The sequence below is a fragment of the Kocuria oceani genome (assembly GCF_029524215.1).
In the GTDB taxonomy this organism is placed as follows: Bacteria; Actinomycetota; Actinomycetes; order Actinomycetales; family Micrococcaceae; genus Kocuria; species Kocuria oceani.
Map to the genome: position 1 here is coordinate 57096 of NZ_JARAMH010000009.1, position 56666 is coordinate 113761.

Below are 56666 nucleotides of genomic sequence, written 5' to 3' on the forward strand. Positions count from 1 at the left end.
CTGCTGCTCGAGCGCACCAACGTGCTGCCCGAGCCGGAGGGACGCTCCTGCCTGGCCACCGGCCGGCACCGGATCGTGCTGCCCGCCATGGAGCCGAAGGCGAAGGCGCCCTGGATCTTCGGGGAGTGCGCCCAGTGCGGGCTGCAGAAGCGCTACCCCGGGCGGCTCACGAAGCCGTCGGCGATCACCTCCACCGGGTCCGTGGACGCGCTGCGCTTCATCGGCCCCGACGAGGGGGAGTACCCCACGTCCTGGGCGCCGTTCCGCGACGCCCTCACCTTCCTGGGCGGGGGCAAGCGATCCAGCCTGTCGATCCTCGCCCGGCAGCTGGAGGACTCGGAACGGTTCGAGGAGTGGTTCGTGGGCCACCTGCAGGCCCTGGGCTTCCTCGAGGTGGTCCGCGACGAGCACTGGACCGTGCGCCGCTGGCAGGTCTGCGGCCCGACCCTGACCCAGCTCGTGGACGGCTCCGTGCTGCTCACCGGCGGGTGGACGCCGGAGAAGGAGGCCGTGGTGGCCGAGGCGGCCGCCGCGCAGGACGCCTCCGTGGTGGTGCTCTCCCCGGAGGACCACGGCACGACCCTGCTGCAGGACGTGGACCTCGAGAAGCTGCAGGCGGCCCTGCCCGCGGGTCTCTGCGACGTGGTGCTCGACGCCGGTCCTGCGATGCTGGAGACCCTGCCGCCGCTGTCGGAGGTCGAGGAGCACCTGCGCCGCGCGGAGATGCAGTACAACGGGGTCGCCGAGCGGTTCGTGCCCGAGGACGCCACCTGGGAGCCCACCGAGGACCGGGACCGGCCCGGGCTGTACCGGATCAACCACCACCACCGGACGCGCTACGCCTTCCGCACCCCGGCCGACGTCGAGTCCGGCCACGCACGGTTCGTGGCCTCGGGCATCGGCAAGCACTTCGCGGCCCGGCAGGCCGGGGTGCCGATCGTCTCCTACGACCCGGAGCTGGAGCTGCTGTCCGTGCCCATCGGGGCGGAGCTGGCCGGGCTCTACGCCCGCGCCGCGGTGCTGTGCTCGGGCCTGCTCCCGGCGAAGGTGGACGAGGACTTCTCGCTCAACTACGGGGACGTCTCGCCGGAGTTCGCCCAGGCGCTGGTCGACAAGCTGATGAGCTGAGCGGCTGCCGGCCGGCGACGTGGACGGGCCCCGGGTCGGACGACCCGGGGCCCGTCCACGTCCGCGCCCGGGGCGCGGTCCGGTCCGCGGCTACACGGTCGGGTCGGCCGCCCGGTCGCCGGCGTCCGCGGCGATCAGCTCGGTGTCCGCGGCGATCAGCTCGGCGGCCCGCTCACCGATCATGTAGACGGTGATGTTGGGGTTGACGGTGGTCAGCTCCGGCATCACCGAGGCGTCGGCCACCCGCAGCCCGCGCACGCCCTTGACCCGCAGCTGCGGGTCGAGCGGGGACATCGCGTCCTCCACCGGGCCCATCCGGCAGGAGCCGGCCGGGTGGTAGACGGTGTTGTGGGTCCGGCGGACGTAGTCGGCGATCTGCTCGTCCGTCTGCACGTCCTCGCCGGGGAACAGCTCCCGCCCGGCCCACTCGGCCAGCGGGGACTGCGCCACGATCTCGCGGGCCTTGCGGATCCCGGCTGTCATGATCCGCATGTCGTAGCCCTCGGGGTCGGTGAAGTAGCGGGGGTCGACCCGGGGCTTGTCGCGGAAGTCCCGCGAGCGCAGCCGCACCGTGCCGCGGGAGCGGGCGTGGGTGACGTTGGGGGTGAGGCAGAAGACGTTGTCCGCGGTCGGGTAGCCCTGCCGGTAGGTGTGCATGTCGAAGTTGACGGAGCCGTAGTGCATCATCAGGTCCGGCCGGTCGCCGTCGGGGTCGACCCGGGTGAAGATCCCCGCCTCCCACCACTGGGTGGACTCGGTGACCATCGGCTTCCGCGCCTCCCACTGGATCACGCCCTCGGGGTGGTCCTGCAGGTGGGAGCCCACACCGGGGGAGTCCACGAGCACGTCCACGCCGACCTCCCGCAGGTGCTCGGCCGGACCGATCCCGGAGAGCATCAGCAGCTTGGGGGTGTCGATCGCCCCGGCGGAGACGACCACCTCGCGGCGGGCGCGCACGGTGCGCGCGGTGCCGAAGGCGTTGCCGACGACCTCCACGCCCACGGCCCGGCCGTCCTCCACGACCACGCGCCTGGCCTGGGTGGAGTTTAGGACCGTGAGGTTCCCCCGGTCCGCGACGGGGTGCAGGTAGGACACGGAGGCCGAGGCGCGGGTGCCGTCGGGCCGGCGGTTGATCTGGAAGAAGTTCGCGCCCTCGACCACGGTCTTGCCGGTGTTGAACGGCGTGCGCGGGATGCCGGCCTGCTCGCAGGCCTCCAGCAGCGCGACGCCACAGGGGTCGCCGTCGGGGATCTGCATGAGGTGCACGGGGCCGTCGTGGCCGTGGTGGGCGCCCTCGTCGTCGTTGGTCTCGAGCTTCCGGTAGAGCCGGAAGGCGGTCTCGGCGTTCCAGCCCTCGGCGCCGTGGACCTCCTCCCACTCGTCGATGTCCTCGGCCGGGGCCCAGAACGCGATGCACGAGTTGTGGGAGGAGCAGCCGCCGAGCACCTTGGCCCGGGCCATGCGCATGAAGGAGTTGCCGTTCTCCTGCTCCTCGAGCGGGTAGTCCCAGTCGTAGCCGGACTCCAGCAGCTCCATCCAGCGGCTGAGGGTGAGCACCTCGTCGAGGTGCTGGTCGTGCGGGCCGGCCTCGATGAGCCCGACCGTCACGGCCGGGTCCTCGGACAGCCGTGCGGCGACGACGGCTCCGGCGGAGCCGCCGCCGACCACCAGGTAGTCGAACTCCTGCGGGGCCTCGGGGGCGGGGGTGGGGCTGGGCGTGCTCATGTCTCTCCTCGACGTCTCGGGATCTCGGGGTCTCAGGGGTCTCGGGCGGGGTCCGGGGCCGATCCCGGGGCGCGGTCGCCGCGGCGCCGTCGTCCCCGGGGGCGACGACGGCGCCGCGGCGGGCGCCGGTCATCGGGCGGCGAACCAGCCGGTCACGGCGGGGGCGGTGTTCTGGTAGACGTGCTTGAGCTCCTGGTACTCGCCCAGGCCGGTGGGGCCGAGCTCGCGGCCGATGCCGGACTGCTTCATCCCGCCCCACTCGGCCTGCGGCAGGTAGGGGTGGAAGTCGTTGATCCAGATCGTGCCGTGGCGCAGGCGGGCGGCCACCCGCTGGGCGCGCCCGGCGTCGGAGGTCCACACCGCCCCGGCGAGGCCGTAGATGGTGTCGTTGCCGATCTCCACCGCCTCGTCCTCGGTCGTGAACGTCTCGACCGTGACGGTGGGGCCGAAGGCCTCGTCGTGCACGCAGTCCATCTCGCGGGTGCAGCGGTCGATCACCGTGGGCCGGTAGAAGAAGCCGCGCTCGAGGTTCAGCGAGCCGTCGGCGGAGGCGCCGGTGGCGAACCCGCCGCCGGTGCGGATCCGGGCGCCCTGCTCGCGGGCGCGCTCGACGTAGGCGTGCACCTTCTCCCGCTGCGCGGCCGAGATCAGCGCGCCGGTCTCGGCCTGCTCGTCGAAGGGCCCGCCGAGGCGGATGCCCTCGGCGCGGCGGACGAGCTCGTCGACGAAGCGCTCGGCGATCGACTCCTCGACCACCAGCCGCGCCCCGGCGGAGCAGACCTGGCCGGAGTGCACGAACGCGCCGTTGAGGGCGTTGTCCACGGCGGCGTCGAAGTCGGCGTCGGCGAAGACCACGTTGGGGTTCTTCCCGCCCAGCTCCAGGGCGATCTTCTTCACGGTGGGCGCGGCCGCGGCGGCGATCGTCCGGCCGGTCAGCACCCCGCCGGTGAAGGAGACCAGGTCCACGTCCGGGTGGTCGGCCAGCGGCGCGCCGGCCTCGGCGCCGGCGCCGAGCACGAGATTGGCCACGCCGTCGGGCAGGCCGGCCTCCTGGAGGACCTGCATCATCAGGACCGCCGTGTGCGGGGTGAGCTCGGCGGGCTTGAGCACGAAGGTGCACCCCGCGGCCAGCGCCGGGGCGATCTTCCAGGCGGCCTGCAGCAGCGGGTAGTTCCAGGGCGTGATCATCCCGCACACGCCCACAGGCTCGGTGACGACCTTGGACACCACGGCCGGGTTCCCGGCGTCGACGACGCGGCCGGCCTGCTCGGCGGCGTTCTTGCCGAACCAGGTGAAGCACGCGGCGATGTCGTCCATGTCGATCCCGGACTCCACCAGGCGCTTGCCGGTGTCCAGGGACTCGGCGCGGGCGAACTCGTCCCGGCGCTCGCGCAGGCGGTCGGCGACCCGCAGCAGCAGGTCCCCGCGCTGCGGGCCGGGCACCGAGGACCAGCGGCCGTCGTCGAAGGCCCGGCGGGCCGCGGCGATGGCGCGCTCGGTGTCCTCGGCCGTGGCCTCGGCCACGACGCCGACCTCGGTGCCGTCGGCGGGGCAGACGATGGTGCGGGTGTCGCCGGCGGCGGCGGTCTGCCAGCGTCCGTCGATGAACAGGGTCGCGGTCACGGGTGTGCCTCCTTCGTCACCGCGGGGGTCTGCCCCGTCGGCACGTCGTGGATGTCGGTGGACCAGTCGGGGTGGCCCTCGGCGCCGGCCTGGATCTTGGACGGGCCGGTGTGGATGCTGAGGAAGGCCAGGTGGGCCTCCCAGTTGTCGAGGACGTCGTTGATGAGCTGCTCGCGGTTCCAGTCCATGACGTCGGTGCCCTGCGAGCCGGTCTCGTTGAAGACCTCGAGGCGGTAGTAGAGGTCCGAGTCGGGGTTGGTGCGGAACCCGCCGAAGGCCGGGACCGGGGTGGCCACGGGGTAGATCTGGTAGCAGAAGTCCCGGTCGTCGCCCATCGGCACGGTCAACGTGTACTCGGAGAGCTCCTGGTAGCCGACCTCCGAGCTGGACAGCTCGGCGGCGTGGCCCTGGGCGCAGAACTCCTCGACGACCTCCGCCAGGGCGGGGGCCAGCACCTGCTCCTCGTAGCGGCGCACCGCCCGCGGGCCCGGGAAGGAGCCGATGCGGGTGAGCCGGCGCCGCCACTGGCTGTCGGGTCCCGGGGTGCGGGAGGCCGTCACGGAGCGACGGGTCGCGGAGCGGCCCTCGCGCTGGGAGCGTTCGGCGCGCAGGGCCTTCCAGAACCCGATCATCACGAGGTACATCACGATCGAGAAGGGCAGGCCGATGATCAGGGTGGCTGCCTGCAGGGTCGGCACCCCGCCGACGAGCAGCATCGCCAGGGTCAGCAGGCCGGTGGCCGCGGCCCAGAACACGCGCAGCCACTTGGGCCCGTCCTGGGTGGGGTCCTGGATGGTCGAGGTGAACGTGGACATCACGAGTGCCCCGGAGTCGGCGCTGGTGACGTAGAACAGCAGCCCGGACAGGGTCGCCAGCGCGATGAGCAGCGGCGCGCCGGGGTACTGCTCGAGCAGGGAGTAGAAGGCCCGCTCGGGGGTGTTCATGGCGGCCTGTCCGAACGCGTCGTCGCCGCCGGTGACGATCTCCAGGGCGCTGTTGCCGAAGACCGAGACCAGGATGAGGATGAACACGAACGGCACGGTCAGGGTCGCGACCACGAACTCGCGCAGCGTGCGGCCACGGGAGATCCGGGCCAGGAACAGCCCCACGAACGGCGCCCAGGCGATCCACCAGGCCCAGAAGAACAGGGTCCAGCCGGCCATCCACTCGGCCGCCCCGGTGTAGGCGAAGGTGTCGAGCGCCATGGAGGGCAGCTCGGCCACGTAGTCGCCGAGGTTCTTCACGGTGGCGTCGAGCAGGAAGGACGTGCGCCCGGCGAGCAGCACCCAGGCCACGAGGGCCACGGCCATCAGGACGTTGAGCTCGGAGAGGCGGCGGATGCCCTTGTCCACGCCGGAGACGCAGGAGGCGGTGGCCATGACCACGGCCACGACGATCAGGGCGGTCTGCGCGGCGACGCCCTCCTCGATCCCGAACAGCAGGTACAGGCCGTAGTTGAGCTGGACGACGCCGATGCCCAGGGAGGTCGCCACGCCGAAGATCGTGCCCAGCAGCGCGGCGATGTCGACCGCGTCCCCGGCTCTGCCGTGCACCCGCCTGCCGATCAGCGGGTAGAGGGCCGAGCGGATGCTCAGCGGCATGTTCCACCGGTAGGCGAAGTAGCCGAAGGCCATGCCCATCAGGGCGTACATGGCCCAGCCGATCACGCCGTAGTGGAACAGCGTCCACACCACGGCCATGCGGGTCGCCTCCATGGTCCCGCCCTCGCCGGCCGGGGGACCGTAGTACTGGGTGACCGGCTCGGCCACCGAGAAGAACAGCAGGTCGATCCCGATCCCGGCCGCGAAGAGCATCGCGGTCCAGGTGAACAGGTTGTACTGCGGCCTCGAGTGGTCCGGGCCCATCTTGATGGTGCCCTCGCGCGAGACCGCGACGACCACCACGAAGGCCGTCACCACGGCGGCGGTGAGCACGTAGAACCAGCCCATGTTGGTCGCGATCCAGCCGACCACGGCGCCGATCACCGTGGAGGCCTGCGCGGGGGCCAGGATCGCCCAGAGGGAGAACAGGACGATGCTCACGCCGGAGCCGGCGAAGACGGCGCGGTTGACCTTGGGGTGGGTCCGCGCACCCGGCGGACCCTCGCTCTCGGGGGCGGATGTGGACGGGGCAGCGGTCATGTCGGGTCCTCCTGAGAAGGGTGGTCCGGATCTCGTGGGGTCGCCCGCACACCGGTCCGGGCGGACCGGGCGGGAGCGGGACGTCGTCGTCCCCGCGACGGCCGCTGTTCCGCCTGGACGGGACAGCGGCCTGCGTCACATAGTGTCACCAACCTTCCGGTTGGTAAAGTGGGGTGCATGAACTCCTCCAGCCGCGACCGCATCCTGAGCGGCGCCCTCGAACTCGTGCGCAGCGGCGGCACGGTGTCCCTGGAGTCGACCGCCCGCAGGGTGGGGCTGAGCAAGCCGGGGGTGATGTACCACTTCCGGACCAAGGAGGCGCTCATGTTCGCCCTGGTGGACCGGGTGCTGGACGGCTGGGACGCGGAGATGGCCCGGCGCCTGTCCGCCCCGCCGGAGCAGGTGCCCGCAGAGGAGCGCGTGCGCGCCTACCTGGACTGGTGCCTGTCCGGGGAGGTGGACGAGACCGACCTCGTGATGCTCACCGACCAGCGGCTGCGGGCCAAGCTGAAGAAGCACTGGGTGGAGCGGATCGCCCCCTGGGTGGACCTCCCCGACGACCTGCCCGTCGAGCAGCGCACCCGTCTGCTGGCCGTGCGTCTGCTGGCCGACGGCGTGTGGTTCGCCGACGCCGCCGACGTCTTCCCCCCGGACCCGCAGGAGCGGGCGCGGGTGCGCGCGATCGCCGACGAGCTGCTCGCGGGCTGAGCGGCACGCCGCCGGCCGGAGCCGGCGGCCGCGTCCGGCGCCCCGCACCGGGGTGGCGGGGCGCCGGAACTCGTGTACAGTGGAGCGAAGTTGTTGAGGTTGTCGTTTTTGTATTTCAAGCAGTTCGGCCCATCCGGGTGCAGCAGTTTTTCTGAGAAGACGTTTTCCACGCATCACAACTCTTGTGTTTCTCGAACGTCGGGAAACGTTCATCTCACGAAAGATCAGGTCTCACCATGACTACCGGTATCGTCAAGTGGTTCAACGCTGACAAGGGCTTCGGCTTCATCACCCCCGAGGACGGCTCCAAGGACGTCTTCGCCCACTTCTCCGCGATCAACTCGGGCGGCTTCCGCTCCCTGAACGAGAACGACCGCGTCGAGTTCGAGACCCAGGACGGCCCCAAGGGCCCCCAGGCCGCGAACATCACCGTCATCTCCTGACGTTCTCCTCGAAGGGCTCACGGGCCCGTTGATCGTCCAGAACCGCCGCCGGGCCTGCGCCCGGCGGCGGTTCTGTCGTTCCGCCGGCAACAGCCTGCGGACTCTCGCACGCGGCGCCGGTGGGTGCCGCGCCGCCGGATGTCGTGCCGTCGGATCTCGTGCCGTCGCCGACCGGGAGGAGCTCGCATGACCGGACCCGTCCCGTCCCGTCCGCCGGACGAGGAGGACCCCTTCGTGGTGAACCGCGTCTCCGACGCCGAGCTCGACGTCTTCGTGCCCTTCGAGCTCGAGGTCTGCGAGTGGGAGCTGGACGGCTCCGCCGACGAGGCGGGGGAGGGCTGGGGCTCGGCCGGGGACTACGGCCTGGAGTGAGCCGCCGCGCCGCGGGAGCCGCTCCGCCGAGGGCCACGGCGCCGCACGCGCGACGGCGGCTCCCGGACGTCCGGCGCCGTGGCGCCGACCGCACGACGAAGGCCGCAGCCCATCGGGCTGCGGCCTTCGTCGTGTCCGGCCCGCCGGCTACGCCGACAGCGGGAGGGACGCGGGGTGGAGCTTGAAGAACGGGTGCCGCCCGGTCGCGGCCAGGGCGCCGGGGACGAGGAGCTGGCGGTACTTGGCGCACCATTGCGCGGTGCCCGCCGTGTGCTCGGCCGCGGCGGCGAGGTCGTCGGCCTCCGCGCTGAGGTACTCCTGCACGTCGCCGTCCGTCGAGGTGATCCGGACGAGGTGCAGATCGGGGAGGGCGGTGACGGTGACGTCGACCCATTCCTCCCGCTGATCGGTGGTGGAAGTGATTCTTTCTTCGGACATGGTCATGTTTTCTCCTGACGTTCTTGCGGGCATCCGATGCCGTTGCCCGCCGCTTCGTCATCCGATCCACCCGGGAACATCGGGTTGGCGCACAGCGGGTCGGAGCCCCTCCGCGGTCCCTCCGGAAGGCGGTGCGCCCTCCGTCGAGCACGCGGATGCCGCATCTCGAGAAGCAGATCCAGGCTACCCCGCGCCTCCGACAGACCGGCAAGACGGCCATGACTTGTGTGACCGAACCGTGATGTCGGCCGCAATGTCGGGGGCCGCCCGGGTGCTCGAAGCCCATTCCAGCGCAACGATGTGTCGGCGAGGTGTCGCCGCGGTGACGGGACGGGGAAGGTCGGCTCACACGCCCGGCCACACCGGCCGGGCGGGACCCGGCGGGGAGGATGTGGTTGAATGGGGGCAGCTTCAAGAGATCCGGTCGCCAAGCTCCGACTAGACCGGGCACCAACCCCATGTTCACGGGTGGTTCGGATGACGAAGCGGCTCGCATCGCCGCCGTGGCGGCACCCGCTGCGAGCAAGAGCGCCCGAAGGATCCTGGTCATGTCAGACGCCCTTCCCACCGTCGTCGCCGCCCGCCCGGGTGGGCCCGCCCCCGTTCCCGAGGCTCCGGCCGTGCTCGGCTGCGCGGCGATGAGCATCGACGACTACGCCCGGGTGGTTCAGGCGCGCACGGAGTTCGTGGACTTCCTGCTGGCGCCCGTCCGCGGCCGCCTCGCCGCCGCGGCCTGAGGACCGGCGGAGGATCCACGCCATGGACCTGCTCCTGGACCGCTCCGTGCTGCTCGGGGTGCGCACCCCGGAGCGCGCGCCCGAGCTGACCGCCGCCCTGCGCCGGCACGGCCACCGGCGGCTGTTCCTGTCCGCCCTGGTGCTGGGGGAGCTGCTGTCGGACCGGCCCGACGAGACGCCGTGGACCGAGCAGCTGGAAGCGCGCTTCCCGGACCGTGTGCTCCCCGTGGACGCCGCGGTGAGCCGGGCGTGGGGCGCTCTCGGCGCCGCGGGGACGGCCGACCCGGTGGCCGGTCTGACCGCTGCCACCGCCCTGGTGCACGGGCTGACGGTGCTCAGCGCCGAGCCCGGACGGTACGCCGGCACGGGCGTGCCCGTGCTGGACGCGGTCCCCGCCCGGGGATAGGCCTCAGACGGTCCGGCGGTGGCGCGGGCCGCGGGCGCCCAGGGCCACGGCCCGGTCGTAGTGCTCCAGCAGCTGCCCGACCAGCACGTCCCAGGTCCGGCCCTGCACGGCGGCGTGCGCGGCGGCCCCGAAGGCGGCCCGCTTGGCCTCGTCGCCGAGCAGGTCGGCCACGTGCCCGCGCAGCGCCGCGAGGTCCCCCGGCGGGTAGAGCCAGCCGGTGCGGGAGGAGTCGACGAGGTCCACCGGACCACCCCGGCCCGTGGCCACCACCGGCACCCCCGAGGCCATGGCCTCCTGCACGGTCTGGCAGAAGGTCTCGAACTCGCCCGGGTGCACGAACACGTCGAGGGAGGCCATGATGCGGGCGAGCTCGGCCCCGGAGCGGCGACCCGTGAAGTGCGCGTCCGGCAGGCGGCGCCGCAGCGCCTCCTCCTCCGGCCCGGACCCCACCACGACGAGGCGGGTGCCGGGCAGGTCCGCGACCGCGGCGAGGTCCTCGACCTGCTTCTCCGGGGCGATCCGGCCCACGTAGCCCACGATCCGGCGGCCGCCCGCGACCTCCGCCCGCCACCGCTCGTCGCGGTGCCGCGGGCAGAAGCGGGCGGTGTCCACACCGCGCCGCCACAGGTGCACGTCGCGCACCCCGTGCACGGTGAGCTGCGCCACCGCCGAGGAGGAGGGGGCGAGGGTCAGGGCCGCGGCGTTGTGCATGCTCCGCACGTGCCCCCACAGGAGCTGCTCGAGGAAGGGCGCTCCGTACTTCGCCGCGTAGCCGGGCACGTCCGTCTGGTACACGGCCACGGCCGGCACGCCGAGCTGCTGGGCCGCGAGGATTGCCCGCCGGCCGAGGACGAACGGGGAGGCGACGTGGACGACGTCGGGGCCGAACCGCTCCAGGTGCCGGCGCACCCGGGCCACGGTGCCGCCGGCCACGCGCACGTCGGGATAGCCGGTGAGCGGCAGGGCCGGCAGCCGGTGCACCGGCACGCCGTCGAGGCCCTCGACGACGTCCTCGGCGAGGCGCCCGAGCGGCGCGGGGTCGTAGGAGGGCGCCAGGACCACGACGTCGTGCCCGCGGGCGCTCAGCTGCTCGACCACCCGCAGGACCGAGTGGGTGACACCGTTGAGGTGGGGGAGGAACTGTTCGGCGACCACGGCGACTCTCATGGCGCCGAGCCTTCCCGGCACGGGCGTCCGCCGGGGGAGCGGCACGTGGCCCGCCGGTGAAGGCCCCGTGAAGCCTCGGCCCGGGCCCCGGAGGCGTGGGAAGATGGGCGGTGATGAACTCCCTAGGCTCTTCCTCCCCCGCCCCGTCCGCCGACCGCCGCGGCGTGCCCATGCCGCTGTGGCTGCAGGGCGTGGTGGAGCTCGGCTCCGTGGCCGTGGTCTCCTACCTGCTGATCCTGCTGACCGTTCTCATGGTGTGGCTCGCCGACGGCTTCGACTCGCTCGGGCTGACCGGCAGCTTCGTGCTCTCCGGCCAGGTGTGGCTGCTGGCCCACCTCACCCCGCTGCAGGTCGCCCTGGACCCCGGGGCCGGACTGCCCGCGACCACCGGGACCGTCAACCTCGTCCCGCTGGGCCTGACGCTCGTGCCCTTCGTGCTGGCCTGGCACGCCGGCCGGCGGCTGGCACGGGCCTGCTGGGAGGGCCAGTTCTGGCAGCCGTACCTGAGCGGGCTCGCGGTGTACTCCGCCGCGGGGGCCGTGGCCGCGCTGCTCTTCGGGACCGGCGAGATCGCGGCGGGACCGGCCGCCGCCGCGGTGTTCCCCCTCGTGCCGGTGGCCCTGGGCGCGTTCGTCGGGGCGTACCGGGCCTCCCGCTCCCTGCCCGGGCTGATCGGCGTCAACGCCGCCGCGTGGGTCGAGCGCACGAGCCAGTACTCGCGGTGGGCCGGTTCCTACGTGTGGGCGGTGCTGCGGGCGGGCTTCGTCGCGGCCGTCGCCGGGGTCGGTGCCGGGGCGGCGCTGCTGGCCGCCGCGCTGCTGTGGAACTGGAACGACGTGGTGAACGTCTACCAGCGGCTGGGCACCGGGGTCCCGGGGGACACCGCCCTGACGGGCCTGCAGCTGGGCTACCTGCCGAACCTCGCGGTCTACGCCCTCGCGTGGGCCACCGGCGCGGGCTTCGAGGTGGGGGACGGCACGCACACGTCACCGCTGGGCACGCAGACCGGGCCGGTCCCGCTGCTCCCGGCCCTGGCCGCGCTGCCCCCCGGCGAGCTGCCGTCCTGGTCGGCGGTCGTGGTCGTGCTGCCGGTGCTGGCCGGGGTGCTCGCCGGCTGGTGGTTCCTGCGGGAGGGCGAGAACCACCTCGACGACTGGATGGCCATCCGGCTGCCCGCCCGCTGGATCACCTTCCCGCTCTCCACGCTGCTGACCGCGCTGTTCATCGGCGCGGTCGCGGGCGTGCTGGCGATGCTGCTGAGCTGGCTGGCGCAGGGCTCGCTCGGGCTGGGCCGGCTCACGGTGATCGGCCCGCACGGTCCGGACGTGCTGCTGTGGTTCGGGGCGGAGGTGGCCGTGGGGGCGGTCGTGGGCTACGTGGTGGGCCCGTGGCTGGAGCGGGAGCCGCCGTTCGCGCCGCTGCGCGGCGGCGCCGCCGGGGCGGACCCCGAGGAGGATCCCGGGGACGGGACCGGGGAGGACCTCGGGCGGGCGGGCCGGCGGGAGGCCCGCCGGCGCCGCCGGGCCGAGGCCGCGGCGCGGCGGGCCATGCGCTCGGCCGGTCCGGCGGGGGGAGCGGGCAGCAGCGCGGTCCCGCGCCCGGCTCAGGGGCGCGGGGTGGCCGCCGGGGACGCCGCGGGGTCGGCCGAGGCGTTCGACGTGGACGCGCCCGCGGCGCCCTCCGAGGTCCCGGGGTCCCCGGAGAGGTAGCTCCAGATCCCGTCCTCGAGCTGCTGCTGGCACTGCGCGGTCCCGGAGAGGGTCAGGGTGCTGGACACGCACTGCTGATAGGCCTCGGCCACCGGCCACAGCAGCAGCCGCGCTCCGCCGGTGGCCAGGCTCAGGGCGCCCAGCACGATCGCGGCGACCGCGCTCACGACCAGCAGCGCGCGCCGGCCGGACCCGCGCGAGCGCACGAGCGCCGCGATGCCCAGACCGAGGCCCGCCGCCGCGGCGACGAGCCCGGCCACCGTCGGCCACAGCCCGGAGCCGACGAGCACGAGGGCCACCGCCGCGCACACCAGCGCGGCTCCCGCCGTGCGCGTCGTGGCGGCACGCCGGGCGTCCGCGGGGGTCGGCTCGGGATGCGGGCGGGGAGGGGTCATGCTCCTCACTCTAGGGCACCGCGCGGACCGGCCCGCGCCGCCCGACTAGACTCGGCCGCATGCGCATCGTGGTCATGGTCTCCGGGTCCGGCACCAATCTGCAGGCGGTCCTCGACGCCGTGGGCGCGGGCCGGATCGAAGTCGAGGTCGCCGCCGTGGGGGCGGACAAGCCCTGCCTCGGGCTCGAGCGCGCGGAGGCGGCTGGGATCACCACCTTCCTCGTCCGGCCCGCGGACCACCCGGACCGGACGCGGTGGAACCGGGCCCTGCAGGAGGCGGTCGCCGCCCACGCCCCCGACCGGGTGCTCTTCGCCGGGTTCATGCGGATCGTGGACGCCGAGTTCGTGGAGGCGTTCCGCGGACGGATCGTCAACACCCACCCGTCCCTGCTGCCCTCCTTCCCCGGCGCGCACGCGGTCCGGGACGCCCTCGCCCACGGGGTCAAGGTCACCGGGGTCACCGTCCACGAGGTCGTGGCCGACGTCGACGCCGGCCCGATCCTCGCCCAGGCGGCGGTGCCGGTGCGGGAGGAGGACACCGAGGCGCAGCTGCACGAGCGGATCAAGGCCGCCGAACGGGAGCTGCTCGTGGACGCCCTCGGCCTGCTCGCCCGTTCCGTCCCGGCCCGCTGAGCCCGCCGGGGTCCCGCGGACGGGGTGGGGGCCCTCCCCCCGGCCCCGGTCCGGACGCCCGCCCGCCCGGTGGTCCGGGCGCACGCAGGGGCGTGGCGGCGCGGGTCCGTAAAATGGTCTCCGGCGGTTTCCGCCGGCAGCCCCGACCCCGACGCTTGGAGAACCTGTGAGCCCCATCCGACTTGACCGCGTGCCCATCCGACGGGCGCTGCTGTCCGTCTACGACAAGACCGGGCTGGACGACCTGGCCCGCGGTCTGCACGAGGCCGGGGTGGCCATCGTCTCCACCGGCTCCACCGCGCGGCGGATCGCGGAGGCGGGGGTCCCGGTGACCGAGGTCTCCGAGATCACCGGCTTCCAGGAGTGCCTGGACGGGCGGGTGAAGACCCTGCACCCGCGCGTGCACGCCGGGATCCTCGCGGACCGCCGCAAGCAGGAGCACGTGGACCAGCTCGCGGAGCTGGAGATCGAGCCGTTCGACCTCGTGGTCGTGAACCTCTATCCGTTCGTGGACACCGTGCGCTCCGGCGCCGGCCAGGACGAGGTGGTCGAGCAGATCGACATCGGGGGCCCCTCCATGGTGCGCGCGGCCGCGAAGAACCACGCGGCCGTGTCCGTGGTGGTGGACCCCGCCTCCTACGGCGCGGTGGTCGAGGCCGCCGGCGCCGGAGGCTTCGACCTCGCGGCCCGGCGCCGGCTGGCCGCCGCGGCCTTCGCCCACACCGCGGCCTACGACACGGCCGTGGCCACGTGGACGGCCCAGCAGTTCGAGCAGGACGAGGACGCCAACTTCTGGCCGCCCTACGCGGGGCTGGCCTTCCAGCGCTCCGCCTCCCTGCGCTACGGCGAGAACCCGCACCAGAAGGGCGCCCTGTACGTCGACGAGGCGGCCGCCCCCGGCATCGCCCAGGCGGACCAGCTGCACGGCAAGGAGATGTCCTACAACAACTACGTGGACGCCGACGCCGCCCTGCGCGCCGCCTACGACTTCGACGAGCCGGCCGTGGCCGTGGTCAAGCACAACAACCCGTGCGGCATCGCCGTGGCCACCCCCGGCGCCGAGGACCCGATCGCCGATGCCCACCGCAAGGCCCACGCGTGCGACCCGCTCTCCGCCTACGGCGGGGTGATCGCCGCGAACCGGACCGTCACCCGGGCCATGGCGGAGACGGTCAAGGACATCTTCACGGAGGTCGTCGTGGCCCCCGGCTTCGAGCCGGAGGCCCTGGAGCTCCTGCAGGAGAAGAAGAACATCCGCCTGCTGGAGCTGCCCGAGGGCTTCGCCCGCGACGCCCTCGAGTACCGGCAGGTCTCCGGCGGGGCCCTCTTCCAGGTCGCCGACCGGCTCGACGCCGCCGGTGACGACCCCGCCTCCTGGACCCTCGCCGCCGGGGCGCCGGCCGACGAGCGGACGCTGGCCGACCTCGCCTTCGCGTGGAAGGCGCTGCGGGCCGTGAAGTCCAACGCGATCCTGCTCGCCGACCAGGGCGCCTCGGTGGGCATCGGCATGGGCCAGGTCAACCGCGTGGACTCCTGCCGGCTCTCCGTGGAGCGGGCCGACGGGCTGGGGGAGGACGGGGCCGAGCGCGCGCGGGGGTCCGTGGCGGCGTCGGACGCGTTCTTCCCGTTCGCGGACGGGCTGCAGGTGCTGCTCGACGCGGGCGTGCGCGCCGTCGTCCAGCCCGGCGGCTCGATCCGGGACGAGGAGGTCGTGGCCGCGGCCGAGGCCGCCGGCGTGACCATGTACTTCACCGGGGCGCGGCACTTCTTCCACTGACCCGCTCCCCGGCGCGGCTGCGGCGCCGCGCACGGCAACGGCCGCACCCCCGAGGGGGATGCGGCCGTTGCCGTGCGTGCGGGTCGCGCCGGGCGGCGCGACCCGCACGGGGTCGACTCACACGGACAGCGAGGCGAGCACCCGGTTGAAGGTCTCCGAGGGGCGCATCACCGCGAACGTCTTGGCGTCGTCGGGGCGGTAGTAGCCCCCGATGTCCGCCGGGCTGCCCTGCACGGAGAGCAGCTCCTCGTTGATCGCGTCCTCGTGGGCGGCCAGCTGCTCCGCCACGGAGGTGAAGGCCTGGGCCAGCTCGGTGTCCTCGTCCTGGCGGGCCAGCTCCTGGGCCCAGTACAGGGCCAGGTAGAAGTGGCTGCCGCGGTTGTCGATCTCCCCGACCTTCCGGCTGGGGGACTTGTTCTCCTCCAGGAAGGTGCCGGTGGCACGGTCGAGGCACGCGCCGAGGATGCGGGCGCGGGCGTTGTCCGCCGTGGAGGCCAGGTGCTCCAGGCTCGCGGCCAGGGCCAGGAACTCGCCGAGGCTGTCCCAGCGCAGGTGGTTCTCCTCGACCAGCTGCTGGACGTGCTTGGGCGCGGACCCGCCGGCGCCGGTCTCGAAGAGGCCGCCGCCGTTGATCAGCGGGACCACGGAGAGCATCTTCGCGGAGGTGCCCAGCTCGAGGATCGGGAACAGGTCGGTCAGGTAGTCGCGCAGCACGTTGCCGGTGACGGAGATCGTGTCCTCACCGCGGCGGATCCGGTCGATGGAGAACGCGGTGGCCTCCATGGGGGACATGATCTCGAGCTGCAGGCCCTCGGTGTCGTGCTCCGCGAGGTACTGCTCGACCTTGGCGATGAGGTTGGTGTCGTGGGCGCGGGTGCGGTCCAGCCAGAACACCGCCGGCGTCGCGGAGGCCCGGGCGCGGGTCACGGCCAGCTTCACCCAGTCCCGGATCGCGACGTCCTTGGTCTGGCAGGCGCGCCAGATGTCGCCGGGGAAGACCTCGTGCTCGATCAGCACGGTGCCGGAGGAGTCGACGAGCTGGACGCTGCCCTTCGCGGGGATCTCGAAGGTCTTGTCGTGGGAGCCGTACTCCTCGGCCTTCATCGCCATGAGGCCCACGTTCGGGACGGAGCCCATGGTCCGCGGGTCGAACGCGCCGTGGGCGCGGCAGTCGTCGATCACGGCCTGGTAGATCCCGGCGTAGGAGCTGTCCGGCAGCACCGCCAGGGTGTCGGCCTCCTCGCCGTCCGGGCCCCACATGTGCCCGGAGGTGCGGATCATGGCCGGCATCGAGGCGTCCACGATGACGTCCGAGGGCACGTGCAGGTTGCTGATGCCCTTGTCGGAGTTCACCATCGCCAGCGCCGGGCCGTCGGCCAGGCCCTTGTCGATCGCGGCCCGGACCTCGTCGCGGACCTCGGCCGGGAGCGCATCGAGGCCGTTGAGGATCGCGGCCAGGCCGTTGGCGGGGGAGAGGCCGGCCTGCTCCAGGGTGGCGCCGTGGGCGGCGAAGAGCTCCGGGAAGAACGCCTTGATGACGTGGCCGAAGATGATCGGGTCGGAGACCTTCATCATGGTGGCCTTCAGGTGCACCGAGAACAGGACGCCCTCCCGCTTGGCGCGCTCGACCTGCTCGGCGAGGAACGCGTCCAGGGCGGCGGCCCGCATCACCGTGGCGTCGACGACCTCGCCGGCGAGCACGGGCACGGACTCCTTGAGCACCGTGGTGCTGCCGTCCTCGCCGACCAGGCGGATCTGGAGGGTGTCCTCGGAGTCCATGACCACGGACTTCTCGTTGTCGCGGAAGTCGTCCGCGGCCATGGTGGCCACGTTGGTCCGGGAGTCCGCGGACCACTCGCCCATCCGGTGCGGGTTCTTGCGGGCGTAGTTCTTCACCGAGGCGGGGGCGCGGCGGTCGGAGTTGCCCTCGCGCAGGACCGGGTTCACGGCGGAGCCCTTGATCTTGTCGTAGCGGGCGCGGGTGTCCTTCTGCTCGTCGGTCTCCGGCTCGTCCGGGTAGTCCGGCAGGGCGACGCCCTGTTCCTGCAGCTCCTTCACCGCGGCCTTGAGCTGCGGGACGGAGGCGGAGATGTTCGGCAGCTTGATGATGTTGGCCTCGGGCTTCTTCGCCAGGTCGCCGAGCTCGGCGAGGGCGTCGTCGACCCGCTGCTCCTGGGGCAGCCGGTCGCTGAAGGCCGCGAGGATGCGCCCGGCCAGGGAGATGTCCCGGGTCTCGACCTCGACGCCGGCGGTCGAGGCGTAGGCCTCGATGACCGGCTTGAAGGAGTAGGTGGCGAGCAGGGGCGCCTCGTCGGTGCGGGTGTAGATGATCTTGGCCATGTGCGGGCTGTCTCCCATGTCTGTCGACGGATGCGGGTCGGTGTGTCCTGGTGCCAAGATACCCGAGCCCGCGCCCGCCCCGTTGACCGGCGCCCGCCCGAGGGCGCTCCCGGGCACGGCCACGGGCCCGCTCCCCGGGGGGAACGGGCCCGTGGCCGCGGCGGTGCCGGGGCGCCGGCGGGATCAGCCCTCGGTGGACTGCGTGGAGCGGGTGCCGTTGACGAGCTCGCCCTCGCCGATCACCCGGTCGCCCTCCTGCCCCTCGTCCAGGGCCTGCTGCTCGCCCTGGCCGGAGACCACCTGGATCTTGCGCGGCTTGGCCTGGGCGGACACCGGGATGGTCACCGTGAGCACGCCGTTGTCGTAGCTCGCGGCGATGTTCTGGATGTCGATGCCCTGGCCGAGGTTGAGCTGGCGGACGAACGAGGAGCTCTGCCGCTCCCGGGTGATCCACTGGACGTCCTGGACCTCGGGCAGCTTCCGCTCGGCCCGGATGGTCAGCAGCTGACCGTCGACGTCGACGTCGACGCTGTCCGGGTCGATGCCGGGCAGGTCGGCCCGCAGGATGTAGCGGTCGCCGTCCCGGTAGAGGTCCATCGGCATCTCCCGCAGGCCCTGGCGGGCGAACAGCGAGGCGGCGAGGCGGTCGAAATCGTTGAACGGCGTGAACATCGTGGCCACGTCCATCATCTCCTCAACTCCATGAGCAGTGCCCTTGACATTTAGTTGAGTCATATCGGCTCAACTGTGCTCGATGATAGCGCCGTCGCGGGGCGAGGTTCAACGGTTGGCGCGGCCGATCGCCCAGGGCGAACCCGGATGCCGGCGGGGTGGTGCGGCCCTCAGCGGCGGTCGTTCGGGTAGTCCACCCCGATCCGTTCCCGGACCCGGTCGAAGAGCTCGACAAGCTCGAGGGAGTCCGCCCACGGCATCACGGGGGACTCCGGCAGCCCCTGCTGGATGCAGCGGGTGGCCTCGCGCATCTCGTAGACGTACCCGGCCCCGGTCACCTCCACCTGCTCCACGACCGGGGCGGCACCTCCGCGCGCGCCGTCGGCGCTCTGCAGCACCAGGGTCGTGGGGCAGTTGATCCGCCCGTCCACGCGCAGCCAGCCGTGCGTGCCGCTGACGGTGACCTGGTGCGGCACGGTGCTGGAGAGGGTGCCGCTCACATGGCCCCGGCCGTGCCCGAAGTCCAGGGTCAGGGCGGTGTCCAGGTCCACGGCCGTGGCGCCCAGCTCGGCCCGCGCCGTCCAGCTCTCCGGGGCGCCCAGCACGGCCCCGGTCCAGGTCAGCGGATAGACCATCATGTCCAGCAGCACCCCGCCGCCGTCGGCGTTGCGGAAGAGCCGGTGGTCGGGGTCCACCGGGCGGTGGGTGCCGATCGAGGCCTCGACCGAGCGGACCCGGCCCAGCCGCCCCGCCCGGATCCAGTGCATCGCCGTGCGGAAGCCGGGGGTCATCCGGGTCCAGACGGCCTCCATGAGGAACACCCCGTGCGCGCGCGCCAGCCCCAGGAGGTCGCGGACCTCTGCGGCGGTCATCGCCAGGGCCTTCTCGCACACCACGTGCTTGCCCGCGCGCAGCAGCGCGGACACGTCCCGGTGGTGGTAGCCGTGCGGCGTGGCGACGTAGACCACCTCCACGTCCGGGTCGGCCGCGAGGCGCTCCAGGCCCGTGCTCCCGGCGGTGTTCCCGTACGCCCGCTCCACCCCGTGCCGGCGGGCGAAGTCCTCGGCGCGGTGCTGGTCGCGGGAGCTCACGGCGACGAGCCGGGCGTCGGGCAGGGCGGCGATGTCCGGGACCACCTTCTCGGCGATGTCGGCCGTGCTGACCACGCCCCAGCCGAGCGTGCGGCCGGTCGGCGTGAGCGGGGCGTCCAGGTGGGCCGCGTCGAGGGCGGCGTCGACGAAGGGCGGGAGGGGGGTGGCAGGCATGGGCGCATTCTGCCACGCCTCGCCCGGAGGGACGGGCCCCGGCACCGAACCGAACGACCGTTCGTCGCCTACACTGGCGGCGTGCCCCGGGTCAGCCAGCAGTACAAGGACGAACGCCGCCGCGAGATCGTCGCGGCCGCCAGCCGCTGCTTCCTGGAGCACGGCTTCGGCGGGGCCTCGATGCACCGGATCATCGCCGCGACGGGCCTGTCCGCGGGGGCGCTGTACAACCACTTCCCGTCCAAGCACGAACTCGTGGTCGCGTCCGCGCGGGCGGCTCTGGACCGCGTCCTGACGGCGGACGAGGATCCGGCACCGGCCGGGGACGAGGGCACGGCCCGGGCCGCGGCGGGGGAGGGGTCCGGGCGGTCGGCGGGCGCCACCGGCGGGGACCCGGCCGGGTGGGTGGCGGAGCTGCTGGAGCGGCTCGCCGCGGACCCGGCGGCCACGCGGCTGCTGCTGATCACGTGGGGCGAGGCCGTGAGCGAACCGGCCCTGGCCGCGGTGGCCGGCGAGCACCTCGCCCGGGTGCGCGAGCAGGTCGAGGAGCGCTACGGCCGGTGGGCCGCCGAGGAGCTCGGCCTGGGCCCGGACCGCTCCCGGGAGTGGGTCGCGATGTTCGCCCAGGCCATCCTCTCGGTGCTGCAGGGCTACGTGGTGCAGTCGTGCCTGCTGCCCGGATTCGACCACGACGCCTACCTGGACTACGCGCGCACCCTGGCGGCGCAGTGACCGGGCGGCGCAGTGACCGGGCGGCCGGCGTCCGGGCTCAGGCGTTCAGCTGTCGGTGCTCGGCGGAGAGCTGCACGTAGGTCCGGGCGTTGGCGCGCACCTTCTCCCGCTCCGGCCCGGTGAGCTCGCGCCGGACCTTGGCGGGGACCCCGGCCACGAGCGAGCCCGGCGGCACCACGGTGCCCTCGAGGACCACGGCGCCGGCGGCGACCAGGGACCCGGAGCCGATCACGGCCCCGTTGAGGACGGTCGCGTTCATCCCCACCAGGACCTCGTCCTCCACGGTGCAGCCGTGGACCACGGCACCGTGGCCCACGCTCACGCCGGCCCCGATCGTGCAGGGGTGGCCGGGATCGGAGTGGACCACCACGTTGTCCTGCAGGTTCGAGCCCGCACCCAGCCGCACCGGGGAACGGTCCCCGCGCACCGTGGCACCGTAGAAGACGCCGGAGTCCGGGCCCAGCTCCACGTCGCCGACCACGGTCGCGGTCGGCGCCACGAAGGCGGAGGCGGCGATCCGGGGCGTGTGCCCGGCGTGCGGGAGGACCAGGCCGGTCGGGGCGGGGCGCTGCATGGCCCCAGCGTAGCGGCCGCCGCCGGGGATCCCGCGGCGGCCGGTCCGGCTCAGGCGTGCCGCGACGCCGCCGGGACCGTGCCCAGCGGGTGGCGCTGCTGGATCGCGACCCGGATCTTCTGCCCGCCCTTGAGCACGTACTCGGCCCCGTGCACGTGGATGGTGACGCTGCCGGCCCGCCGCGAGGTGCCCTCGAGCTCGAGCACGTGGTGGTCGATGCAGACGCGGATCACCTGGCCCCGGTAGAGGACGGTGAACTTGACCCGCTCCAGCTGGCTGGGCAGCGCGGGGTCGAACTCCAGCCACTCCCCGCGCACGCGCAGGCCCGCGTAGGCCCGGGTGACGACGTCCACGGAGCCGGCCATCGCGCCGAGGTGGATCCCCTCGCCCGTGGTCCCGCCCTGGGTGTCGTCCAGGTCGATCAGCAGCGCGTCCTGGAAGGCCGACCAGGACCGGTCCGGGTTCAGCCAGGCGAGCACCGAGGCGTTGACCACCCGGGAGAGGGACGAGCCGTGCGAGGACCGCGCGATGTAGAAGTCCACGGTGCGCTCGATCGCGGCGTGGTCCACCTCGTAGCCCATCCGTCCGAGCTCCTCCACGAGGCCGTCGGGGCCGAAGAGGTAGACGAGCATGATCGTGTCCGCCTGCTTGGCCAGCTTGTAGTTGTTGGTCATGTCGCCCTCGTTCTCCAGCAGGAGGTCGAGGCGGCCGATGTTGCGGTACTTGGCCCGGTAGAACTCCCAGTCCAGCTCGTCGAGGTCGTCGTAGCCGTGGAACTGGCTGATGGTGCCGTCCTTGTTGAACGGCACGAACATCCGCTCGGACATCCGCTGCCAGGTCCCCACCTCCTCCGCCGAGAGGCCGAAGCGGGCGGAGAGCTCCTCGCGCTGGTGCTCGACCATGTGGTGGAAGATGTGGGCGCTGTGCCGGAACAGCCAGGCCGCCAGCACGTTCGTGTAGGCGTTGTCCTTCAGCCCGCCGCCGTGCTGGCCGCGGGGACCGTCGTGGTACTCGTCCGGCCCCATCACCCCGGCGATGTGGTAGCGGCCGTCCGCGGGGTCGTAGTCGGTCAGGGACGCGAAGAGGCGGGTGATGCCGATGATCAGCTCCGCGCCCTGGCCGGCCAGCCAGTCGACGTCGTCGGTGGTCTCGTAGTAGATCCAGGCGTTGTGGGCGATCGCGAGGCCCACGTGGAACTGCCGCCAGGAGTTGTCGGGCAGCCACCGGTTGGAGTGGTGGTTGAACAGCTCCGGCGGGGTCTCCTCCCGCCCGTCCGACCCGGACTGCCAGGGGAACGCCGCGCCCTCGAGGCCGAACTCCATGGCGCGGTGCTTGGCCATGGGCAGCCGGCGCCACCGGTAGGAGAGCAGCGAGCGCGTCACCTGCGGCTCCCGCAGGTTGACCACCGGCAGGATGTAGAGCTCGTCCCAGAAGATGTGCCCGCGGTAGCCCTCGCCGTGCAGGCCGCGGGCCGGCACGCCGGCGTCGCGCAGCGACATGTGGGGGGCGAGGGTCTGGGACACGTGGAACAGGTGCACCCGCAGGGCCAGCTGGGTGAGGAGCAGCTCGGGGGTCTGCGCCTCGGGGTCCGGGCACACGTCCACGTCGTAGCGGTCCCACAGCAGGGACCACTCGACCTCGTGCGAGGGCAGCAGGCCCCGCACGCCGCTCGGGTTGCGGTCCAGCTCGGCGAGGGCCCCCTCGCGGGGGGAGCCGATCGCGGCGTCGCGGCTGGTGACGACCGCGGTGGTGGAGTCGATGATCACCGGCCGCCCGTCGGCGATGTTGACCTGGTGGCGGCGGAACTCCGTGCCGCCGGGGCGGATCTCCCGGCGCTCCCGCACGTTCTGACCGCCCTCGATCGTGGTGCGCTGCGCGGTGGTGATCTCGATCTTGGACTGCGTGGTGCGCACGTGCGAGAGCAGGGTCTCGTGGTCGTCGGGCAGCGACGTGGACTCGAGGTCCACCAGGTGGTGGTCGTTGAGGTCCTGGTACTCCGCCACCCCCGTGTTGCGGACGCTGGGGTCGATCCCCGTGCGCAGGTGCAGGCGCCCGGAGAAGCCGCGGGCGGTCACGGTGGTCTCCTGCGCGCCCAGGTGCCGGTAGCGCAGCGAGACGAGGCGGCGCTGGACGATCTCCAGGCGGGCGCGGGAGCCGTCCTCCCCGCGGTCGCCGTTGAGGTCGGTCAGCACGAGGGAGCGGATGAGCAGACCGCGGCGCAGGTCCAGCTCGGTGCGCTCCTCGGAGGGGTGCAGCCCGCCCTCGGACCACCAGTCGCCGCCGGAGACCCGCAGGTCCAGGTGCGTCCAGTTGGGCGCGTTGACCATGGACTCGTGCTCGACGTCGCGGCCGCTGAGGTGGCTGACCACCCGGTTGAAGACCCCGGCCAGGTAGTTGCCGGGGTAGTGCACCCCGTTGGCGGAGAACTCGCAGGCCGACCCGCGCACGCCCATGTAGCCGTTGGTCAGGGTCAGCAGCGTCTCCCGCCGGGCCTCCGTCGCCGGGTCGAAGCCCTCGAAGACCAGCTTCCAGGGGTGGTCGCGGCGGGCGCCGAGGTCCAGCTCGCCCACGTCGTTGAGCACGGTCGTGGCGCCGGCCCGGAACAGGTCCCGGCGCTCGCCGTGCCGGCGGATCCCCACCACGGTGCCGAAGCCGCCCGCCGCGGCGGCCTGGACCCCGGACACGGCGTCCTCGATCACCACGGACCGGGCCGGGTCCACGCCCAGCATCCGGGCGCAGGTGAGGAACGTGTCCGGGGCGGGCTTGCCGGGCAGGCCGTGCTCGGCGGCGAAGTGCCCGTCCACGATGATGTCGAAGGAGTCCTGGAGCCCGGCCGCGGCGAGCACCGGGACGCTGTTGCGGCTGGCGGTCACGAGGCCCACCGGCACCCCGGCCGCCCGCAGCCGCTCGATGAGCGCCACGGTCTTCTCGAAGACCCGCACGCCCGTGACCTCCAGGGCCTCCTGGAAGTAGGTGTTCTTCAGCGCCGCCTGGCCCTGCACCGACCACGCCCCCGGGGTCTCGTCGCCCTCGGGCAGGCGGGCGCCGCGGGAGGCGAGCAGGGAGCGGATCCCGTCCTCGCGCCGCCGTCCGTCCACGTAGTGGCGGTAGTCGGCGTCCTCGTCGAAGGCCCGCCGGTCCACCGCCGCGCCCTCCACCGCCGGCTCGAGCCGGTCGTCGGCCAGGATCCCGTCGAAGAGCGTCTTCCAGGCCGCGGCGTGCACGGCGGCGGTGTCGGTGACCACGCCGTCCATGTCGAAGATCACGGCCTCGTGGGGGATGCGGAGCTGGTCGACGGGCTGCGAAGGACCGTCCGAGCCGCCGATGCGGGGCAGGGACGCGGTGAACGGGGCGGTGGGCAGAGCGTTCACGGGGGGTTCCTCCGGACGTGGGTGCGGCGTCCGCGGCCCCGGCGGAACCGCACGGAGAAACCCAGCACGCGGCACGCTACGGACCCCGGACGCGGCGTTGCGGGTTCGGCACGGGCTCGGCGCGGCCGTCCGTGCCGACGGTTCCTGACCAGTTCATTAAAGGGCCCCGGGGCGATCGGGGCAAGCCGCCGCCGGCTCAGTCCGCCGCGAGGGGCAGATGCACGGTGAAGCGCGTCGAGCCCGGCACGCTGCGCACCCGCACCCGGCCGTGGTGGGCCTGCACGATGGCCTCCACGATGGACAGCCCCAGCCCCACGCCCCCCGAGCCCCCGGCGCGGGCGTCGTCCTCCCGGGCGAAGCGGGAGAAGATGTGCTCCTGGAACGCGGCGCCGATGCCCGGTCCGTCGTTGGCCACCGTGAGCACCGCCTCGTGGCCGGGCCCGGTGCCCAGCGAGGTGGTGACCGTCGTCCCCGCCGGCGTGTGCTGGTGGGCGTTGGACAGCAGGTTGATGAGCACCTGGCGCAGCTGGGCCGGGTCGCCCCGGACGACGACGGGCTCGTCGGGCAGCTCCAGCCGCCAGTCGTGGCCGGGCGCCGTGACCCGCCGGTCGCTGACGGTCTCGACGACCAGCTCCAGCAGGTCGACGTCCTCGGGCACCACGGGGCGGCCCTCGTCCAGGCGGGCGAGCAGGAGCAGGTCCTCGACGAGCGCGGTCATCCGCGCGGACTCCGACTCCACCCGGGACAGCGAGCTGCGGCCCTGCTCGCTCATCGGCTCGGTGAGCCGGATCAGCTCGGCGTAGCCGCGGATGCTGGCCAGGGGGGTGCGCAGCTCGTGGCTGGCGTCGGCCACGAAGCGGCGCACCCGCGTCTCGCTGCGCTGCCGGGTGGCCAGGGCGTGGGCGACGTTGTCCAGCATCCGGGAGAAGGCGTGTCCGAGCCGGCCGACCTCGGTGTCCGGGTGGGCCGCCGGGGCGACCGCTGCCACCGGCAGGACCACCTCTCCGCGGTCGAGGTCGAGCTCCGAGACCCGGGTCGCGACGTCGGAGAGCCGCTCCACCGGGCGCAGCGTGCGGCGGATGACCACCAGGCCGAACAGCCCGGTGACGGCCAGGGCCCCCGTGGAGATCGCGGCGGTGCTCGCCCCGAACCGGCGCAGCGTCTGCTCCTTGTCCGCCAGCGGCAGCCCGGTCAGCACGAGCCCCCAGTCCCACGGGTCGTCGACCAGCAGCACCCGGTACCCGCCCACGGTCAGGTCCACGTCCAGGGGCCCCCACTGGGCGCCCCCGTCCTCGTCGGAGCGCGCGCCCAGCTCCTCGACGAGGGCCTCGATCCGCTCCCGGTCCTCGTCCCCGAGCCTGTGCCGGGAGCCGTCGGCCGCGAACAGTCCCGCGCGGACCACCTCGTCCTCCACGATCCGGGCGTTGAGCGTCCCGGCGCCCTGCGCGGGGACGTCCATCATGGACTCCAGCTCCTCCGAGGGCCCGGCGGAGGCCCGCACCCCGTACTCGATCGTGCGGTAGGAGGCGTCCCGGACCTGGCGGTCCAGCTGCTCGCCCAGGGACACGTTCAGGGCGGCGTGGCCCAGCACGCCGACCGCGGCGCAGGCGAGCGTCAGCAGCGCGAGCACCGTCAGCAGCAGCTTCGTGCGCAGCTGCAGCGCCCGTACCCGTCCCGTCCTGCTCATCCGGTGCTCACCTCGTGCCCGTTGCGTGCCGGCCCGCGCTCACTCGGCCGGCTTGAGCACGTAGCCGGCGCCGCGGACCGTGTGGATCATGGGGCTGCGGCCGGCGTCGATCTTCTTGCGCAGGTAGGAGATGTAGAGCTCCACCACGTTGGTCTGGCCGCCGAAGTCGTAGCCCCACACCTGCTCGAGGATCTGGGCCTTGCTGAGCACCCGGCGCGCGTTCTCCATCAGGCAGCGCAGCAGGTCGAACTGGGTGGCGGTCAGGGTGATCTCCTCCCCGCCCCGGTGGACCTCCCGGGTGTCCGCGTTGAGCACGAGGTCGCCGACCACGAGCTCGGCGGCGTCCGGGTGGGCGATGCCGGAGCGCTGCACCAGGCGGTGCAGCCGCAGCAGCAGCTCCTCCATGTTGAACGGCTTCGTGACGTAGTCGTCCCCGCCCGCGGCCAGGCCCGTGATCCGGTCCTCCGTGCTGTCCTTGGCGGTGAGGAACAGGGCCGGGACGGCGGGGGCGAACGCTCGGATCCGCTCGAGCAGCTCGACCCCGGTGCCGCCGGGCAGCATGACGTCCAGCACGAGCACGTCGGGGCGGAACCCGCGGGCCTCGGCCACCGCGGCGGCCCCGTCGTGGGCCGAGCGCACCTGCCAGCCGAGCATGGACAGTCCCATGGTGACCATCTGCGCGAGCAGCGGCTCGTCGTCGACGACGAGGGCGCGCACCGGGGCGCCGTCCGGGTGCCGCAGGCGCGGCAGATCGACGGCGGTGGGCCGCTGCACGGGCTCGGTCACGGCACTGCTCTCCTCACTGGACGGGACCTCGATACGACGGGGCCTCGAGGGGACGGGGCCCCCGGGGCGGGTTCTCCGGGAACGGGGCTCCACGGCCGGCGGGCGGCGGCCCGGCGGTCCGCGGAACGCCTCCAGCGTAGCTCCGAGGCCCCGGCGCACCGCGGTGCGCCGGGGCTTCACAGGCGGGGCACAGGAACGGGATAAGGCGCCCACATCCCGGCCTGCTGGACTGGGGCAGCGACGGGCCCCGGGCCCGGAGCCGGCGGGCAGGGGGCCCGCCGGCCCACCGCGAGAGGGGAACCACTGCCATGCCGCACACCCACCACCCGGCCGAGGACACCCCGGCCGGGCAGGTCCCGGCCCGCGGGCCCGCCCCGGCACGGGGCGCCGCACGGCGCCTGGTCGGGGTCGACGCGGCCCGCGGGATCGCCCTGCTCGGCATGATGTCCGTGCACATCCTGCCCTCCTGGGACCCGGAGACCTTCGAGGCGACCGCGCAGTGGACGGTCTTCTCCGGGCGCGCCGCGGCGCTCTTCGCCTTCCTCGCGGGAGTCGGACTGGCGTTCACCTCCGGCGGTCGCCGCGTGCACGAGGGCCGGCGCAGGACGGGGGACCGGGTGGGGCTGCTCGTGCGGGCGCTGCTCATCGCCGTCCTGGGCCTGCTCATCAACCAGACCTCCCCGGACGACCCGCCCGCCTACAACATCCTCGTCTACTACGGGGTCTTCTTCCTGCTGGCGATCCCGTTCCTGCACCTGTCCGCGCGCGCCCTGCTGGCCTGGGCCGCCGGGTTCGCGGTGCTCGGCCCCGTGCTGATCCACGCGCTGGGACCCGTCCTGCCCGGGTTCGACAGCTACAACCCGACCGTGGCCGACGTCCTCACCGCGCCGGGAACCACCCTGGCCCAGCTGCTGCTGACCGGTTCCTATCCGGCGCTGACGTACCTCGTGTACCTCCTGGCCGGTCTGGCCGTCGGCCGGCTGCCCCTGGCGGAGCGGCGCACCCAGCTGGGCCTGCTGGTGGGCGGCGCCGTGCTGGCGGCTGGCGCCGCGCTGGTCTCGTGGCTCCTGCTGCACCCTCTCGGCGGCATGGAGCGGCTGCTCGACGCGAGCCCGTTCCTGGGCCGGGAGGACGTCCAGGACATCCTCGTCTGGGGGCCGGACCCGGTGCTGCCCACGTCCACCTGGTGGTGGCTGGCGGTCGACGGACCGCACACCAACACCCCGCTCGCGCTGCTGGGCGGCGTGGGCACCGGCGCCCTCGCCCTGGGCCTGTGCCTGCTCCTCGCCCGCCGGGCGGAGGCCCTGCTCCTGCCGCTGGTCGCGGCCGGCTCGATGACCCTGACCCTCTACTCGGCCCACCTGCTCGCGCTGAACCTCGAGGTGCACTACGAGCAGCCCGTCCTGTGGTTCCTCGTGCAGGCCGCCGCGGCCGTCGGGTTCGCGGTCCTGTGGCGCCGGAGCCGGGGCCAGGGCCCCCTCGAGCGGGGCGTGAGCAGGGCCTCGCACGCCGCCCGCGGCCGGGTGCTCGGCGATCGCCTAAACTCGTAGGCGATCCACCCTGGTCCCCACCCGAGGAGCGGCATGTCCACGAGCTCGATCCAGTCCGTCACCAACCAGCCTCTCACCGAGGTCGACCCGGAGGTCGCGGCGGCCATCGCCGACGAGCTCGGACGCCAGCGCGGCACCCTCGAGATGATCGCCTCCGAGAACTTCGCCCCGCGCGCGGTGCTCGAGGCGCAGGGCTCGGTGCTGACGAACAAGTACGCCGAGGGCTACCCCGGCCGCCGCTACTACGGCGGCTGCGAGCACGTCGACGTCGTCGAGAACCTCGCCCGTGACCGCGCCACCGCGCTGTTCGGCGCCGAGCACGCCAACGTCCAGCCGCACTCAGGCGCCCAGGCGAACACCGCCGTGATGCAGGCCCTGATGCAGCCCGGCGACAAGCTCATGGGACTGTCCCTGGCCCACGGCGGCCACCTCACCCACGGCATGAAGCTCAACGTCTCCGGCAAGCTCTACGAGATCGCCGCCTACGAGGTCGACCCCGACAGCTACACGATCGACATGGACAGGGTCCGGGAGCAGGCTCTCGCCGAGCGGCCGCAGACCATCGTGGCCGGCTGGTCCGCCTACCCGCGCGAGCTCGACTTCGAGGCCTTCCGCTCCATCGCCGACGAGGTCGGCGCCAAGCTGTGGGTGGACATGGCCCACTTCGCCGGGCTCGTGGCCGCGGGCCTGCACGCCAACCCGGTCCCGCACTCCCACGTGGTGACCTCCACCGTGCACAAGACCCTCGCCGGTCCCCGCTCCGGGGTGATCCTCACCACCGGTGAGCTCAAGAAGAAGATCGACTCCGCCGTCTTCCCGGGCCAGCAGGGCGGCCCGCTGATGCACGCCATCGCGGGCAAGGCCGTGGCCTTCAAGATCGCCGCCACCGAGGAGTTCCGCGCGCGCCAGGAGCGCACCGTCGAGGGCGCCCGGATCCTGGCCGAGCGGCTCACCGCCGCCGACGTCGCCGAGGCCGGGGTCTCCGTCCTGACCGGCGGCACCGACGTGCACCTGGTGCTGGTGGACCTGCGCAACTCGCAGCTCGACGGCAAGCAGGCCGAGGACCTCCTGCACGAGGCCGGGATCACCGTCAACCGCAACGCCGTGCCGTGGGACCCGCGCCCGCCGATGGTCACCTCCGGGCTGCGGATCGGCACTCCCGCCCTCGCCACCCGCGGCTTCGGCGCCCCCGAGTTCGAGGAGGTCGCCGAGATCATCGCGACCGCGCTCAAGCCCGGCGCGGACGTCGCCGCCTTGCGCGCGCGCGTGGACAAGCTCGCCACCGACTTCCCGCTCTACGACGGCCTCGAGGAGTGGTGAGCGTGGGCGCGCGCACCCTCGACGGGCGGGCCGCCTCCGCGGCCATCAAGGTTGAGCTCGCCCAGCGCGTGGCCGCGCTGGCGGAGCAGGGCGTCACCCCGGGCCTCGGCACGGTGCTCGTGGGCGACGACCCCGCGTCCCACTCCTACGTGGGCGGCAAGCACAAGGACTGCGCCGAGGTCGGGATCTCCTCGATCCGCCGCGAGCTGCCCGCCGACGTCTCCCAGGAGGACCTCGAAGCGGTCATCGACGAGCTCAACGCCGACCCGGCCTGCACCGGGTACATCGTCCAGCTGCCGCTGCCCGGCCACCTGGACACCAACGCGATCCTCGAGCGCGTCGACCCGGACAAGGACGCCGATGGGCTGCACCCGACCAACCTCGGCCGGCTCGTGCTCAACGTCTCCGACCCGATGGCCTCCCCGCTGCCCTGCACGCCCAACGGCATCGTGGAGCTGCTGCGCCGCCACGACGTGGACCTCGCCGGCCGGCACGTGCTCGTCGTCGGCCGCGGTGTGACCGTCGGGCGGCCCATGGGGCTGATCCTGACCCGCCGGGAGATCAACGCGACGGTCACCCTCGCCCACACCGGCACGAAGGACCTCGACGCGCTGCTGGCCCAGGCCGACGTCGTGGTGGCCGCCGCCGGGCGCCCGCACATGATCGGCGCGGACGCCCTCAAGGACGGGGTCGTGCTGCTGGACGTGGGGGTCTCCCGCGTGGAGGACCCGGAGACGGGGAAGAAGCGGCTCACCGGCGACATCGACCCGGCGGCCGCCGAGAAGGCCTCCTGGATCTCGCCGAACCCCGGCGGCGTCGGCCCCATGACCCGGGCCATGCTGCTGCTCAACGTCGTGGAGGCCGCCGAGCGGCACGCCGGCGCCCGCTGAGCACCGGCCCCCGGCACAGGCCCCGGCGCCGGGAACGAGCGGTCGTTCCCGGCGCCGGGCCCGTTCCGGGCGGACCCCCGGCGCCGGGAACCGGGCCTGCCGGGGCCGCCCGGTTCGTGGCCGGGCCGGGGATTTGAGACAATGGTGACCATGCGCTCCATCGGATCCTCCGCCACGTCCAGCCCGTCCGCCCCCGGGACCGGCAGCCGCACGAGCCTCTGGGGCACGGTCATCGGCCTGGCCGTGCTCGTGGTGATCTTCGTGGTGGCGCTGCTGCAGGCCGCGAACGCCAACTCGTGGCTCGGCTGGGCGCTCGCGGGCATCGCGCTCGGGTGGCTGCTGCTCGCCACGTGGGTGGTGCTCATGGTCCGCAAGGCCGCCCGCTTCGGCCGCCGGCAGGTCGAGGAGGCCCAGGAGCAGCTGCGGACCGGCTCCGGCCGCGCCCCCGCCGCCGCGCAGTCCGGCGCCACCCGCTCCATGCGGGACGAGAAGCTCTCCCACAGCTTCCAGATCGTCCTCGTCCAGTCCAAGGTGATCAAGCAGGAGCTCGCCGGGCTGCCGGCCGAGGGCGTGGACCGCGAGGCCCTGGACCGGGCCCTCGACACGATCGACATCACCGCCGGCAACGGGATGAGCATGCTCCGCCAGGAGCCGCTCAGCGGCACCGTCGTCGACTGACCCGCGGCCCGACCGTACCGTCATCCCCCCGATCGCCCCCACCGTCCCGAAGGCCAGGTGCCCCTGCATGTCCCGCTCCGAGAACGTCCTGCGCGTCGCCACCGTCAACGTCAACGGCATCCGCGCCGCCTACAAGCGCGGCATGGCCGACTGGCTCGCCGGGCGCGACGTCGACATCCTGTGCCTGCAGGAGGTCCGGGCGCCCGACCGGGTCGTCCGGGAGCTGCTCGACGAGCAGACCTGGGACGTCCACCACGCCGAGGCGGCGGACAAGGGCCGGGCCGGCGTGGCGGTCGCGACCCGCCGCGACGCCCGCGCCGGGACGCTGCTGCCGGTGGCCCGGCGGGACTCCATCGGCCACGAGCACTTCGCGGCCTCGGGGCGGTGGGTCGAGACCGACCACGCCCTCGCCGACGGCAGCACGCTCACCGTGGTCTCGGCCTACGTGCACTCCGGCGAGGTCGGCACCGTGCGCCAGGACGACAAGTACCGGTTCCTCGACGTCATGACCGAGCGGCTGCCGGAGCTGGCCCGCACGCGGGAGCACGTCCTCGTGGTGGGCGACCTCAACGTGGGGCACACCGAGCTCGACATCAAGAACTGGAAGGGCAACGTCAAGAACGCCGGGTTCCTGCCCGAGGAGCGGGCCTACTTCGACCGCTTCTTCGGTGAGCAGGGGTACAAGGACGTCGCCCGGGAGCTGGCCGGACCCGTCCCCGGCCCGTACACGTGGTGGTCCTACCGCGGCAAGGCCTTCGACACCGACGCCGGGTGGCGCATCGACTACCACATGGCCACCCCGGGGCTGGCGGCCGCCGCCGTCTCCGCCGTGGTCGACCGCGCCCCCAGCTACGACACCCGCTTCTCCGACCACGCGCCCGTGGTGGTCGACTACCAGCTCTGACCCGCTCCGCCCCGCACTCCCGCGCCCACCCGGCGCCGGCCCGACCGAAGGACCCCACACCGTGACCGCTGACCCCGCGCCGTTCGACGTCCGTTCCGCCTCCGGCAGGCCCCGTGTCGTGTCGGGGGTGCAACCCTCGGCGGACTCGCTGCACCTGGGCAACTACGTGGGCGCGGTGCGCAACTGGGTGGACATGCAGGACGACAACGAGTGCGTGTTCTTCGTCGCGGACCTGCACGCGGTGACCACGGACCAGGACCCCGCGACGCTGGCCCAGCGCACCCGCGTCACGGCCGCCCAGTACATCGCGGCGGGCATCGACCCGGAGCGCTCCACGCTGCTCGTGCAGTCCCACGTCCCCGAGCACGCCCAGCTGGCGTGGGCGCTGAACTGCATCACCGGCTTCGGGGAGGCCTCCCGGATGACCCAGTTCAAGGACAAGTCCGCCAAGCAGGGCGCCGAGAACGCCACCGTGGGACTGTTCGCCTACCCCGTGCTGATGGCCGCGGACATCCTGATCTACCAGGCGCACCAGGTCCCGGTCGGCGAGGACCAGCGCCAGCACCTCGAGCTGACCCGCAACCTGGCCCAGCGCTTCAACGCCCGGTACGGCGACACCTTCGTGGTCCCGGAGGCCAAGATCCTCGCGGAGTCGGCGAAGGTCTACGACCTGCAGAGCCCCACGGCCAAGATGTCCAAGTCCGCGGCCGCGGAGAGCGGGCTCCTCCGGCTGCTGGACCCGGCGAAGCAGAACGCCAAGAAGATCAAGTCCGCCGTCACCGACGACGGCACCGAGATCCGCTTCGACCGCGAGGCCAAGCCCGGGATCTCGAACCTGCTCACCATCTACTCCGCGCTGACGGCCCGCCCGGTGGACGAGATCGTCGCGGAGTACGAGGGCCGGATGTACGGGCACCTCAAGGTCGGTCTGGCGGAGGTGGTCACCGAGACGCTCGAGCCCATCCGCACCCGTGCCCTCGAGCTGCTGGACGACCCCGCCGAGCTGGACCGCATCCTGGCCCGCGGCGCCGAGAAGGGCCGGGAGCTCAGTGTGGCGACCCTGGCGTCGGTCTACGACCGGATGGGCTTCCTGAGCCGGGCCGGAGGGCTGGGCTAGGCTGGGTCCCGTCCTGTGAGGAGTTGACGTGATCCCAACGCACCAGTCTCCGACCATCCGCCCCGGCCAGGTCTACGCGGGCGTGGTCATCGAGCTGCCCGAGCCCGTGGGCCTGGAGCTGCAGGACTGGCGCGCGTCCTTCGGGGACCCGGCCTCCTACGCCGTGCCGGCGCACATCACCTTGATGATCGCCCCGCAGGCGGCGCACTGGGGCGAGGTCGTCGAGCGGGTGCGGTCCGTGGCCCGGCACTGGCGGCCGTTCCGCCTGGAGATCAACGGCACGGGCACGTTCCGTCCGGTGAGCCCGGTGGTCTACCTCCGCGTCCTCGAGGGCGCGCAGCAGTGCCGCGCCCTGCACGAGGCCCTGCACGAGGAGCAGCTGGTCTCCGCGTCCCCGTTCGAGTTCCACCCGCACGTCACCATCGCCCAGGCCGTGGGGGAGGACGACCTCGACCGCGCCCAGCAGGCGCTGCGGACCTACCGCGCCGGCTTCCTCGTGGACCGGATCGGCCTCTACGAGCTCGACGGCCGCGGCGTCTGGCGGATCCGCGAGGAGTTCCCCTTCACCGGGACCGACCGCGGCGGGCGCTGAGCCCCCGCCATGAGCACCAGCACGGGGCCCCGGCCCGGCCCGGCACCGGAGATGCCGCCCCGGGCGGTCGACCGGCACGGGCTGCGCCGGGAGGCGCTGCGCCAGGAGGCGCTGCTGCGCGAGCGGCGGGCCGCGGGCGCCGGCCCCCTGGCGCTGGCCGGGTCGGCGCTGGTGGTGGTGCTCTCGCGGTTCTTCACGCGTCTGCCGGTGCGGGTGGTGATGCACTACCTCTTCCACGGTGGCCCGCTCATGGCGGCCGGGCTGTCCTTCGTGCTGATCTTCGCCTCCACGTCCCTGCTGGTCGTGGGCTTCTCCGCGATCGGCATCTTCCTCGGCAACGACCCCGCGGTCCGGGACGCCGTGGTGCGGGCGGTCACCGAGCGGGTGCCCGGCCTGCTCAACACGGGCGACGGGGGAGTGGTGCCGCTGGCGCTGCTGGAGGACGCCCGGCCCTTCACCCTGGCCACGGTCATCGGCACCGCCGTCCTGTTCTTCGCCGGCTGGCGCTGGGTCTCCGGGGTGCGCCTGGCGTTCCGCCGGATCTTCGAGGTGCCGCCGGCGCAGGGCGTGCCGGTCGCGGCGGTGCCGCGCGACCTGCTGGGCCTGCTGGTGCTGGGGGTGCTGCTGGCCCTGTCGGTGGTGGCCAACAGCGCCGCGTCGGGGCTCCTGGGCTTCCTGCTGGACACCGCCGGCGAGCTGGGCTGGGGCCGGCAGCCCGAGTGGCTGCGCACTGGGCTGACGTGGGCGCTGAGCACCCTCCTCGTCGTGGTCCTGGACGCCCTGTTCGCCCTCGAGCTCGTGCGCGGCGTCGCGGGACTGCGGCTGACCCGCCGCGCCCTGCTCACCACCGTGCTCGCCGCCGCGGTCGGCAACTTCGCCCTGCGCTACGTGGGCGGCACGGTGATCTCCGGGTTCACCGCCAACCCCTACCTGCTGTCCGTGGCCCTGGTGGTGGGGGTGCTCGTGTGGTTCTACCTGTTCAGCCAGGTCCTGCTGTTCTCCGCCGCGCTCGGGGCGATCGTGCAGGCGGACCAGCACAGCGGCCGGGTGCACCCTGCGGGGGAGGCCGTGGCCGTCACCGTGCTGCCGATGAGCTCGGTGCCCGGCCCCGCCCGCTGACCTTTCCGTGGTCCGTGCCCGGTGGGCCGAGGCGTCGCCCGCAGGCGGCACGGAGGTGCCCACGGTGGGGGCTCCGCGTCGACGACGGCGGCCCGCCCCGTCGCCGGGGCGGGCCGCCGTTCGGGGCCGTCGGGACGCTCACATGGAGCGGCTGAGGATGGCGTTCTTGACCTCGGAGATGGCCTTGGTGACCTGGATGCCGCGGGGGCAGGCCTCGGTGCAGTTGAAGGTCGTGCGGCAGCGCCACACGCCCTCCTTGTCGTTGAGGATCTCCAGGCGCAGGTCCCCGGCGTCGTCGCGGGAGTCGAAGATGAACCGGTGCGCGTTGACGATGGCGGCCGGACCGAAGTACTGGCCGTCGGTCCAGAACACCGGGCAGGAGGACGTGCACGCGGCGCAGAGGATGCACTTGGTGGTGTCGTCGAAGCGCGCGCGGTCCTCCTGGGACTGGTAGCGCTCCATGGTCGGCTCGTTGCCGCCGGCCACGAGGAAGGGCATGATCTCGCGGTAGGACTGGAAGAACGGCTCCATGTCCACGATCAGGTCCTTCTCGCACGGCAGGCCCTTGATGGGCTCCACGGTGACGGGCTTGGACAGGTCCAGGTCCTTGAGCAGCACCTTGCAGGCGAGGCGGTTCTGGCCGTTGATGCGCATGGCGTCGGAGCCGCACACGCCGTGGGCGCAGGAGCGGCGGAAGGACAGCGAGCCGTCGATCTCCCACTTGACCTTGTGCAGGGCGTCCAGCACCCGGTCGGTGCCGTACATGGTGAGCTTGAACTCGTCCCAGCGCACCTCGTCGGACAGCTCGGGGTTGTAGCGGCGGACCCGCATGGTGAGGTCGAACGTGGGGATCTCCTGGTTGCCCTGCTGCTCCTCGGGCAGGTCCACCTGCGAGGCGGGCTCACCGCCCTCGGCGTTCTCGGCGGCGGGGTCCACGGCCGGGGCCTCGGCCTCGTTGCGCTCGTCGACGGATCCGGCGTCCGCATCGGTCTTGTAGCCCGCGCGGTCGTCCTGGTCGTGGCCCGGCGCGTGGCCGTGCTCGGGAGCCCGGTCCTGCGGGTCGTCGTTGCGCCCGTCCTCGGGTCGGTCGGGAGTGTGTGCGGTGGACATCAGTACTTACGCTCCATGGGCTCGTAGCGGGTGAAGATGACGGGCTTCGTCTCCTGCCGGATGCCCCCGGTGGGGGAGGAGGGGTCGAGGTAGACCATCGAGTGCTTCATGAAGTTCTCGTCGTCGCGCTCCGGGAAGTCCTCCCGGAAGTGGCCGCCGCGGGACTCGTTGCGGTGCAGCGCCGCGACCGTCATGACCTTGGCCAGTTGCAGCAGGAAGCCGAGCTCCACGGCCTCGAGCAGGTCCAGGTTGAAGCGCCTGCCCTTGTCCTGGATCGAGATGTTCGCGTAGCGGGCCTCGAGGGCGGCGATGTCGTCCAGCGCCGTCTGCAGGGTCTCCGCGGTGCGGAACACCTGGACGTTGAGGTCCATGGTGTCCTGCAGGTCCTTGCGGATCGCGGCGACCTTCTCGGTGCCGGTGCCGTTGCGGGCGTTGTCGAGCAGCGCCTCGGTGCTCTCCAGGGCGGTGTCCGGGACGGGCACGAACTCGGCCTGCTGGGCGTACTCGGCCGCGTAGATCCCGGCCCGCTTGCCGAACACGTTGATGTCCAGCAGCGAGTTGGTGCCCAGGCGGTTGGAGCCGTGCACGGACACGCAGGCCACCTCGCCGGCGGCGTACAGGCCCGGGACCACGGTCTCGTTGTCCTGCAGCACCTCGGCCTTGATGTTGGTCGGGATCCCGCCCATCGCGTAGTGGCACGTGGGGAACACCGGGACCGGCTCGGTGTAGGGCTCCACGCCCAGGTAGGTCCGGGCGAACTCCGTGATGTCGGGCAGCTTCGCGTCGATGTGCGCCGGCTCCAGGTGGGTGAGGTCGAGCAGGACGTAGTCCTTGTTGGGCCCGGCCCCACGGCCCTCGCGCACCTCGTTGGCCATCGAGCGGGCCACGATGTCGCGGGGGGCGAGGTCCTTGATGGTGGGGGCGTAGCGCTCCATGAACCGCTCGCCGTCGGCGTTGCGCAGGATCCCGCCCTCGCCGCGGGCGGCCTCGGAGACCAGGATGCCCAGGCCGGCCAGGCCGGTCGGGTGGAACTGGATGAACTCCATGTCCTCCAGCGGCAGGCCGTTGCGGAACGCGATGGCCATGCCGTCGCCGGTGAGGGTGTGCGCGTTGGAGGTGGTCTTGTAGACCTTGCCCGCCCCGCCGGAGGCGAAGACCACGGACTTCGCCTGGAAGACGTGCAGCTCGCCGGTGGCCAGCTCGTAGGAGACCACGCCCGCCACGCGCCGCTGACCGTCGACCTCGGTCATCACCAGGTCCAGGACGTAGTACTCGTTGAAGAACTCCACGTTGTGCTTGATGCAGTTCTGGTACAGCGTCTGGAGGATCATGTGCCCGGTGCGGTCCGCGGCGTAGCAGGCCCGGCGCACGGGGGCCTTGCCGTGGTCGCGGGTGTGGCCGCCGAAGCGGCGCTGGTCGATCTTGCCCTCGGGGGTGCGGTTGAAGGGCAGCCCCATCTTCTCCAGGTCCAGGACCGCGTCGATGGCCTCCTTGGCCATGACCTCCGCGGCGTCCTGGTCTACGAGGTAGTCACCACCCTTGATGGTGTCGAACGTGTGCCACTCCCAGTTGTCCTCCTCCACGTTGGCGAGTGCTGCGCACATGCCGCCCTGCGCCGCGCCGGTGTGGGAGCGGGTGGGGTACAGCTTGGTCAGTACGGCAGTACGAGAGCGCTGGCCGGCCTCGATCGCGGCGCGCATACCGGCACCACCGGCACCGATGATGACCACGTCGTACTTGTGAACCTGCATACCGGTTGTTCTTTCTGTTGGGTGTTCAGGAGGTGTTCTGGGGTCCGGTCGCCTGCGGCCGGACGGCGCGGACGGCCCGCCGGGGAGCGGGCCGTCCGCGCGAGAGGTCTCAGCCCGCGGTGCAGAAGGAGGCCAGCAGGGCCGGGTCCGCGCCGGCGGGGCAGGGCTCGAAGGTGAAGATCACCAGGGTGCCCAGCAGGATGACGAAGGCGGAGGTGGTGAAGAGGAAGACCTTCAGCCAGAACCGGGTGCGGTCCTTCTCGGCGTAGTCGTCGATGATCACGCGCAGGCCGTTGGTGCCGTGCAGCATCGCGAGCCACAGCAGGAGCATGTCGAAGACCTGCCAGAACGGGCTGGCCCACTTGCCGGCCACGAACGCGAAGTCCACGGCCTCGACCCCGCCCTCGGGGGAGACGAGGTTGACCCACAGGTGGACGAAGACCAGCACGAGCAGGACCACGCCGGAGAAGCGCATGAACAGCCACGCGAACATCTCGAAGTTGTTGCGACGGGAGGAGGAGCGGTTGTACTTGACGCCGTTGACCTCGAGGTCCTTGCTCCGGGGGACCGAGATGCTTGCCTTGAGCGGAGTGCTCATTGTTTAACCCCCGAAGATGGAGAGGTGGAAGATGTTGGACAGGTGCCGGACCAGGAACGGGACCATCACCACGAGCCAGAGCACGAGGACGCCCCAGAGCATCTGCTTCTGGTAGCGGGTGCCCTGCGACCAGAAGTCCACGAGGATGATGCGCAGGCCGTTGAAGGCGTGGTAGACGATGGCCGCCACGAGGCCGGCCTCGCCGAGGCCCATGACCGGGTTCTTGTAGGTCTCCATGACCGCGTTGTAGGCCTCGGGCGAGACCCGCACGAGCGCGGTGTCCAGGACGTGGACCAGAAGAAAGAAGAAGATGGCCACGCCGGTGATGCGGTGGGCGACCCAGGACCACTGGCCATGGGCCTGGCCGCGGTACAAGGTGCCCTTGGATGTCTTCGCCACTGAAAAACCTCCCTGAGTCGCTCGCCGTCGTGCGCTCTTGAAAACCGGGAATTCGCACTGCGCACGACGTGAGCGGAGCCCTCCGGCTCTGTGTCGGATGTTGCGCGAGTTCCTTTCCACGATACCAGCACGGACGCCGTTTACTGACAGCCTGTCCCCCGCCAGGACACGGATCTCGCCGTGGGCGGACGTCGTTTTCCGCGCCGCCCGTCCCGGCGTCGTATGGTGATCCGTGTGACCTCTCCCCTCGAGCACTTCCACCCCTTCATCCCGGCCGGAGGGGTCGGCTCCCGGCTCTGGCCGCTGTCCCGGGCCGACGCCCCGAAGTTCCTGCTCGACCTCACCGGATCCGGCTCGTCGCTGCTGCGGGCCACCTACGACCGGCTGGCCGGGCTCAGCGGCGGCCGCGTGATGGTCGTCACCGGACGCACCCACGCCCCCGCGGTCTGCCGGCAGCTGCCGGAGCTGTCCCCGGGGGACCTCGTGCTCGAGCCGTCCCCCAAGGACTCGGCGGCGGCCATCGGCCTCGCCTGCATGCTGATCGCCCGGCAGGACCCGGACGCGATCGTCGGCTCCTTCGCGGCCGACCACGTGATCGAGCCCGCCGAGGCGTTCCAGGACGTGGTCCGGGAGGCGGTGGCGGCGGCGGCCTCGGGCCGGATCGTGACCATCGGCATCCCGCCGAGCTCCCCGGCCACCGGCTTCGGCTACATCCGCGCCGGCACGCAGCTGGGCCTCGAGGGCGCCCCGCACGCCCTGCAGGTCGAGCAGTTCGTGGAGAAGCCGGACGAGGCCACCGCGCGCGCCTACGTGCACAGCGGCAACTACACGTGGAACGCCGGCATGTTCGTGGCCCCCGCCTCGCTGATGCTGCGCCACCTCGCCGCCAGCGAGCCCGCGCTGCACGCCGGGCTGGCCGAGATCGCCGACGCGTGGGGCACGCCCGCGCAGGACGAGGTGGTCGACCGGGTCTGGCCGGGTCTGCCGAAGACCGCCATCGACTACGCCGTGGCCGAGCCCGCGGCCGCGGCCGGGGACGTCGCGATGGTGCCCGCGACCTTCACCTGGGACGACGTGGGCGACTTCGCCGCGATCAGCAGGCTCAACCACGTCGACCCGCAGGGGGACCCGCACGTGACCGTGCTAGGCGACAACAGCCGGGTGCTCGCCGACAGCTCCACGGGCATCGTCGTCTCCGACACGGGCCGGATGATCGCGCTGATCGGCGTGGAGGACATCGTCGTCGTCGACACCCCCGACGCGCTGCTGGTGACCACGCAGGAGCACGCCCAGCGGGTCAAGGACGCGGTGGCCTCGCTCAAGCAGAGCGGCAACACGGACGTGCTGTGAGCGTCCCGGGCCGCGCGCGGCCCGGAGTACCCTGGACAGATGCCTGACGCGCCATCTCCCGCCGCGGCCCTGGAGGCCGGCCTCCCGCCGGCCATCGGCCCCCTCCTCAAGCGGTTCCTGCCGGACCTGATCGCCTTCCGGCGCGACCTGCACCGGCACCCGGAGCTGTCCTACCAGGAGTTCCGCACCACCGACCGGATCGTCGCCGCCCTGGAGAACATGGGCCTGAGCCCCGTGCGGCTCACCGACACCGGCTGCTACGTGGACATCGGCCACGGGCCGCTGGCCGTGGGCCTGCGCGCGGACATCGACGCGCTGCCCATCCAGGAGGCCACGGGCCTGGACTACTCCTCCGTCAACGACGGCGTGGCCCACTCCTGCGGCCACGACATCCACGCGACCGTGATGGTGGGCGTGGCCAAGGTGCTCGCGGACCTGCACCGCACCGCGCACATCGCCGGCACCGTACGGATCGTCTTCCAGCCCGCCGAGGAGCAGCTGCCCGGCGGCGCGCTCACGGTGATCCGCCAGGGCGCGCTGGAGGGCGTGCCGCGCATGTTCGCGCTGCACTGCGAGCCCAAGGTCGACGTGGGGCAGGTCGGGACCCGGATCGGGGCGATCACCTCCGCCTCGGACACCGTGCGGATCGAGTTCACCGGCCGCGGCGGGCACACCTCCCGCCCGCACCTGACGCAGGACCTCGTCTACGCGATGGCCCAGATCGCCGTCAACGTCCCCGCCGTGCTCTCCCGGCGGATCGACGTCCGCTCCGGGGTCGCGGTGGTCTGGGGGCAGATGCACGCCGGTGTGGCGCCCAACGCCATCCCCGCCACCGGGTTCATGTCCGGGACCATGCGCTGCCTCGACGCCGACGCCTGGCACCGGGCCGGCAGGCTGCTCGACGAGGTCGTGCACCAGGTCGCGGCGCCCTACGGGGTCGACGTGGAGCTGGAGCACATCCGCGGCGTGCCTCCCGTGGTCAACGGGGAGACCGAGACCACCATCATCGAGAACGCCGCCCGCGCGGAGCTCGGCGAGGACGCCGTGGTCCTGGTGCACCAGTCGATGGGCGGGGAGGACTTCGCGTGGTTCCTCCAGGAGGTCCCCGGGGCGATGATGCGCCTGGGCACCCGGACCCGGGGCGGGCACACCTACGACCTGCACCAGTCGGACTACGTGGCCGACGAGGCGGCCATCGGCTGCGGCGTCCAGGTCATGGCCAACACCGCCCTGCGGGCCATCCGGCTGCGCTCCCGGGAGACGCGCCCCGACGTCACGACGAATTAACGCCAGCCTCCGTCCACCGCGCCTACCCGTGGGTAGAATGACACCACGTCACGCCACACCGCGTGGACGGGACCCGCTGCCCGCGGCCGGGTCACGCCTGTCTCCTGGAGGAACCATGACCTTCTCGCCCCGGACGTCCCGAGGACCCCGCCCGCTCTCCGCCGCCGCGCTGCTCGGCGTCTCCGCCCTGGTCCTCGCCGGCTGCGGGGCCGCGCCCGAGGAGGGCGGTGAGGCGCAGGAGCAGGCCAGCGACTTCACCGGCTGCATCGTCTCGGACTCCGGGGGCTTCCAGGACCGCTCGTTCAACCAGAACTCCTACGAGGGCCTGCAGGCCGCGCAGGAGTCCATGGGCATCGAGATCCAGCAGGCGGAGTCCCAGGCCGAGACGGACTTCGTGCCCAACCTCAACTCCATGGTCCAGCAGGGCTGCGACCTGACCGTCGCCGTGGGCTTCCTCCTCGCCGACGCGACCCGTGAGGCCGCCGAGGCCAACCCGGAGTCGAACTTCGCGATCGTGGACGACGCCTCGATCGAGCTCGACAACGTCAAGCCGCTGGTCTACAACACCGCCGAGGCCGCGTTCCTCGCCGGCTACGTCGCGGCCGGCACCACCCAGACCGGCAAGGTCGCGGCCTACGGCGGCATGGACATCCCCACCGTGACGGTGTTCATGGACGGCTTCGCCGACGGCGTCGCCCACTACAACGAGACCAAGGGCGAGAACGTCGAGCTGCTGGGCTGGAACAAGGACGCCCAGGACGGCACCTTCGTCAACAGCTTCACCGACACCTCCGCGGCGAAGACCACCACGCAGAACTTCATCAACGAGGGCGCGGACATCATCATGCCCGTGGCGGGCCAGGCGGCGCTGGGCACCCTCGACGCCGTGGTCGCCGCCAACGACGGCGGCGACGAGGTCCGCTTCGTGTGGGTCGACGCCGACGGCTACGAGACGCTGGACCAGGGCCAGCAGTACCAGCTCACCTCCGTGCTCAAGCAGATGAGCACCTCCGTGCAGGACGTCGTCGAGAACTCGGCGGAGGGCGAGTTCAGCAACGAGCCCTACATCGGCACCCTCGAGAACGGCGGAGTGGGCATCGCGCCCTACCACGACCAGGAGGAGGCCGTGGGCGAGGAGCTCGCCGCCGAGGTCGAGCAGCTCCAGCAGGACATCATCGACGGCACCGTCACCGTCGAGTCCGAGAACTCGCCGCAGGCCTGATCCCGGACGTCGGCGACCACCGCACCCACCGCCGCCAGCACGGCTCCCCGGCCGCAGCTGGCGGCGGTGGCGTGCCCGCCCGGGGCCGCGCACGGCCCAGGAGGAGGACCACCATGAAGCTCGAGCTGCAGTCCATCACCAAGCGGTTCGGTGCCTTCGCGGCCAACGAGGACATCGACCTCGTCGTCGAGCCCGGGCAGATCCACTGCCTGCTCGGGGAGAACGGGGCCGGCAAGTCGACCCTGATGAACGTCCTGTACGGGCTCTACCGGCCCACCGCGGGGCGGATCCTCGTGGACGGCACCGAGGTGTCCTTCAAGGGCCCCGGCGACGCCATGGCCGCCGGCATCGGCATGGTGCACCAGCACTTCATGCTCGTGCCCGTGTTCACGGTCGCCGAGAACGTCGCCCTGGGGGCGGAGAGCACGAAGGGCGCGGCCCTGGACCTGGAGACCACCCGCCGCCGGATCCGGGAGATCTCCGACCGCTACGGCTTCCACGTGGACCCGGACGCCGTCGTGGAGGACCTGCCCGTGGGCGTCCAGCAGCGCGTCGAGATCATCAAGGCCCTCGTGCGGGAGGCCCAGGTGCTGATCCTCGACGAGCCCACCGCCGTGCTCACCCCGCGCGAGACCGACGAGCTGCTCGAGATCATGCGCCAGCTGCGCGGCTCGGGGCGCTCGATCCTGTTCATCTCGCACAAGCTGCGCGAGGTCAAGGAGATCTCCGACGTGATCACCGTGGTCCGCCGCGGCCGCGTGGTAGGGCAGACCTCCCCGGAGGCCTCGACCTCCGAGCTCGCCGCGCTGATGGTGGGCCGCGACGTCTCCCTCACGGTGGCCAAGGGGCAGGCCGAACCGGGGGAGCGCGCCCTCGAGGTCAGCGGTCTCACCGTGGTCGGCGACAACGGCGTGAAGCTGCTCGACGACGTCAGCTTCGACGTGGCCCGCGGGGAGATCCTCGCGGTGGCCGGTGTGCAGGGCAACGGCCAGACCGAGCTCGCCGAGGCGATCCTGGGCCTGCGGGAGCGGGCCACCGGCTCGATCCGGCTGGGCGGCGCGGAGCTGCTGGGCCGGTCGGTGCGCCAGGTGCTGGAGTCCGGCGTGGGGTTCGTCCCCGAGGACCGCTCCACGGACGGGCTCGTGGGGCCCTTCACCGTGGCCGAGAACCTGGTCCTGGACCTCTACGGCGACGACCGCTTCTCCCACGGGCCCTCCCTGCGCCTGGGCGAGATCCAGACCAACGCCCGCCGCGCCGTCGAGGAGTTCGACGTGCGCACCCCGTCGGTGGACGCCCCGGTGCAGACGCTCTCCGGCGGCAACCAGCAGAAGGTCGTGATCGCCCGGGAGCTGTCCCGGCCCCTCGAGCTCTTCCTCGCCTCCCAGCCCACCCGCGGGGTGGACGTCGGGTCGATCGAGTTCATCCACGAGCAGATCGTCGCCGAGCGGGACAAGGGCGTGCCCGTGCTCATCGTCTCCACCGAGCTCGACGAGGTCTACGCGCTCGCGGACCGCATCGCCGTGTTCTTCCACGGCCGCATCATGGGCATCGTCGGCCCCGACACCCCGCGGGACGTCCTGGGCCAGATGATGGCCGGGGCCACCGCCGAGGAGGCCCGCGCCTCCGCCGCCCCGCACACCGCCCCGCACACGAAGGAGCAGGCATGAGCGCCACCGGAGCGGCCCCCGCGGTCGCCGAGCAGCAGAGCGTGCCGCCGCCCACGGCCACCACCCCCGACGCCCCGCGGCGCACCTGGCTGGGCTCGGCGCTGCAGTCGGTGCTCGCGATCGTCGCGGCCCTGGTGCTGGGCGGGCTGCTGATCGCCGTGACCGACGAGCGCGTCGCCGACGCCGCGGGCTACTTCTTCGCCCGCCCCGGGGACACCCTCGCCGCGATGTGGGCCGCGGCGTCCTCCGCCTACGAGGCCATGTTCTACGGCGCCGTCTACAACCCCAGCGGCACGACCTTCGCCCAGCGGATCTACCCGCTCACCGAGACCCTCACCGTGGCCACCCCGCTGATCCTCGCCGGTCTCGGCGTGGCCGTGGCCTTCCGGGCGGGGCTGTTCAACATCGGCGCCCAGGGCCAGCTGCTGATCGGTGCGGCCCTCGCCGCGTGGGTGGGCTTCGCCTGGCAGCTGCCGGTGGGCGTGCACCTGCTCGCCGTGGTCCTCGCCGGCGCCCTGGGCGGGGCCCTGTGGGGCGGGATCGTCGGGCTGCTCAAGGCCCGCACCGGCGCCCACGAGGTGATCCTCACGATCATGCTCAACTACATCGCGCTGAACCTGGTCGCCTACCTGCTGACCCGGCCCGCGTTCCTGCGCCCCGGCTCCTCGAACCCGATCAGCCCGCAGGTCGCCGAGACCGCGATGTTCCCGCGGCTGCTGGGGGAGCAGTTCCGCCTGCACTGGGGCTTCGTGCTCGCGGTCCTCGCCACGGTGTTCGTGGCGTGGCTGCTCCACCGCTCCACGGTGGGCTTCGAGCTGCGCGCCGTGGGCGCCAACCCGCGCGCGGCCCGCACCGCCGGCATCTCCGTCACGCGCGGCTACGTCGTCGTCATGCTGCTCGCGGGCGCACTGGCCGGCCTCGCGGGCGTCGCGCAGATCGCCGGCACCGAGCGGGCGCTGACCTCCGGGATCGCCGCGTCCTTCGGCTTCGACGCGATCACGGTGGCCCTGCTGGGCCGGTCCAGGCCGTGGGGGACCTTCTTCGCAGGCCTTCTCTACGGCGCCTTCCGCGCCGGGGGCGTCACGATGCAGTCGATGACCGGCACGAACATCGACATCGTGCTGGTCGTCCAGTCGCTGATCGTGCTGTTCATCGCCCTGCCGCCGCTGCTGAGGACCGGCCAGGACCGGGTCCGCCGCCGGCGCGGACGGGGCACCACCACCATCGCCACCGAGGGGGCCCGGGCATGAGCTCGCAGGAACCGACACCGCAGCCCGAGAGCGCCCCGTGGGCCGGCGGCAGCACCGCCACCACCGCCGCTGACACCGCCACCGCGCCGGCCGAGGCCGAGCTGTCCACGGCGGCGGCCAACGAGGTCGTGGGCGTGACCAGCTGGCGCACTCCCGTGGTCCTGGCCCTGCTGAGCGCCGTGGCCCTCGTCCTGTTCGCGCTCAACGCCCCGGACACCCGGGTCGCCTTCCGCGTCTCCGAGGACGGCGACCTCTTCCGCGTGCCGGACCTCGCGGTCAACGGCGTGGTGTGGGGCTGGCTCACCGTGGTCGTGCTCCTCGCCCTGACGGCCCTGGCCTTCGTGCGCGCCCGGGCCCGGGCGCAGCTGCCGCGCTGGGCGGTGCTGGTGTTCGGCTTCTTCTTCGTCAGCGGCTTCCTCGTGTGGGTCGTGGGCAGCTCGCGCACCCCGGACGTGTCCCTCTCGGGCCTGCTGGCCGGGTCCGTGGCCCTGGCCATCCCGCTGATCTTCGGCTCCCTGGGCGGACTGCTGTGCGAGCGCTCCGGGGTCGTGAACATCGCGATCGAGGGCCAGCTGCTGTTCGGCGCCTTCTCCGCGGCCGTGGCCGGGTCCCTGTCCGGCAGCGCCTGGGTGGGTCTGCTGGCCGCCGTGGTCGGCGCGGCCCTGGTCTCCCTGGTCCTCGCCGTCTTCTCGATCACCTACAAGGTCAACCAGGTGATCGTGGGCGTGGTGCTCAACGTGCTGGTCTCCGGGCTGACCGGCTTCCTCTTCGCCACGGTCCTGGAGACCAACGCGAGCGTGTTCAACTCCCCGCCGCGGCTGCCGCGCTTCGCCGTGCCCGTGCTCTCCGAGATCCCCGTGGTCGGCCCCATCCTCTTCGACCAGTCCGTGATCGGGTACCTGATGTACGTGGCGGTGGCCGTGGTGTGGTTCGCCCTCTACCGCACCCGCTGGGGACTGCGCACCCGCGCGGTGGGCGAGCACCCCAAGGCCGCGGACACCCTGGGCGTGAAGGTCAACGCGCTGCGCTTCCGCAACGTGCTGCTCGGCGGTATGGTCGCCGGTGTCGGCGGGGCGTTCTACACCCTGGTCTCCGTCTCCGCGTTCACCCGGGACATGACCTCCGGTGCGGGGTACATCGCCCTGGCCGCGCTGATCTTCGGCCGGTGGAACCCCATCGGGGCGCTGCTCGCGTCGCTGCTGTTCGGCTTCGCGTCCAACCTCCAGTCGATCCTGTCCTTCCTGGGCACCCCGGTGCCCAGCCAGTTCCTGGCGATGCTCCCGTACGTCGTGACGATCCTGGCGGTGGCCGGGCTCGTCGGCGCCTCCCGCGCCCCGGCGGCCTCGGGCCAGCCCTACACCAAGGAGTGAGCCCATCGTGACCGAGCACCAGCCCCCGGCGGGGACCGCAGCCGAGCACGGCGCCCCGGAGGACGCCGTGGACTGGGCGCGTCTGCTCGCGGCCGCCGTCGCCGCCCGCGAGCACGCCTACGTCCCGTACTCGCGCTTCCCCGTGGGCGCGGCCGCCCTGACCGAGGACGGGCGGGTGGTCTCCGGGTGCAACGTGGAGAACGCCTCCTACGGTCTGACGCTGTGCGCGGAGTGCTCCCTGGTCTCGGCCCTGCACATGTCCGGCGGCGGCCGGCTCGCCGCCTTCGTCTGCGTGGACGCCGGCGGCGACGTCCTGATGCCCTGCGGGCGCTGCCGTCAGCTGCTGTACGAGCACCGCGCGCCCGGTCTGCGGCTGCTCACCGTCTCCGGGGTGCGGACCATGGCCGAGGTCCTGCCCGACGCCTTCGGCCCCGAGCACCTCTGACGGGTCGCGGGCGCCTCCGACGAGTCCTCCGGCGGCCCTCCGCCGCCGCACCGCACCTCCTCCCGAAAGGACCCCTCATGACCGAGCAGTTCGACGCCATCGATGTCATCCGCACCAAGCGCGACGGCGAGGCGCTCTCGCCCGCACAGATCGCGTGGGTGGTGGACGCCTACACCCGCGGGGCCGTGGCGGAGGAGCAGATGAGCGCGCTGGCCATGGCGATCTTCCTGCGCGGCATGGACCGGGACGAGATCGCGGGCTGGACCCGGGCGATGATCGCCTCGGGGGAGCGGATGGACTTCTCGCAGCTCGTGCGCTCCGGGGCCCGCTCGGCGACCAGCGACAAGCACTCGACCGGCGGGGTGGGGGACAAGATCACGCTGCCGCTGGCCCCGCTCGTGGCGGTCTACGGGGTGGCCGTCCCGCAGCTGTCGGGCCGCGGGCTCGGCCACACCGGCGGCACCCTGGACAAGCTCGAGTCGATCCCCGGGTGGCGCGCCGCGCTGACCAACGCGGAGATGATGGACCAGCTGCGCGACGTCGGCGCCGTGATCTGCGCCGCCGGCTCCGGCCTGGCCCCGGCCGACAAGAAGCTCTACGCGCTGCGTGACGTCACCGGCACGGTGGAGTCCATCCCGCTGATCGCGTCCTCCATCATGTCCAAGAAGATCGCCGAGGGCACCCAGTCCCTGGTGCTCGACGTCAAGGTCGGCTCCGGCGCGTTCATGAAGGACCTCGCGTCCGCCCGCGAGCTGGCCCGCACCATGGTGGACCTCGGCACGGACGCCGGCGTCACGACCACCGCGCTGCTCACCGACATGTCCACGCCACTGGGCCTGGCGGTCGGCAACGCCGTGGAGGTCCAGGAGTCCGTGGACGTGCTCGCCGGGGGAGGCCCGGCCGACGTCGTGGAGCTCACCGTGGCGCTCGCCGCGGAGATGCTCGCCGCCTCCGGGATCCCCGACGCCGACCCCGCGGAGGCCCTGCGGGACGGCCGGGCGATGGACGTGTGGCGGGCGATGATCTCCGCCCAGGGCGGGGACCCCGACGCCCCGCTGCCGCAGGCCCGGGAGTCCGAGACCGTCACGGCCGAGGCCGACGGGGTGCTCACGGAGCTCGACGCCTACAAGGTCGGGCTGGCCTCATGGCGCCTCGGCGCGGGCCGGGCCCGCCGGGAGGACCCGGTCCAGGCCGGGGCCGGAGTCCTGCTGCACGCCAAGCCGGGCGACCCCGTCCGGGCGGGCCAGCCGCTGCTGACGCTGCGCACCGACACCCCCGAGCGCTTCGCCCGGGCCCGGGAGGCCCTCGAGGGCGCCGCCGTGGTCCTGCCCTCGGCCCCGGAGGACCGTGCGGCCCGCGGGGTGGTCCTCGAGACCGTGCGCTGAGACCGCCGGGAGGGGGCCCGCGGGCGCGCCTATACTGCGGAGAGAACCAGCGCGAAACGAGAACCGAGGGCGTGCGCACACGCTCAGAAGGGTGGGTCCAGTTGGGTCTGCGAGGCATTTTCCGGAAGAACAGCGGTGACGGCAGGTCGCAGGAGACGGCCCCGGAGGGCCGCCCGGCCGCTCCGCCCGCCGGGCAGACCGGTCCCGGCGACGCCGAGGGGCGAGCGGGCGCACCCGTGAGCCCGGGCCGGGAGCACGAGGCGCCCGGGGCCGGGGAGGCCCGTCCGGTGCCGCCGGAGGGGCCGCTGGCCGTTCTCGTGGAGCGGCTGACCTCCCGCGGTGCCGACCGCGCCGTGCTCACCCTGGTCCAGCGCGGCAACACCATGACGCACCAGACGGAGCAGTCCGTGGGGCACGTGGCCCCGTCCGTGGAGTCGGGCACCGTGGACCAGGACTCGCCGCTCTTCGACCCGGTCGCCGATCTCTACAGCGAGGCCATGTCCTCCCCCCGGGGCGCGTGGCAGAGCGCCCGCATCGAGGTGGGCCCGGAGCAGGACGGGGTCCGTCCCGTCGTGACGACCTACGGGTTCGCCGACGGCGCCGAGGACGTGCAGACCTGGCGGTCGGGCCGTCCGACCCCGGCGCCCCCGGCGAGCGCCGTGGGGACGGACGGCGACGAGCGTCCCGGTGACCGGGCCGCCGCGGACGCCCCGGCGCCCGAGCAGCGCCCCGACGAGCAGCGCCCCGACGAGCGGTGGACCGAGGAGCCCGGGGACCGCTCCGGGACCGGCACCGCGGAGGCCGCGGCGCGGGACGCCGAGGCCTTGGACAGCGATGCGACGGCGGACGCCCCGTCCGCTCCCGGGACCGGCGGCACGCCGGTCATCACCGAGGTCGACGGGCCCACCGGCTCCTCCGCCGGGCGGACCGCGCCGGGGACCGCGCCCGGGAGCGACGACGCCCAGCGCGTCCCCGACCACGTCGACCACGAGGAGTGGCACGAGGACGTCGAGCCGCCGGCCCCCACGGGCGCCGGCGCCGCCGCTGCCGCCGCGGTCGCGGCCGGCACCGCGGCCGGCGAGGACCAGGACTCCTCCGCGCCGGAGACCGCCGTCTCCACCGACGTCTCCCCGTCCTACCGCGCCCCGTCCGGGGCCACGGACCGCCCCTCGCAGGACGCCCTCGCCGAGGGCAACCTCGTGCTCAAGGAGGCCGACGTGCTGCGCCGGCTCGCGGCCGCCCAGCGGCGCCTGTTCGGCCCGGACGGCACCGCCATGGACGTCTCCACCGTCCTGGTGCGCATCCGTGCCCTGGGCACCTACTACGACGCCCTCACGCACGTGCGCAAGAACGGCTTCTGGGACCAGCGCCGCACCTTCGACCTGGTCCCCGAGGACCTGCTGCACGTGCAGGAGTTCAAGGACGAGTCCTACGTGGAGGGCACCGGCGCTCCGCTGGCCATGATGTTCCGCTTCCGCCCGGGCATCCCCCCGGAGGTGTCCTTCGACTACGCGGACGAGGAGGCCTTCGTGCGCTACGAGGAGCGGTTGCCCGCGCAGAACTACCTCGAGGAGCTGCGCATGTACCCGCGGACCGGGGCGAACATCCCGCAGCACATGAACGAGGCCCTGCAGGACTGGAACTACTGAGCCCGTGATGCTGACGTCCGCCGAACGCGGTCCGGCCCGTGTGCCGGACCGCCTGCTCCGCGACCTGCCCAAGGTCTGCCTGCACGACCACCTGGACGGCGCGCTGCGCCCGGCCACGGTGGTCGAGCTGGCAGCCGCCGCCGGGCACCGCCTGCCGGCCGAGGAGCCCGAGGCCCTCGGCCGGTGGATCCGCGCCAGCGCCGACTCCGGCTCGCTGGTGCGCTACCTGCAGACGTTCGAGCACACCGTGGCCGTGATGCAGTCCCCCGAGGCGCTCGTGCGCTGCGCCCGGGAGTACGTCGAGGACCTCGTCGCCGAGGGCGTCGTGCACGCGGAGGTCCGGTGGGCGCCGGAGCAGCACACCGCGGGCGGGCTCTCGATGGCCGAGGCCGTCGAGGCCGTCCGGCTCGGGCTCTCCGAAGGGGTGCTCGCCGCGGAGGACGCCGGGCACATCGTCTCCGTCACCCAGATCCTGTGCGCCATGCGCCACGCCGAGCGGTCCCTCGAGGTCGCCCGCCTGGTGGTCGACAACCGGGACCGCGGCGTCGTGGCCTTCGACCTCGCCGGTCCCGAGGACGGCTTCCCGCCGGTGCGCCACCGGGCGGCCCTCGAGCTGCTCGCCGACGAGCTCATGCCGGTCACCCTGCACGCCGGCGAGGCGGCGGGCATCGGGTCCATCCGGGACGCCCTGGCCACAGGCCGCGCCCTGCGGCTGGGCCACGGGGTGCGCATCGCGGAGGACATCGAGATCGAGGAGGAGGACGGCGTCGCCGTCGTCACGCTCGGCCGCACGGCCGAGTGGGTCCGGGACCGGGGCATCGCGCTCGAGGTCTGCCCCACGTCCAATCTCCAGACCGGCGCGGTGGCCGCCTTCGGCGCCGCCCCCGAGCGGCACCCGGTGGACATGCTGTACCGCACGGGCTTCACGGTGACCATCTCCCCGGACAACCGGCTGATGAGCGGTACGTCGGTGACCGGCGAGCTCGCCTATCTCGTGACCCACTTCGGCTACGGGCTCGAGGACCTGGAGCAGCTGCAGCGCAACGCGGCGGCCGCCGCGTTCCTGCCCCTGGAGGACCGCAGCGCGCTGGAGGGCATCATCACGGAGGGCTTCGAAGGGATGCACGGATGAGCCAGGGACACGGGACGGACGACGTCCCCGCCGGACTGGGCGTGCCCGAGCGCACCGCGCAGCGCTTCGCGGAGCTCGTGGCGGTCATGGACCGGCTGCGCTCGCCGGGCGGGTGCGCCTGGGACGGCCAGCAGACCCACGAGTCCCTCGTGCGCTATCTCGTGGAGGAGGCCTACGAGGTGGTCGAGGCCGTCGAGGCCGAGGGCGGCCCGGCGGCCCACGCCGCCCTGCTGGTCGAGGAGCTCGGCGACGTCCTGCTGCAGGTGGTCTTCCACGCGCGCGTCGCCCAGGAGCGCCCGCGCGCCGAGGGCGGGTTCGACGTCTCCGACGTGCTGGAGGCGATCACCGCCAAGCTGGTGCGCCGCCACCCGCACGTCTTCGACCCCGGGGCGTCCGGGGACGTGGCGGGGGAGCAGACCCTCGACCAGCTGCACTCCCGCTGGGAGGACCTCAAGAAGGCCGAGAAGCCGGAGCGGACCGGGCCCTTCGACGGCATCCCCCCGCACCTGCCCGCCCTGGCCCTCGCGGAGAAGACCCTCGCCCGGGCCCGCAAGCACGATCTCGAGCCCCCGGCCCCCCACGGGCAGGAGGCCTCCGGCCCGCACACCGAGGAGGAACTGGGGGAGGCCCTGTTCGCGCTGGTGCGCACCGCTTCCTCCCGCGGACTGGACGCCGAGCGGGCCCTGCGCGGGGCCGCCCGCTCCTACGCCGCCGTCCGGGACGGCGGCTGAGCCCGTCCCGGGCCGCCGCCGGCAAGGACCGGGCCGCCACGAGTCGCTAGGCTGGATCCGGCAGGGGCGCCAGGTCGTGACGGGGCGTGCCCCGACGGGTGCCCGGCACCGGTCTCCCGCCCGCCCCGCACGTTCCACGCCAGCACCACCGTCAGCACGAACGCCAGCACCAACGTCAGGAGCACCACATGGCCATGATCACCGCAGTGCACGCCCGTCAGATCCTCGACTCCCGCGGCAACCCGACCGTGGAGGTCGAGGTCCTCCTGGAGGACGGCAGCTACGGCCGGGCGGCCGTCCCCTCGGGCGCCTCGACCGGAGCCTTCGAGGCCGTCGAGCGCCGCGACGGCGACAAGAAGGTGTACCTCGGCAAGGGCGTCCTCGACGCCGTGAAGGCCGTGGACGAGGAGATCGCCGAGGCCGTGATCGGTCTCGACGCCACCGACCAGCGCCTGATCGACCGGACCATGCTCGACCTCGACGGCACGGACAACAAGGGCAGCCTCGGCGCCAACGCGATCCTGGGCGTCTCCCTCGCCGTGGCCCGCGCGGCCGCCAACGCCTCCGACCTGGAGCTCTACAAGTACCTGGGCGGGCCCAACGCCCACGTGCTGCCGGTGCCGATGATGAACATCCTCAACGGCGGCTCCCACGCGGACTCCAACGTGGACATCCAGGAGTTCATGATCGCCCCGATCGGCGCGGCGACCTTCTCGGAGGCCCTGCGCACCGGTGTGGAGGTCTACCACTCCCTCAAGGCCGTGCTCAAGGAGCGCGGGCTGGCCACCGGCCTGGGCGACGAGGGCGGCTTCGCCCCGAACCTCGAGTCCAACCGTGCGGCCCTGGACCTCATCTCCGAGGCGATCGGGAAGGCCGGCTACACCCTCGGCACCGACGTGGCGCTCGCCCTCGACGTCGCCTCCTCCGAGTTCTTCGAGAACGGCTCCTACAGCTTCGAGGGCAAGCAGCTGAGCGCCGCGGAGATGACCACCTACTACGAGGAGCTCGTGCGGGACTACCCGATCGTCTCCATCGAGGACCCGCTGGACGAGGACGACTGGGAGGGCTGGCAGACCCTGACCGCCTCCGTGGGCGCCAAGGTGCAGATCGTCGGCGACGACCTCTTCGTCACCAACCCGGAGCGGCTCTCCCGCGGCATCGAGGAGGGCGCCGGCAACGCGCTGCTCGTGAAGGTCAACCAGATCGGCTCCCTCACGGAGACCTTCGACGCCATCTCACTGGCCCAGCGGCACATGTTCCACTGCATGATCTCCCACCGCTCGGGCGAGACCGAGGACACCACGATCGCCGACATCGCGGTGGCCACCAACGCCGGGCAGATCAAGACCGGTGCGCCGGCCCGCTCCGAGCGCGTGGCGAAGTACAACCAGCTGCTGCGCATCGAGGAGGAGCTCGGCGACGCCGCCCGCTACGCGGGCGCCTCGGCGTTCCCGCGCTACACCGCGAAGTGAGCCGACGCGGCGGCCGGCGGGTCCGGCCGCCGCGGGGGCGGGCCGTCCCCGGACGGCTCGCCCCCTGAGCGCTAGACTGGTCCCCGTCCCCGCCCGTTCCCCGTGAGGTCCCCATGCCCGCTCCCCGTCCTCGCACCACCCGCCTGCTCGGCGGCCGGGACGCCGCGCAGGGCACCGCGCCGGGGACCCGCCGACCGGGCGGCGGCTCCAGCGCCGTGGGCTCTCCCACCCCCGCCCGCACCTTCAGCGGCCGTTTCCTGCTCCTGACGCTCGTGGCCGTGCTCATCGTCTTCCTGGCGGCCCCGACCACCAAGATCTGGCTCGAGCAGCGCGCCGAGATCGCGGCTCTCGAGCAGTCCATCGCCGACATGGAGGCCGAGCAGGCGTCCCTGGAGGACCGGGTGGACCAGTGGTCCGACGAGACCTACGTCAAGCAGCAGGCCCGGGACCGGCTCCTCTACGTCATGCCGGGGGAGCGGTCCTACCTCGTGGTGGGCGCCGAGGAGATGGAGGGCGCCGTGGTCGACTCCTCGGCGGCCCAGGTGGAGGCCGAGAAGCCCGCCTGGGTGGATGCGCTCTGGGACTCCGTGGTCGCCTCCGCCTACGAGGACGCCGCCGCAGCACCGGAGACGCTCGGCACCGAGGACACCACCGGCAGCGCGGACACCACGGGCACCGACGAGACCACCGGCACCGACAGCACCGACAGCATCGACAGCACCGGCACCGGAACCACGGACGGCACCGGTGCCGCCGAGGACACCGGCGGGGCCGCGGACGCCGGGACCCCGGTCCCGGCGGACGGCGCCGCCGAGGGGACCCCCGCCCCGACGGGCGGGACCGACGAGCCGCAGGACGCGGCGACGGACAGCCGCGGCACGGCCGCGGAGTGAGGAACGGCGTGAACTTCCAGCACGGACACGAACCCGGCGAGGCGGCGGGCGGACCGCACGCCCCGCGGGGGCTCGGGGTGACGGCCGAGACGGTCGCGCCCACGGCCCTGGACCTGCAGGTCCTGTCCCGCCAGCTCGGGCGCCCGGTCCGCGACGTCGTCGAGATCCCGGCCCGATGCACCTGCGGGAACCCGCTCGTGGCGGCCACCGCGCCCCGGCTGGCCAACGGGACGCCGTTCCCCACCGTGTTCTACCTGGCCCACCCGGTGATCACGGCCGCGGTGTCCCGGCTCGAGGCCGGCGGGCTGATGTACGAGATGTCCGACCGGATCCTGCAGGACGAGGAGCTCGCCGCGGCCCACCGCGCCGCGCACGAGGACTACCTCGCCGAGCGCGCCCGGATCGGGGCCCAGGCGGGCACGGGGCCCGTCCCCGAGATCGAGGGCATCTCCGCCGGGGGCATGCCTGTGCGCGTCAAGTGCCTGCACGTGCTCGCCGGCCACGCCCTGGCGGCCGGCCGCGGCGTCAACGTGCTCGGCGACGAGACCCTGGAGGCCATCGCCGAGTGGTGGACCCCCGGAACCTGTCACTGCGACCCGGCCTGGCGCGACGCCTGAGTCCCCAACCGGTCCGCTCCGGCGGCCCGGCGTTCCCCCGCCCCCACCACCCCCACCACCCCGAGGACGACCCATGCGCGTAGGCGCCATCGACTGCGGCACCAACTCCATCCGCCTGCTCATCGCCGACACCCGGGAGGAGGACGGCCGCACGGTCCTCGACGACCTGGTGCGGGAGATGCGCGTGGTCCGGCTGGGCCAGGGCGTGGACGCCACCGGCTGGCTGGCGGAGGCGGCCCTGGAGCGCACCTTCGCGGCCGCCGACGAGTACGCCCGACTCCTGGCGGAGCACGGCGTGGAGCAGCTGCGGTTCGTCGCCACGAGCGCGACCCGCGACGCCGGCAACCGAGACGTCTTCCTCGCGGGGATCCGCGAGCGACTCGGTGTGAGCCCCGAGGTGATCACCGGGGACGAGGAGGCGGAGCTGTCCTTCCTCGGCGCGGCCGCGGCCGTTCCCGGCACCGACCCGCAGGACCGGGTGCTCGTGGTCGACCTGGGCGGCGGCTCCACCGAGTTCGTGCTCGGCAACTCGCGGGGCGTCCGTGCCGAGCGCAGCGTGGACATCGGCTGCGTCCGGCTCACCGAGCGGCACCTGGGCTCCAACCCGCCCACGCCGGAGCAGCAGGAGGCCGTGCTGCGCGACGTCGACCACGCCGTGGACGTGGTGCTGCAGAGCGTGCCCCTGGCCGAGACCACCCACCTCGTGGGGGTGGCCGGCACGATCACCACTGTCACCGCGCACGCGCTCGGACTGCCCGGCTACGACCCGGAGGCGATCGACGGGACCGAGCTGCAGGCCGACAGGATCGACCGGGCGTGCCGGGAACTCACGGCCATGACCCGCAAGGAACGGGCCGCGCTGCCCTACATGCACGAGGGCCGGGTCGACGTCATCGGCGGCGGAGCCCTCGTGTGGCGCCGGATCGTGGAGCGGGTCGGGGCCGCCACCGGCGGCCGGGTGTGCACGGCGATCGCCAGCGAGCACGATATTTTGGACGGGATCGCCCTGTCCCAGATCGGCTGACCGGCCCCGACCCGGAAGGACCCATGGCCTCCACCCCCGTGCGTCGCCGCGCTCCGCGCCCCCGCGTGCCCGTGCGGTGGACGGCAGCGGCGGCCGTGTGCGCCGTGGCCGGCACCGCCGTGGCGGGGCCGGCCCACGCCCGGCCGCCCGCCCCGGCCCCCAGCATCCCGATCGAGGACCCCGTCACCGCGGCGCCCGGTGAGAGCCCCGCCCCGGACACCTCGCGGATCGCCGAGGACGGCATCCGCTCCCTGCAGTACTGGCTGGACGAGTACGGGGTGCGCGAGGCCTGGAAGGAGTCGACGGGGGAGGGCGC

At 73.1% G+C, this 56666-nt stretch carries 51 protein-coding genes and 2 riboswitches (2 of these 53 cut by a window edge); of the genes, 34 read left to right on the forward strand and 17 right to left on the reverse strand.

Annotated features, from left to right (window positions below):
* Nucleotides 1-1128 carry the final stretch of a hypothetical protein gene (locus tag PU704_RS11540; protein WP_277551465.1) on the forward strand. It extends 1998 nt beyond the left edge of the window, so 1128 of the gene's 3126 nt are visible here — the last part of the coding sequence; its start codon lies beyond the left edge, outside the window; the stop codon is at nt 1126-1128.
* Between the two features lie 90 nt (nt 1129-1218).
* Here the strand turns inward: PU704_RS11540 and PU704_RS11545 are convergent, their stop codons facing one another.
* The 3 genes from PU704_RS11545 to betT all read right to left on the reverse strand — a co-directional run bounded on the left by PU704_RS11545 (nt 1219) and on the right by betT (nt 6617).
* Nucleotides 1219-2853 (reverse strand): GMC family oxidoreductase, encoded by a 1635-nt coding sequence (locus tag PU704_RS11545; protein WP_277551466.1) that lies wholly within the window; start codon nt 2851-2853, stop codon nt 1219-1221.
* A gap of 129 nt (nt 2854-2982) precedes the next feature.
* Nucleotides 2983-4476 (reverse strand): aldehyde dehydrogenase family protein, encoded by a 1494-nt coding sequence (locus PU704_RS11550; RefSeq protein WP_277551467.1) that lies wholly within the window; start codon nt 4474-4476, stop codon nt 2983-2985.
* Entirely contained in the window at nt 4473-6617 is a 2145-nt protein-coding gene (betT, locus tag PU704_RS11555) for a choline BCCT transporter BetT (protein ID WP_277551468.1), read from the reverse strand. The genes PU704_RS11550 and betT overlap by 4 nt, the downstream gene beginning before the upstream one ends.
* 177 nt (nt 6618-6794) lie before the next feature.
* On the opposite strand from betT, the gene PU704_RS11560 reads away from it, so the two are divergent.
* The 3 genes from PU704_RS11560 (at nt 6795) to PU704_RS11570 (ending at nt 8140) form a co-directional block, all read left to right on the forward strand.
* On the forward strand, nt 6795-7325 hold the full coding sequence (locus tag PU704_RS11560) for a TetR/AcrR family transcriptional regulator (RefSeq protein ID WP_277551469.1): 531 nt from the start codon (nt 6795-6797) through the stop codon (nt 7323-7325).
* A gap of 236 nt (nt 7326-7561) precedes the next feature.
* The gene (cspE, locus tag PU704_RS11565; RefSeq protein ID WP_047804984.1) at nt 7562-7768 is read left to right on the forward strand and encodes a transcription antiterminator/RNA stability regulator CspE; all 207 of its coding nucleotides are present in this window, start codon (nt 7562-7564) and stop codon (nt 7766-7768) included.
* A 186-nt stretch (nt 7769-7954) separates the two neighbouring features.
* Nucleotides 7955-8140, forward strand: coding sequence for a hypothetical protein (locus PU704_RS11570; protein ID WP_277551470.1), 186 nt, complete (start codon nt 7955-7957; stop codon nt 8138-8140).
* Between the two features lie 147 nt (nt 8141-8287).
* Here the strand turns inward: PU704_RS11570 and PU704_RS11575 are convergent, their stop codons facing one another.
* Nucleotides 8288-8584, reverse strand: a complete 297-nt coding sequence (locus PU704_RS11575) for a hypothetical protein (RefSeq protein ID WP_075873106.1) — start codon at nt 8582-8584, stop codon at nt 8288-8290.
* 8 nt (nt 8585-8592) lie between these two features.
* A riboswitch (SAM riboswitch) is annotated at nt 8593-8706 on the reverse strand.
* A gap of 281 nt (nt 8707-8987) precedes the next feature.
* A riboswitch (SAM riboswitch) is annotated at nt 8988-9113 on the forward strand.
* A 13-nt stretch (nt 9114-9126) separates the two neighbouring features.
* On the opposite strand from PU704_RS11575, the gene PU704_RS11580 reads away from it, so the two are divergent.
* Nucleotides 9127-9315: a hypothetical protein gene (locus PU704_RS11580; RefSeq protein ID WP_047804987.1), complete on the forward strand. Its 189-nt coding sequence runs from the start codon at nt 9127-9129 to the stop codon at nt 9313-9315.
* 22 nt (nt 9316-9337) lie between these two features.
* The gene (locus tag PU704_RS11585) at nt 9338-9721 is read left to right on the forward strand and encodes a PIN domain-containing protein (RefSeq protein ID WP_075873107.1); all 384 of its coding nucleotides are present in this window, start codon (nt 9338-9340) and stop codon (nt 9719-9721) included.
* A 3-nt stretch (nt 9722-9724) separates the two neighbouring features.
* Here the strand turns inward: PU704_RS11585 and PU704_RS11590 are convergent, their stop codons facing one another.
* Nucleotides 9725-10888, reverse strand: a complete 1164-nt coding sequence (locus PU704_RS11590; protein ID WP_277551471.1) for a glycosyltransferase family 4 protein — start codon at nt 10886-10888, stop codon at nt 9725-9727.
* 113 nt (nt 10889-11001) lie between these two features.
* Between PU704_RS11590 and PU704_RS11595 the strand changes: the two genes are divergently transcribed.
* Nucleotides 11002-12597 (forward strand): cell division protein PerM, encoded by a 1596-nt coding sequence (locus tag PU704_RS11595; RefSeq protein ID WP_277551472.1) that lies wholly within the window; start codon nt 11002-11004, stop codon nt 12595-12597.
* Here the strand turns inward: PU704_RS11595 and PU704_RS11600 are convergent.
* Nucleotides 12492-12992 (reverse strand): hypothetical protein, encoded by a 501-nt coding sequence (locus PU704_RS11600; protein ID WP_047804990.1) that lies wholly within the window; start codon nt 12990-12992, stop codon nt 12492-12494. The two genes, PU704_RS11595 and PU704_RS11600, sit on opposite strands and share 106 nt — an antisense overlap.
* 59 nt (nt 12993-13051) lie before the next feature.
* Here PU704_RS11600 and purN point away from each other — a divergent pair, with 59 nt between their 5' ends.
* A complete protein-coding gene (gene purN / locus PU704_RS11605) occupies nt 13052-13624 on the forward strand; it encodes a phosphoribosylglycinamide formyltransferase (RefSeq protein WP_082157578.1) in 573 nt (190 codons plus the stop codon).
* Between the two features lie 166 nt (nt 13625-13790).
* Nucleotides 13791-15401, forward strand: a complete 1611-nt coding sequence (gene purH, locus PU704_RS11610) for a bifunctional phosphoribosylaminoimidazolecarboxamide formyltransferase/IMP cyclohydrolase (protein WP_277551474.1) — start codon at nt 13791-13793, stop codon at nt 15399-15401.
* A 117-nt stretch (nt 15402-15518) separates the two neighbouring features.
* Here purH and PU704_RS11615 read toward each other — a convergent pair whose 3' ends face one another.
* The 3 genes from PU704_RS11615 to PU704_RS11625 all read right to left on the reverse strand — a co-directional run bounded on the left by PU704_RS11615 (nt 15519) and on the right by PU704_RS11625 (nt 19678).
* A complete protein-coding gene (locus PU704_RS11615) occupies nt 15519-17741 on the reverse strand; it encodes an NADP-dependent isocitrate dehydrogenase (protein WP_047805010.1) in 2223 nt (740 codons plus the stop codon).
* A 183-nt stretch (nt 17742-17924) separates the two neighbouring features.
* Entirely contained in the window at nt 17925-18428 is a 504-nt protein-coding gene (locus tag PU704_RS11620; RefSeq protein WP_369821432.1) for an Hsp20/alpha crystallin family protein, read from the reverse strand.
* Nucleotides 18429-18583: 155 nt separating this feature from the next.
* Nucleotides 18584-19678, reverse strand: a complete 1095-nt coding sequence (locus PU704_RS11625; RefSeq protein ID WP_075872839.1) for a Gfo/Idh/MocA family protein — start codon at nt 19676-19678, stop codon at nt 18584-18586.
* A gap of 81 nt (nt 19679-19759) precedes the next feature.
* On the opposite strand from PU704_RS11625, the gene PU704_RS11630 reads away from it, so the two are divergent.
* Nucleotides 19760-20410, forward strand: coding sequence for a TetR/AcrR family transcriptional regulator (locus PU704_RS11630; protein WP_047804993.1), 651 nt, complete (start codon nt 19760-19762; stop codon nt 20408-20410).
* Between the two features lie 37 nt (nt 20411-20447).
* Here the strand turns inward: PU704_RS11630 and PU704_RS11635 are convergent, their stop codons facing one another.
* The 4 genes from PU704_RS11635 to PU704_RS11650 all read right to left on the reverse strand — a co-directional run bounded on the left by PU704_RS11635 (nt 20448) and on the right by PU704_RS11650 (nt 26828).
* Nucleotides 20448-20984 (reverse strand): gamma carbonic anhydrase family protein, encoded by a 537-nt coding sequence (locus PU704_RS11635; protein WP_047804994.1) that lies wholly within the window; start codon nt 20982-20984, stop codon nt 20448-20450.
* A gap of 50 nt (nt 20985-21034) precedes the next feature.
* Nucleotides 21035-24355, reverse strand: a complete 3321-nt coding sequence (locus tag PU704_RS11640; protein ID WP_047804995.1) for a beta-phosphoglucomutase family hydrolase — start codon at nt 24353-24355, stop codon at nt 21035-21037.
* Nucleotides 24356-24551: 196 nt separating this feature from the next.
* On the reverse strand, nt 24552-26042 hold the full coding sequence (locus tag PU704_RS11645; RefSeq protein ID WP_277551475.1) for a sensor histidine kinase: 1491 nt from the start codon (nt 26040-26042) through the stop codon (nt 24552-24554).
* 39 nt (nt 26043-26081) lie between these two features.
* Nucleotides 26082-26828 (reverse strand): response regulator transcription factor, encoded by a 747-nt coding sequence (locus tag PU704_RS11650; protein WP_277551476.1) that lies wholly within the window; start codon nt 26826-26828, stop codon nt 26082-26084.
* A 308-nt stretch (nt 26829-27136) separates the two neighbouring features.
* Here PU704_RS11650 and PU704_RS11655 point away from each other — a divergent pair, with 308 nt between their 5' ends.
* The 8 genes from PU704_RS11655 (at nt 27137) to PU704_RS11690 (ending at nt 34998) form a co-directional block, all read left to right on the forward strand.
* Nucleotides 27137-28378 (forward strand): heparan-alpha-glucosaminide N-acetyltransferase domain-containing protein, encoded by a 1242-nt coding sequence (locus PU704_RS11655; protein WP_075872835.1) that lies wholly within the window; start codon nt 27137-27139, stop codon nt 28376-28378.
* Between the two features lie 33 nt (nt 28379-28411).
* Nucleotides 28412-29698, forward strand: coding sequence for a serine hydroxymethyltransferase (gene glyA / locus PU704_RS11660; protein WP_277551477.1), 1287 nt, complete (start codon nt 28412-28414; stop codon nt 29696-29698).
* Between the two features lie 2 nt (nt 29699-29700).
* Nucleotides 29701-30588, forward strand: a complete 888-nt coding sequence (locus PU704_RS11665; RefSeq protein WP_277551478.1) for a bifunctional methylenetetrahydrofolate dehydrogenase/methenyltetrahydrofolate cyclohydrolase — start codon at nt 29701-29703, stop codon at nt 30586-30588.
* Between the two features lie 150 nt (nt 30589-30738).
* On the forward strand, nt 30739-31266 hold the full coding sequence (locus PU704_RS11670) for a fatty acid desaturase family protein (protein ID WP_047805004.1): 528 nt from the start codon (nt 30739-30741) through the stop codon (nt 31264-31266).
* A gap of 67 nt (nt 31267-31333) precedes the next feature.
* On the forward strand, nt 31334-32170 hold the full coding sequence (locus PU704_RS11675; protein WP_277551479.1) for an exodeoxyribonuclease III: 837 nt from the start codon (nt 31334-31336) through the stop codon (nt 32168-32170).
* 61 nt (nt 32171-32231) lie between these two features.
* The gene (trpS, locus tag PU704_RS11680; protein WP_047805006.1) at nt 32232-33287 is read left to right on the forward strand and encodes a tryptophan--tRNA ligase; all 1056 of its coding nucleotides are present in this window, start codon (nt 32232-32234) and stop codon (nt 33285-33287) included.
* Nucleotides 33288-33315: 28 nt separating this feature from the next.
* The gene (locus PU704_RS11685) at nt 33316-33879 is read left to right on the forward strand and encodes a 2'-5' RNA ligase family protein (protein WP_277551480.1); all 564 of its coding nucleotides are present in this window, start codon (nt 33316-33318) and stop codon (nt 33877-33879) included.
* A gap of 9 nt (nt 33880-33888) precedes the next feature.
* Nucleotides 33889-34998: a YihY/virulence factor BrkB family protein gene (locus PU704_RS11690; protein WP_277551481.1), complete on the forward strand. Its 1110-nt coding sequence runs from the start codon at nt 33889-33891 to the stop codon at nt 34996-34998.
* Between the two features lie 138 nt (nt 34999-35136).
* Here the strand turns inward: PU704_RS11690 and PU704_RS11695 are convergent, their stop codons facing one another.
* From PU704_RS11695 to sdhC, 4 genes are all read right to left on the reverse strand, one after another.
* Nucleotides 35137-36108, reverse strand: a complete 972-nt coding sequence (locus tag PU704_RS11695) for a succinate dehydrogenase iron-sulfur subunit (RefSeq protein ID WP_238986060.1) — start codon at nt 36106-36108, stop codon at nt 35137-35139.
* Nucleotides 36108-37859 (reverse strand): succinate dehydrogenase flavoprotein subunit, encoded by a 1752-nt coding sequence (sdhA, locus tag PU704_RS11700; protein ID WP_047804022.1) that lies wholly within the window; start codon nt 37857-37859, stop codon nt 36108-36110. The genes PU704_RS11695 and sdhA overlap by 1 nt, the downstream gene beginning before the upstream one ends.
* Nucleotides 37860-37968: 109 nt before the next feature.
* Nucleotides 37969-38457, reverse strand: coding sequence for a succinate dehydrogenase hydrophobic membrane anchor subunit (locus tag PU704_RS11705; RefSeq protein WP_075872831.1), 489 nt, complete (start codon nt 38455-38457; stop codon nt 37969-37971).
* A gap of 3 nt (nt 38458-38460) precedes the next feature.
* A complete protein-coding gene (gene sdhC / locus PU704_RS11710; protein WP_047804024.1) occupies nt 38461-38856 on the reverse strand; it encodes a succinate dehydrogenase, cytochrome b556 subunit in 396 nt (131 codons plus the stop codon).
* A 222-nt stretch (nt 38857-39078) separates the two neighbouring features.
* Between sdhC and PU704_RS11715 the strand changes: the two genes are divergently transcribed.
* The 16 genes from PU704_RS11715 to PU704_RS11790 all read left to right on the forward strand — a co-directional run.
* Nucleotides 39079-40206 (forward strand): mannose-1-phosphate guanylyltransferase, encoded by a 1128-nt coding sequence (locus tag PU704_RS11715; protein ID WP_277551482.1) that lies wholly within the window; start codon nt 39079-39081, stop codon nt 40204-40206.
* 39 nt (nt 40207-40245) lie between these two features.
* Nucleotides 40246-41493: an amidohydrolase gene (locus PU704_RS11720; protein WP_047804026.1), complete on the forward strand. Its 1248-nt coding sequence runs from the start codon at nt 40246-40248 to the stop codon at nt 41491-41493.
* Nucleotides 41494-41608: 115 nt separating this feature from the next.
* Nucleotides 41609-42715 (forward strand): BMP family lipoprotein, encoded by a 1107-nt coding sequence (locus PU704_RS11725; protein ID WP_075872828.1) that lies wholly within the window; start codon nt 41609-41611, stop codon nt 42713-42715.
* 113 nt (nt 42716-42828) lie between these two features.
* Nucleotides 42829-44382, forward strand: a complete 1554-nt coding sequence (locus PU704_RS11730) for an ABC transporter ATP-binding protein (RefSeq protein WP_277551484.1) — start codon at nt 42829-42831, stop codon at nt 44380-44382.
* Entirely contained in the window at nt 44379-45632 is a 1254-nt protein-coding gene (locus PU704_RS11735) for an ABC transporter permease (RefSeq protein WP_075872826.1), read from the forward strand. Before PU704_RS11730 ends, PU704_RS11735 begins: the two co-directional genes overlap by 4 nt.
* Entirely contained in the window at nt 45629-47002 is a 1374-nt protein-coding gene (locus PU704_RS11740) for an ABC transporter permease (protein ID WP_277551485.1), read from the forward strand. Before PU704_RS11735 ends, PU704_RS11740 begins: the two co-directional genes overlap by 4 nt.
* A 7-nt stretch (nt 47003-47009) precedes the next feature.
* Nucleotides 47010-47447, forward strand: a complete 438-nt coding sequence (locus PU704_RS11745; RefSeq protein WP_369821431.1) for a cytidine deaminase — start codon at nt 47010-47012, stop codon at nt 47445-47447.
* A 77-nt stretch (nt 47448-47524) separates the two neighbouring features.
* Nucleotides 47525-48832, forward strand: a complete 1308-nt coding sequence (locus PU704_RS11750) for a thymidine phosphorylase (protein ID WP_277551486.1) — start codon at nt 47525-47527, stop codon at nt 48830-48832.
* Nucleotides 48833-49068: 236 nt separating this feature from the next.
* Nucleotides 49069-50481, forward strand: a complete 1413-nt coding sequence (locus PU704_RS11755; protein ID WP_277551487.1) for a hypothetical protein — start codon at nt 49069-49071, stop codon at nt 50479-50481.
* Nucleotides 50482-50488: 7 nt separating this feature from the next.
* Nucleotides 50489-51613, forward strand: coding sequence for an adenosine deaminase (locus PU704_RS11760; protein WP_047804032.1), 1125 nt, complete (start codon nt 50489-50491; stop codon nt 51611-51613).
* Nucleotides 51610-52344: a nucleoside triphosphate pyrophosphohydrolase gene (locus PU704_RS11765; protein ID WP_075872822.1), complete on the forward strand. Its 735-nt coding sequence runs from the start codon at nt 51610-51612 to the stop codon at nt 52342-52344. The genes PU704_RS11760 and PU704_RS11765 overlap by 4 nt, the downstream gene beginning before the upstream one ends.
* A 188-nt stretch (nt 52345-52532) precedes the next feature.
* Nucleotides 52533-53816, forward strand: a complete 1284-nt coding sequence (gene eno / locus PU704_RS11770; RefSeq protein ID WP_047804034.1) for a phosphopyruvate hydratase — start codon at nt 52533-52535, stop codon at nt 53814-53816.
* Nucleotides 53817-53929: 113 nt separating this feature from the next.
* A complete protein-coding gene (locus tag PU704_RS11775; protein WP_277551488.1) occupies nt 53930-54709 on the forward strand; it encodes an FtsB family cell division protein in 780 nt (259 codons plus the stop codon).
* A gap of 8 nt (nt 54710-54717) precedes the next feature.
* Nucleotides 54718-55326, forward strand: coding sequence for a DUF501 domain-containing protein (locus tag PU704_RS11780; protein WP_277551489.1), 609 nt, complete (start codon nt 54718-54720; stop codon nt 55324-55326).
* Between the two features lie 73 nt (nt 55327-55399).
* Entirely contained in the window at nt 55400-56350 is a 951-nt protein-coding gene (locus tag PU704_RS11785; protein ID WP_277551490.1) for a Ppx/GppA phosphatase family protein, read from the forward strand.
* 23 nt (nt 56351-56373) lie between these two features.
* Nucleotides 56374-56666 carry the start of a S8 family serine peptidase gene (locus tag PU704_RS11790; RefSeq protein ID WP_277551491.1) on the forward strand. Its footprint extends 1126 nt past the window's final position, so only the first 293 of its 1419 coding nucleotides appear in the window; its start codon is at nt 56374-56376; its stop codon lies off the right edge, out of view.

Excerpts from the sequence above, each read along its gene's own strand:
- PU704_RS11545 (WP_277551466.1), bottom strand. The coding sequence starts at position 2,853 with ATGAGCACGCCCAGCCCCACCCCCGCCCCCGAGGCCCCGCAGGAGTTC.
- betT (WP_277551468.1), bottom strand. The coding sequence starts at position 6,617 with ATGACCGCTGCCCCGTCCACATCCGCCCCCGAGAGCGAGGGTCCGCCG.
- PU704_RS11560 (WP_277551469.1), top strand. The coding sequence starts at position 6,795 with ATGAACTCCTCCAGCCGCGACCGCATCCTGAGCGGCGCCCTCGAACTC.
- cspE (WP_047804984.1), top strand. The coding sequence starts at position 7,562 with ATGACTACCGGTATCGTCAAGTGGTTCAACGCTGACAAGGGCTTCGGC.
- PU704_RS11570 (WP_277551470.1), top strand. The coding sequence starts at position 7,955 with ATGACCGGACCCGTCCCGTCCCGTCCGCCGGACGAGGAGGACCCCTTC.
- PU704_RS11575 (WP_075873106.1), bottom strand. The coding sequence starts at position 8,584 with ATGACCATGTCCGAAGAAAGAATCACTTCCACCACCGATCAGCGGGAG.
- PU704_RS11580 (WP_047804987.1), top strand. The coding sequence starts at position 9,127 with ATGTCAGACGCCCTTCCCACCGTCGTCGCCGCCCGCCCGGGTGGGCCC.
- PU704_RS11585 (WP_075873107.1), top strand. The coding sequence starts at position 9,338 with ATGGACCTGCTCCTGGACCGCTCCGTGCTGCTCGGGGTGCGCACCCCG.
- PU704_RS11590 (WP_277551471.1), bottom strand. The coding sequence starts at position 10,888 with ATGAGAGTCGCCGTGGTCGCCGAACAGTTCCTCCCCCACCTCAACGGT.
- PU704_RS11595 (WP_277551472.1), top strand. The coding sequence starts at position 11,002 with ATGAACTCCCTAGGCTCTTCCTCCCCCGCCCCGTCCGCCGACCGCCGC.
- PU704_RS11600 (WP_047804990.1), bottom strand. The coding sequence starts at position 12,992 with ATGACCCCTCCCCGCCCGCATCCCGAGCCGACCCCCGCGGACGCCCGG.
- purN (WP_082157578.1), top strand. The coding sequence starts at position 13,052 with ATGCGCATCGTGGTCATGGTCTCCGGGTCCGGCACCAATCTGCAGGCG.
- PU704_RS11615 (WP_047805010.1), bottom strand. The coding sequence starts at position 17,741 with ATGGCCAAGATCATCTACACCCGCACCGACGAGGCGCCCCTGCTCGCC.
- PU704_RS11620 (WP_369821432.1), bottom strand. The coding sequence starts at position 18,428 with ATGGACGTGGCCACGATGTTCACGCCGTTCAACGATTTCGACCGCCTC.
- PU704_RS11625 (WP_075872839.1), bottom strand. The coding sequence starts at position 19,678 with ATGCCTGCCACCCCCCTCCCGCCCTTCGTCGACGCCGCCCTCGACGCG.
- PU704_RS11635 (WP_047804994.1), bottom strand. The coding sequence starts at position 20,984 with ATGCAGCGCCCCGCCCCGACCGGCCTGGTCCTCCCGCACGCCGGGCAC.
- PU704_RS11645 (WP_277551475.1), bottom strand. The coding sequence starts at position 26,042 with ATGAGCAGGACGGGACGGGTACGGGCGCTGCAGCTGCGCACGAAGCTG.
- PU704_RS11655 (WP_075872835.1), top strand. The coding sequence starts at position 27,137 with ATGCCGCACACCCACCACCCGGCCGAGGACACCCCGGCCGGGCAGGTC.
- glyA (WP_277551477.1), top strand. The coding sequence starts at position 28,412 with ATGTCCACGAGCTCGATCCAGTCCGTCACCAACCAGCCTCTCACCGAG.
- PU704_RS11670 (WP_047805004.1), top strand. The coding sequence starts at position 30,739 with ATGCGCTCCATCGGATCCTCCGCCACGTCCAGCCCGTCCGCCCCCGGG.
- PU704_RS11675 (WP_277551479.1), top strand. The coding sequence starts at position 31,334 with ATGTCCCGCTCCGAGAACGTCCTGCGCGTCGCCACCGTCAACGTCAAC.
- PU704_RS11690 (WP_277551481.1), top strand. The coding sequence starts at position 33,889 with ATGAGCACCAGCACGGGGCCCCGGCCCGGCCCGGCACCGGAGATGCCG.
- PU704_RS11695 (WP_238986060.1), bottom strand. The coding sequence starts at position 36,108 with ATGTCCACCGCACACACTCCCGACCGACCCGAGGACGGGCGCAACGAC.
- sdhA (WP_047804022.1), bottom strand. The coding sequence starts at position 37,859 with ATGCAGGTTCACAAGTACGACGTGGTCATCATCGGTGCCGGTGGTGCC.
- PU704_RS11705 (WP_075872831.1), bottom strand. The coding sequence starts at position 38,457 with ATGAGCACTCCGCTCAAGGCAAGCATCTCGGTCCCCCGGAGCAAGGAC.
- PU704_RS11715 (WP_277551482.1), top strand. The coding sequence starts at position 39,079 with ATGGTGATCCGTGTGACCTCTCCCCTCGAGCACTTCCACCCCTTCATC.
- PU704_RS11720 (WP_047804026.1), top strand. The coding sequence starts at position 40,246 with ATGCCTGACGCGCCATCTCCCGCCGCGGCCCTGGAGGCCGGCCTCCCG.
- PU704_RS11725 (WP_075872828.1), top strand. The coding sequence starts at position 41,609 with ATGACCTTCTCGCCCCGGACGTCCCGAGGACCCCGCCCGCTCTCCGCC.
- PU704_RS11730 (WP_277551484.1), top strand. The coding sequence starts at position 42,829 with ATGAAGCTCGAGCTGCAGTCCATCACCAAGCGGTTCGGTGCCTTCGCG.
- PU704_RS11735 (WP_075872826.1), top strand. The coding sequence starts at position 44,379 with ATGAGCGCCACCGGAGCGGCCCCCGCGGTCGCCGAGCAGCAGAGCGTG.
- PU704_RS11740 (WP_277551485.1), top strand. The coding sequence starts at position 45,629 with ATGAGCTCGCAGGAACCGACACCGCAGCCCGAGAGCGCCCCGTGGGCC.
- PU704_RS11750 (WP_277551486.1), top strand. The coding sequence starts at position 47,525 with ATGACCGAGCAGTTCGACGCCATCGATGTCATCCGCACCAAGCGCGAC.
- PU704_RS11760 (WP_047804032.1), top strand. The coding sequence starts at position 50,489 with ATGCTGACGTCCGCCGAACGCGGTCCGGCCCGTGTGCCGGACCGCCTG.
- PU704_RS11765 (WP_075872822.1), top strand. The coding sequence starts at position 51,610 with ATGAGCCAGGGACACGGGACGGACGACGTCCCCGCCGGACTGGGCGTG.
- eno (WP_047804034.1), top strand. The coding sequence starts at position 52,533 with ATGGCCATGATCACCGCAGTGCACGCCCGTCAGATCCTCGACTCCCGC.
- PU704_RS11775 (WP_277551488.1), top strand. The coding sequence starts at position 53,930 with ATGCCCGCTCCCCGTCCTCGCACCACCCGCCTGCTCGGCGGCCGGGAC.
- PU704_RS11785 (WP_277551490.1), top strand. The coding sequence starts at position 55,400 with ATGCGCGTAGGCGCCATCGACTGCGGCACCAACTCCATCCGCCTGCTC.